The organism is Brevibacterium sp. ACRRH, assembly GCF_022346365.1.
GTDB lineage: Bacteria > Actinomycetota > Actinomycetes > Actinomycetales > Brevibacteriaceae > Brevibacterium > Brevibacterium paucivorans.
The window spans coordinates 1-57,671 of sequence record NZ_JAKRMN010000010.1 but is presented as its reverse complement, the minus strand read 5'-3'; the positions used below and the strand labels follow the sequence as shown (position 1 = coordinate 57,671).

Here is a 57,671-nt window from a genome sequence, read left to right as displayed (position 1 = left end):
CTCGGTTTCACTTTTGACCAGGACGTCGAAGCCTAAGTGAATATCGTTCTGGGAGTCGCCGGGGGCATCGCCGCGTACAAAGCGTGCCATGTCGTCCGGTTGCTCAAAGAACAAGGGCACAGCGTGCGTGTCGTGCCCACCGAGGCGGCCCTGAAGTTCGTGGGAGCCCCCACCTGGGAAGCGCTGTCAGGCCAACCCGTGGCCACCGACGTGTTTGACCGCGTCGAAGAAGTGCAACACGTCAACGTGGGACACAGCGCCGACCTCGTGATCGTTGCGCCCGCAACCGCCGATCTGCTTTCCCGTGCCCGATCAGGCATGGGCAACGACATGCTCTCGGCCACCCTGCTCGTGACCACCTGCCCGGTGGTGTACGTACCGGCGATGCACACCGAAATGTGGCTCAACCCAGCCACGCAAGACAACGTTGCGACCTTGCGCGACCGCGGTGCTCATGTCATGGAACCCGCATCGGGCCGTCTGACAGGAGCGGACTCCGGCCCCGGGCGTTTGCCCGAACCAGCAGAAATCGTTGAGTACGCGCTTTCGAAGGCGGGGGAGACACCTCCGGTTGGAAACCACGCTCTCGCTGGAACTCGCGTGTTGATTTCGGCCGGTGGAACCCGCGAACCCCTGGACCCCGTGCGCTACCTGGGCAACCGCTCTTCAGGAAAACAAGGCGTTGCCTTGGCACAGGTTGCCCTGGAGATGGGCGCTCACGTGACCGTATGTGCGGCAAACATCGCCAGCGATGTACTTGAGCCCATCCGTGGCCGTGCCACGATCGTGCCAGTCGAAACCACAGCGGAACTTCACGAGCAGTGTGTGGCGCACGGAGAAAAGTCCGACCTCATCATCATGGCAGCGGCCGTGGCCGACTACCGGCCGGCAGAGATCGCTGAACACAAGATGAAGAAGTCCGGCGATGACGGCATGACGCTGTCCCTGGTTCAGAATCCAGACATCCTCAAAGACCTTGTCGCACGGTTCGGTGACACAAAAAACATTGTGGGCTTCGCTGCCGAAACGGGTACTGCCGACGACACACCCGAAACCCTGGCTCAACAAAAACTCTTACGCAAGGGATGCCGTGCGCTTGTGTTTAACAGTGTGGCGCAGGGGGCAGTGTTTGGTGACGATGCCACCTCGGTCATTGTGTACGAGCGCGACGGAAGCCAGGTACGTGAGCTTGTACGCGCCTCAGGATCCAAGCAGGAAGTGTCACGCGTTGTCATGGAGTCGGTAGCTCAGTTGCTGCCCAGCTAGACTGTCTGTCGTGAAAAGCTTGCGTTACTTTACTTCCGAATCGGTTACCGAAGGGCACCCCGACAAAATCTGCGACCAGATTTCTGACGCAGTTCTGGACAATCTGCTGGCGCAAGACCAGCGGTCCCGTGTCGCGGTAGAAACCCTGGTCACCACCGGCCTCGTTCACGTAGCCGGTGAAGTTACTACCGATGGCTACGCCGATGTGGCCACGATTGCACGTGACGTCATCACCGGTATCGGATACACCAACTCAGACATGGGATTCGACGGGCACTCGTGCGGTGTCACCGTGTCGATCGGCTCGCAGTCCACTAACATCTCCGACGGTGTCACCACCTCGATCGAAGCCCGCGCCGGCGGAAACGACCCTCTGGAACGTCTGGGCGCTGGAGACCAAGGACTCATGTTCGGATACGCCGACAACGCGACTTCTGAACTCATGCCCATGCCCATCCACCTGGCCCACCGCATGTCCCAACGACTCTCCGAAGTGCGTAAAAACGGCACCGTGGACTATCTGCGACCCGACGGCAAAACTCAGGTGACGATCGGTTACGACGGCGACAAGGCCGTGAGCGTGGACTGCGTGGTGCTGTCCTCTCAGCACGCGGAAGGTACCGACCACCGCCAGCTGGAAAGCGACATCCGCGAACACGTCATCAACCCCATCTTGGCAGACTCCGGGCTGGACACCTCGGGCACGGAATTCTGGATCAACCCCGCAGGGCCCTTCACCGTGGGTGGCCCCATGGGCGACGCGGGGCTCACCGGCCGCAAGATCATCGTGGACACCTACGGCGGTTTCGCCCGTCACGGAGGTGGCGCGTTCTCGGGTAAGGACCCGTCCAAGGTGGACCGCTCGGGCGCCTACGCGATGCGGTGGGTCGCCAAGAACGTCGTGGCAGCCGGACTGGCCGACCGCGCTGAAGTTCAGGTGGCCTACGCGATCGGGAAGTCGCACCCCGTGGGCTTGTACGTAGAAACGTTCGGCACGGAAAAAGAAGACCCCGCGCGCATCGAAAAAGCGATCGATGAAGTGTTCGACCTGCGACCGGCAGCCATCATTCGCGAACTCGCGCTCAACCGCCCCATCTACAACCTGACCAGCACGTACGGTCACTTTGGGCGCGAACTTCCCGAATTCACATGGGAAAACACCGACCGCGCAGAAGCCCTCACACAAGCAATCTAAACCACGGTCCCTGCCCGCGGTGGCGTCGCCGGGATAACCACTAGACTCGAAGAATGGAACTACCCGGCTTCGACCACCAGTTGCGGATACGTGGGGGACTCACCCCGGCGCCGTCCCAACCCGTCGCGGCCGTCCTCCTGGAAACGCCCGTGCCCCACTTAGCGCGCACGTTCGACTACGCGGTCACAGATACTTTGCACGACGAAGCCCAACCGGGTGCGCGGGTGCGCGTGAAGTTTTCCGGCCGGCTCATGAGCGGGTTCATCGTGGCGCGCACGGACACCACCGACCACGACGGCGAACTCCACGCCTTGGAGCGCGTCACCTCACCCGTGCCGGTTCTCACGCCCGAACTTCTGGACCTGTGTACCTCGCTTGCGAACAAGTATGCGGGAACTGTCCCGGACGTAGTCCGGCTCGCCATCCCACCCCGCCACGCGGGCGGCGAGAAGACAGCGTTAGGGGCGGACACCTCGGCGACCCCCACCTTCACCGACCTCCCCGCGCCCATAGCCGACAGCGAAACGGACTTCCTCACCGCCTTGCGCACATGGGTGCAGACGGATGGGCAGGTGCCCGGACCTCGGGCGGCGTTCGCGGTGCCACCGGGGGAGCGGCCCGGGTTGGGGTGGGTGCATGCCGCCCTGCGGGCCACCGCCGAGGTCGTCGCGGCTGACCGCTCCGTGCTTATCGTGGTGCCTGACCAGTCCAGTGTCGAAGCCGTGACGTCGTTGCTGGGCCCGGCTGCCGTCACGCTTACGCACGAACAAGGCCCGCAAGCACGCTGGTCGGCCTGGGTGAAAGCCGCGACCGGGAAGGCGCGCGTGGTGGTGGGCACCCGTGCCAGCGCGTATGTTCCCATGCCGGATTTGGGTCTCATCGTCATGTGTTTTGACGATGAGGACGCGTTCATCGAACCCAGGGCGCCTTACTGCCATGCCAGAGCTGTTGTGTGTGAACGTGTCGCGCAGACGCAGGTAGCCACCCTGTTCGTTGATCACGCACGTAGCGTCGACGTGCAACGCCTGGTGGACGCGGGGTGGATGGGTGACGTGACGCTGTCTCGCCCACGGATGCGGGAACTCACCCCGGTTGTCCTGGACTCGGGGTTCACCCGGTCAATCGCCGATTTCTCTTCGCTACCCGAACGGGCCTTCGACCTCATGCGCCAAGCCCTGGGCCGTGCAAAAACCCAAGGGCTTGTGGGCCCGGTGCTTGTACAAGTTCCGCGCACCGGCTACATCACGCTTGTGGTGTGTGAGCGGTGCCGCGAAACCGTGCGCTGCTCATGTGGAGCACCCATCAAGGCGGCCAGTGTGACCGGCCCGTTTGCGTGTTCCGCGTGCGGGAACCGCATCGACCAGGTGACGTGCGAATGCGGGTCGACCCGATTCCGTTCGGCCGGCCAAGGCTTAGAAACCGTCCACTACGAGCTGGGGCGCGCATTCCCCGGCGTGCCTGTTGTGCGCAGTGGCGGTGACCGGATTATTTCGCGCGTGGACCCCGAACCACAGATCGTCGTGGCCACCACCGGCGCTGAGCCGTACACGGAAGGCGGGTACGCTCTGGCACTGCTCTTTGACACGCTGTGGCCCGGCCCCAGTTTGCGCTCCACCCAAACCGCAATCGCCCGTCGCATGCGAGCCGTCAACCTGGTGCGTCCCGCACCCGGGCGCGTCCTAGTGCTGGACGAAAACCCCGACATCATCCGCACACTTGTCCACTACGACCCCGTGGGATGGGCTCAGCACGAACTCGAGATCCGCGAGGAACTGGGCATGCCACCCGTGGTACGCACCGGTGAAGTGTCCGGGACGCGCGCCGTCGTTGACCAAACGCTGGCTCAACTGAAGGCCATCGACGGGGTGAAACTGTTCGAAGAACGCGAAAGACCACCCCGCTCCCACTACACACGCAACAGCACAGACGACGACGCAACTATCACCGCCGTCATCGGTATCGAACGACACGCGTCCGCCCAGGTGACGGAACTTCTCAAGCGGATTACCACCTCGGCGATCATGCACGGCAAACCCGCCCCCCGCATCCGGATAGACGACCCCGACGCCCTGTAGCATGGAGGGCGTGAGAATCGTCTTTGCTGGAACCCCATCCGTCGCAGTGCCCGCACTCCACGCCCTGCGTGAACACCACAACGTGGTCGCCGTGCTCACCCGGCCCGACGCGCCGGTGGGACGCAAACGCATCATGACCCCCAGCCCGGTCAAAACCGCGGCCCTCGATGCGGGAATCGACGTGATCGAAGCGTCACAGGTCAACGACGAGGTGTGTGAACGCATAGCCCAGTACCAGCCAGACGCCGGAGCCGTTGTGGCCTACGGGGCGCTTTTGAAAGACAACGCGCTTTCGCTGCCCACGCACGGCTGGTTCAACCTGCACTTCTCCGTGCTCCCGGCTTACCGCGGCGCCGCACCCGTGCAATGGGCGCTTATCAACGGCGACACCACAACCGGCCTCACCGTGTTCCAACTGGACCGGGGCATGGACACCGGGCCGGTGCTGGACCAACGCGAATACCCGCTACCCAGCAAGGACGCTGGCGACATGCTCGAAGAGTTCGCCCACGCCGGAGCGCAGCAACTGACAGAAGCGCTCACGCGACTCGAAAACGGTGACGCCACTCTGGAACCACAAACGGGCGAGGCGACGTACGCGCCCAAACTCAGCGCGCAAGATGCACACTTGAACTTCGCCCTGCCGGCCCGCGAACTCGTGGCCCGCAGCCACGGCGTCTCACCCATGCCCGGACCGTGGTCAACTATCGACGGCAAACGCACCAAACTCGCCGGGCTCAGCGAAACCCAGGTTCAGGTTCCCGCAGGGGAGATCCGCGAACTCGACGGCCAGATTCTCATCGGAACGGGAACCACCGCAGTCCAGGTAGAACGCATCCAGCCGTTTGGAAAACCCATGATGGACGCCCACGACTTTGTGCGCGGCAACGCCAACGCCGTGTTTGACGTAGAAGGACAGTAACGTGACAGACGCATCAGATCGCAAGAATAACTCGCGGGGCTCGCGCGGAGGTCGTGGTTCAGAGGGCCGTGGCCGAGGTGGTAAGGAGTTCGGTGGAAACCGAGGCCGAGGTGGTAAGAAGTTTCAGGGTCACCGGGAACGTCCCAAGGCGAACCCCCGGGTGATCGCGTGGGAAGTTCTGCGCGATGTGGACCTCAACGATGCGTACGCGAACTTGTTGTTGCCCGCCAAACTTGAACGCACGCGCATGAGTGGGCCGGACGCGGCCATGTGTACGGAAATGACGTACGGAACCCTGCGTGCCAGACGGTTCTACGACGCCATCATCGAAAAAGTGTCTGACCGTCCCGTTGACCAGATCGAAGCCGCCGTGCTCAACGCGATGCGTCTAGGTGCTCACCAGATTCTTGCCATGCGCGTGGCAGATCACGCTGCCGTCTCTGAAACCGTGGGCGTGATCAGCAAGAACGCTGACACAAAGATTGCGAACCGCGCCGCCGGGTTCGTCAACGCGATTCTGCGCCGGATCACGGAGAAGTCCCGCGAAGAATGGCTCGAGGTCGTGACTGAGGGGCTTAGCGACGACGAACGCCTGGAAATCTCCACCTCCCACCCGGCCTGGATCATTCGGTCACTTCGCCAAGCACTCGTTGCCAACGGGCGAAACGCCGAGGAACTCACACAACTACTCGAAGCCCACAACACCCCTGCCCGCGTGTGCCTATCCGTTCTGGACGGAACCCGCGACCAGGTAGCGCAGAAGCACGGCGAACCCACCGAACTCTCGCCCATCGGAGTGACCCTCACCCACGGCGACCCCGCGCACGTGGATGCCGTTGCCAGCGGGCACGCCCGGGTTCAGGACGAAGGGTCACAGCTCGTCGCCCTGGCGCTCGTGGAAGCGGAAGCCCACGAAGACCCTTCTGACCCATGGCTAGACCTGTGCGCAGGCCCAGGAGGAAAGACCTCGGTGCTGGCCGCGCACGCGGGCAACAAAAAGGTGGACGCGGTCGACGCCTCGGCACACCGTACGGAACTCGTGAAAGACTCCACCCGCGCGTTCGACAACGTGCAGGCAGTTAACGACGACGGTCGCGAATTCGCGGCGGCCCACCCCAACACGTACGCCAGGGTGCTGGTCGACGTGCCATGCTCCGGCCTCGGCGCACTTCGACGTCGCCCCGAAGCCCGCTGGCGTCGCAAACCCAGCGACATTGGCGCGCTTGGGGGAGTGCAACGCGATCTTCTGCGTACTGCGATCGAAGCCACTAAATCCGGCGGGGTCATTGCCTACACCACGTGCTCACCGCACGTGGCAGAAACTCTGATGGTGGTCGAAGACATCGCGAAGAAGCAGCCGGTGACGGTCATGGACGCCCCCGAGGTGGTTGCCCAGCTGTCTGGAAAGCCGGCCCAAACTTTTGAATCAGCAACCGTAGCTTCCGGACGTGTGGTGCAACTGTGGCCGCACATCCACTCGACCGACGGAATGTTCCTAGCCCTTCTGAAGAAAGACTGAGCCGTGAAGATTCACCCTTCTATTCTTTCTGCCGACTTTGCCAACCTCGAAGCCGAACTCAAGCGCATCAGCAATGCCGATATGGCCCACGTCGATGTCATGGACAACCACTTCGTGCCCAACCTGACGTTTGGTCCTCCTGTGGTTGAACGGATCAAAGCCGTGTCGCCGGTTCCCATCGATGCTCACCTCATGATCGCCGACGCCGACCGCAACGCACCCGTGTACGCAGAAATGGGGTGCGAATCCGTGACGTTCCACCTCGAAGCCGCTGCCGCTCCCGTGCGTTTAGCCCGGGAACTCCGCCGTCTGGGTGCGCAAGCCTCGGTGGCAATCAAGCCGGCCACCCCAGTCGAGCCGCTGTTCGACCTGTTAGGGGAGTTCGATCAAGTGCTCATCATGACGGTGGAGCCAGGCTTTGGCGGCCAGAAGTTCCTGGACGTGTGCCTGCCCAAGGTGAAGCGTCTGCGTGCAGCGATCTCCGAGCAGAACATGAAAGTCAACATCCAAGTTGATGGCGGAATCTCAGCTTCAACCTTGGACCAAGCAGTCGAAGCCGGGGCCAACGTTTTTGTCGCAGGTTCTGCCGTGTACGGAACCGAAAACCCCGCAGCCACGATCGACGAACTGCGCGACCAAGCACTGGCTCACCAATGATGGGACTTTTCACATGGCTCAACACGCCGGTTTTTGAACTGCTGGGCAAACCGGTCCCGTGGTCAGACTTCCTGGGCAACATCTTCGCCCTTTTGACCGTGTACCTGGCGCTTAAACGCAACATTTTGTCGTGGCCGGTGCAGATCCTAGGATCAGTGCTCCTGTTTTCTGCGTCGGTGTCCGCTCACTTGGGCGGTAATGCGAGTCGCCAAGTGGTCATCATCATCGCCGCGGTGTGGGGATGGATGACGTGGAAGAAGAGCCGCGAAGAATCCGGTGAAGTGCGCGTGCGCTGGGCAACCACCCGCGAACGCGTGGTGCTAGTGGCCGCCCTGCTCGTGGGCACCCTGGGCTTCGGATACATTTTGCACCTGGGCAACTGGTCGTGGAACCCGTTCCCCGACGCATACATCTTCGTGGGCTCACTGGTAGCCATGTACGCGCAAGGAAAAGCCGTCGTCGAATTCTGGTTCGTTTGGCTGGCAGTTGACCTGGTGGGAATTCCCCTGGCCATCATGGGCGGGCTGCTGTTTTCCGGGATTGTGTACTTCATCTTCCTCATTATGGTGATCGTGGGAATCGTGGACTGGGCAAAACGGAGCCGGCAGACCGTGACCCATCCCTCATCTCGGGCCACCACATTCACGTCAGATGACGTGTACTAGCATGAAGGCGTGAAGACTTTTGACGAGCTTTTTGCAGAACTTCAGCACAAAGTTGAAACAGGGGACCCGGACTCCTCAACCGTGAAAGAACACGCCGCTGGGGTCCATGCGATCGGGAAGAAGATCGTGGAAGAAGCCGCCGAGGTGTGGATGGCTGCCGAACACGAAACCGTCGAAGAATTCACCGCCGAAGCGGCCCAGCTCATTTACCACGTCCAGGTCATGATGCTCGCAAAAGGTGTCAACCCAGAAGACGTGTACAAACAGCTCTAGCAGGAGATCCCATGTTGCGAATTGCCGTACCCAATAAGGGTGCGTTGTCAGAAGCGTCCGCGCACATGCTGCGAGAAGCTGGTTACCATCTGCGATCCAACACCAAGACGCTAGTTCACCGCGACAGCGAAAACGACGTGGAATTCTTTTACCTGCGCCCGCGCGACATCGCGGTGTATGTAGGTTCGGGGATCCTGGACTTGGGCATCACAGGGCGTGACCTGTTGGCCGAATCGGCAGCGGACGCCCACCAGATCATGGAATTGGGTTTTGGTGCTTCCAGGTTCCACTACGCATCGCTCCCCGGGACCTTCAGCAGTGTGCACGACCTGGAAGGCAAACGCATCGCCACCAGTTTCCCCACGTTGGTGAAACGGCACCTGGACGAACACGGTGTCAACGCCCACACCGTCAAGCTCGACGGCGCCGTGGAAGTGTCGATTGAACTGGGTGTCGCCGACGCTATCGCCGATGTCGTCGAAACCGGTTCGACCCTGCGACAAGCCGGTTTAGAAACCTTTGGGGAACCCATCATGCATTCGCAAGGGGTTCTCATCGCGCGCGACGGAGTGGAAGACAAAGACCTTCCCGAACGCGCCCACGTGCTTCTGCGTCGCCTCAAATCCGTGAGCGTTGCACGCACCTACGTCATGATGGACTACGACATCCGGGTTAAAGACTTAGAACGCGCAACCGAGCTCACCCCGGGGCTGGAAAGCCCCACGGTCTCGACTCTGCAAGACCCCGAATGGTGCGCGGTGCGCTCCATGATTAAAACCAAGGACGTTCACGCAGTCATGGACAAGCTGTACGACGTTGGGGCTCGCGCGATTCTGGTGACCAACATTGGTGCCTGCAGAATTTAAACCCTTTAGAGCTCGCAAGGTGCGTGCGCTGTGTTTCACGCTCGCACCTATTGTGGTGCTGGCCTATCTGGCACTCTCGATTGCTTTAACGGTCATTGAATGGAAGTCTTGGCACGGCTACGACATCGTGTGGATGAACCTGCTTGGACTGCTCTTCGGGTTCGTTGTGTGGCGTGTGGGAGCAATTGAAGCGCGCCCCAGCCCCACAGGCCTCACCGTCCGCAACATCTTCTCCACTCACTTCTACGAGTGGAACCAAATCATCGACGCCCACCTGCCCTTAAGTTCCTCCTGGGCAGTCTTGGACCTCAATGACGGAACAACCACCTCGGTCATGGCCATCCAACACTCAGATGCTGGGCGGGCGCGGAGCGAGATCAACCGATTACGTACACTCATCGAAACCAACACGAAAGGCGAGCAATGACAGGACCACTGACCGGATACACCGTTGTAGACCTCTCACGCGCACTGGCTGGCCCGCACGCGGGACAATTGTTCGGCGACTTGGGAGCACGGGTCATCAAAGTCGAAAACCCGGCTGCCGGAGACGACACGCGCTCATGGGGCCCACCCTTTGTGGGACCGGAAGACAACCAGCAAGCCACGTATTTCTTGTCATGTAACCGCAACAAGGAATCCATTGCTCTGGACCTCAAGAGCGACGACGGAAAAGACGTCCTCACCAAGCTCATTCGCAAAGCCGATGTTCTCATTGAAAACTTCCGCGTAGGCGTTCTTGCGCGTCTGGGCTTTTCGACCGAACAGCTGCACGAAATCAACCCGCGCCTGGTGATTCTGCAGATCACCGGCTTTGGCCACGACGGCCCCGAAGCGATGCGTGCGGGCTACGACCAGATCGCGCAAGGTGAAGCCGGGCTCATGAGCCTGACCGGACCCGATAAGGACAACATGCAGCGCGTGGGTGTCCCCATTGCGGACCTTCTGGCAGGTATCCACGGAACCCTGGGTGTTTTGGCGGCCCTGCTGGAGCGCGAGCGCACGGGGCAGGGCAAGGTGGTGCGCACCTCGCTCATTTCTGGCATGGTGGGCGTTCACGCCTTCCAGGGAACCCGCGCAACCGTGGCACACGAGACCCCGCTGCCCGGTGGTAACCACCACCCGTCGATTTCGCCTTACGGCATGTTCAACTGCAAGGACGGTGCGGTGCAGATCTCGGTGGGCAATGAACGCCTGTGGCAGAAGTTCTGTGACGCTTTTGGCTTGGACGCGGGTGCCGAAGGGATGGCGACCAACACCGAACGTGTGACCAACCGTCCCGCTGTGACCGCGGCCGTGGAAGAGAAGTTTGGGCAGTACCCGGCTCAGGAGTTGCTTGAGAAGCTCTCCGAGGCCGGTATCCCTGCGGGGAAGGTACGCACCCTTCCCGAGGTGTATGAATGGGAGCAGGCTCTGTCCCAGCACCTCAAGATCTCCGTTGACCACCCAGTGCTGGGCGACATCGATCTGCCCGGTCCAGCCATCCGGTTCTTTGACGTGGACGGGGGAGCCGAAACCGAAACCACCCGCCTTGAGCACCAGGCTCCTCCTCTTCTCAACGCGGATGACGAGAAGATCCGCGCATGGATCGAGGAAGCATGAAACGCCTCTCAGTTTCCGAACTCCTCGACATCGTTGTAGACCCAGGCACGTTCCAAAGCTGGGACGAAGAACCAATAGTTCCCGCCGGAGGAATCTCCGAGGACTACGCAGCCGACCTCGAGGCGGCACGTGAGAAGTCCGGGGTCGACGAAGCCGTTGTCACCGGCGAAGGCCTGGTGAAAGGCCGGCGCGTGGCCCTGGTCGCGTGTGAATTCCGGTTCCTCGCCGGCTCGATCGGTGTGGCGGCAGCCGAACGTTTAGTGCAAGCGATTGAGCGCGCAACGGCCGAAGGGCTCCCGGTTCTGGCTGGGCCGGCATCGGGCGGGACGCGCATGCAAGAAGGAACAGTTGCGTTCCTCTCGATGGTCAAGATCACCGCGGCCGTCCACGCTCACCGCAAAGCAGGTCTGCCATTCCTGGTGTACCTGCGCCACCCCACAACCGGCGGTGTGTTCGCCTCCTGGGGATCGTTGGGACACTTCACCGTGGCCGAACCGGGAGCACTCGTGGGATTCCTGGGTCCGCGCGTGTACGAACAGATCTACAACCAGAAATTCCCGGAAGGCGTGCAGACCTCGGACAATCTGCACCGCCACGGAATTATCGACGGAATCATTGGGCCCGAACGGATTCCGGAGACCGTCTCCAAGGTTCTGGGAATCCTCATGGGTGCCCGCGAAGTCCCCAGCCCCGTAGCCGACCCACACACGGCCCCGGAAATTGAGCCCCAAGACACGCGCGCGTGGGACATCATCACCGCGTCGCGCAACCCAGACCGGCCCGGTGTGCGTGAACTCCTGCGGTGGGGTGCCAGCGATGTAGTGCCACTGTCTGGAACCGGCCAAGGTGAAAGTGACCGAGGTCTGCTCCTGGCTCTGGCTCGCTTTGGGTCTGCGCCCGCGATCGTGCTGGGACAAGACCGGCGACGTCAGCGCAGCCACGAACCCATGGGCCCGGCGGCACTTCGCCAGGCCCGCCGCGGAATGGCCCTGGCTGGTGAACTGCACATCCCTCTTGTCACCGTCATCGACACGCCCGGTGCGGCGCTGTCGAAGGCGGCCGAAGAAGGTGGACTCGCAGGTGAAATCGCGCGATCGCTATCGGACTTGGTGACACTCAAAGCGCCCACCGTGTCACTCATCATGGGTGAAGGATCCGGCGGCGGAGCACTCGCACTCATCCCAACCGACCGGGTTCTCACCGCGCAAAACGGATGGTTGTCGCCGCTTCCGCCGGAAGGGGCCTCGGCGATTGTGTACCGGGACACCGAACACGCTGCCGAGATGGCGCAGTACCAAAAGGTGCAGGCGGAACACTTGAAAGCCAACGGAATTGCCGACCGCATTATTGCGGAAAAGCCCGACGCAACCGATGAGCCGCAAGAGTTCGTCAAGCGGGTGGCATCAGCTCTCGAGTACGAAATCATCGACCTCATGCGCAAACCCATCCACCGACGCTACGGCCAGCGTCTGGACCGGTACCGGGCACTGGGGCTGTAATGTCGCTCGCAGCTCGTGTCATTCCGTGCCTCGACGTCAAAGACGGTCGAGTGGTCAAGGGCGTGAACTTCATGGACCTCCGCGACGCCGGAGACCCCATCGAATGTGCCCGCGCCTACGCGGCTGAAGGCGCCGACGAACTGGTGTTCCTCGACGTCACCGCGTCGAGTGCTGGGCGCGCACCCACATATGACATGGTCAACCAGGTGGCCCAAGAAATCTTCATCCCATTCGCCGTGGGCGGTGGCATCCGGTCGTGTGACGACGTCGACCGGATGTTGCGCGAAGGTGCTGACAAAGTGGGGGTGAACACGGCTGCTATCGCACGACCCGAACTCATCTCGGAGATCGCCAGGCGCTTTGGCAACCAAGTATTGGGGCTGTCAGCCGACGTTCGCAGATCACCCGCAACCACCTCGGGCATGGAAGTCACCACGCACGGCGGGCGCACGGGAACGGGGATCGACGCGCTGGAGTGGTTGGCGCGAGCCCAGGATCTGGGAGCCGGCGAAATCTTGCTCAACAGCATGGATGCAGACGGCACCAAAAAGGGATTCGACCTCGAGATGATCGAACAGGCACGCCAGGTCGTGGACCTGCCACTCATCGCCTCCGGTGGGGCCGGCGCGGTCGAACACTTTGCGCCGGCGATTCGCGCAGGAGCCGACGCCGTGCTCGCAGCGAGCGTGTTCCACTTTGGGGACTTCACGATTGGGGACGTGAAAGCGGAACTGAAACGCGAAGGAATCGACGTTCGATGAGTGAAATTTCAGTAGCGAACGTGTCCTACGGTCCTCAAGGGCTGGTGCCTGCAGTCGTGCAAGACACGCACACAAAGGACGTGCTCATGCTCGCCTGGATGAACGAAGAGGCCCTGCGGCTGACTCTGACAACGGGCAAGGCCACGTACTGGTCACGGTCACGACAACAGCTCTGGGTGAAAGGTGAAACCTCCGGGCACACGCAGAAGGTAGTGAGCGTGCACGTGGATTGTGACGCTGATACCGTTCTTCTCGAAGTTGAACAGACCGGGGCCGCATGCCACACGCTCACACCCACGTGCTTCACAGGAAGAAGGCTCAATGCAGATGACGTCACTGAGTGAGTTCACGCGCTTAGGCGATAAACACAGGATCGTCCCGGTGTACGCCACCGTGTTGGCTGACAACGAAACGCCACTGTCGGTGTACCGCAAGATCACACGAGGCAACCCCGGCGAGTTCCTGCTTGAGTCCGCTTCAAACGGGACGTGGTCGCGCTATTCCTTTGTGGGGCGTAACCCTCTGGCCACCATCACTGCTGACGCCAACGGTGAGGTCGTGTGGTTGGGCGAGGTTCCCGAAGGTGCGCCTACGCAGGGTGACCCGTTGTCAGTAGTGGAAGATGTGCTCGAGCTTCTGCAGGCGGCTGCGCACCCATCTTTGCCGCCCATGATTTCGTCCTTAGTGGGGTACTTGGGTTGGGACATTATCCGGCGCATTGAAAACCTGGGGCCCAGCCCATTGCGCGAGGACGCGCTTCCAGAACTGTCCATGTCGATTCCCGGCGACGTGGTGATCGTAGACCACTACACCAACGAGCTCACGTTGGTTGCCAACGTAGTCAACGTCAACGGTGAAGAGTCCGGTATCGAAGTGGCCTATCAACGTGGGGTTGAGCGGGTTGAACGTCTGCTGGCCGATATCAACACGCCCAGCGACCCGTCCTTGAGCGTCTACACGCGACCCACCCCAGAGGTCTCGTACAGGACGGAACCCGCGGATTACTTGGCAGCGATCGACGAAGCGAAGAAGCGGATTGTCGACGGCGATATTTTCCAAGTGGTGCTGGGGCAGCGATTCGACATGGACGTGGACGCCACACCACTTGACGTGTACCGCATGTTGCGCAACACCAACCCCAGCCAGTTCATGTACATCATGAACATGCCGGGAGTCGACGGCGACGACTTCACTGTCGTCGGCTCGTCCCCGGAAGCGTTGGTGACCGTGAAAGACTCTGAAGTTGTTACCCACCCCATTGCGGGGTCGCGCCCACGTGGCACTACGGATGCGCAGGACGCCGCGCTGGCTCGCGAGCTCTTGGCTGATGAGAAGGAACGCGCTGAACACCTCATGTTGGTGGATCTTGCGCGCAACGACCTGGCCAAAGTGTGTGTTCCCGGGACCGTTGACGTGGTCGAATACATGGAGATTGAACGGTACAGCACCATCATGCACATCGGATCCACGGTCACGGGTCAGTTGCGCGACGGTGTGACGGGCGTGGACGTCGTCAAGGCCACGTTTCCCGCCGGCACGCTGTCAGGGGCTCCCAAGCCGTCGGCCCTTCGGATCATTGACGAACTCGAAACCGTCTCCCGCAACGTGTATGGCGGGGTCGTGGGGTACATGAGTTTCGCGGGTGACCTGGACTTGGCGATCGCGATCCGCACCGGTGTCATGCGCGCAGGCACACTCACGGTGTACGCCGGCGCCGGAATCGTGGCCGACTCCGATCCAGAATCAGAACTCACGGAATCGAAAAACAAGGCCGCCTCCGTGCTCAACGCCGGCGCGGCCGCGAACACCCTCGGTTCTGTGGGGACACGCGGGGAGGACGAGTGAAACGCTCAACCGCCGTGGTGGCCCTGCTTGTGTGTGCCGGGGTGATGTGGGTGCTGGGTTCCCAGAATTGGGGCGCCGAGGTCGTGAATCAGACACCCGAGGGCGTCCAGGATGTGGGCAGTGAGGCGGTGACGAACCGTGTGGGCATTGCTTTGGCAGCGGTGGCTGCTGTTTTGGCTGTTCTACTTGCGATGGTGGGGCGGTTTGGCCGGTGGGTCGTCGCTGTGATGTACGCGTTGAGCTCCATGGTGTTTGCTGTTGTTGCGGTTGCTCAAACCGATGCAGGCATTCTGCGGTGGGCAGGCCTTGCCGTGGGTGTTCTGGGGGCTGGACTGAGTCTGTTCATTGCTCGCGGATCTGGTAACTGGACCACGCGCAACAAGTACGACCGTGACGCGCACACGTCTACCGACGAGCCCGACTCTGTTTCCGACTGGGACGCGCTCACCAGAGGAGAAGACCCCACATGATGCAGGCGGGTCGGTTTTCTAAACCTGAGAACTCCATGAGACAATGACCGCGAGACCAGCATAAGGAGAAGAATGAAATCTCAGTACCGCAACGGGGCCTTTGACCTCGACAAGTCAACAATTGACTACGAAGCGATTCAAGACCCCGGCCACGGACACTCGGTTGCAGGCTGGGTGCCAGCAGTCATGGTGATGCTTGCAGCGATTTCCGGAACCATTGGTTTCGTGTTTGGCCCCTTCATGCTGGTGTGGGTTGGCGTAGGTCTGGTTGTTTTGGCAATTCTTCTGGCCCCCATCCTCCACAAGGCAGGTTTGGGACCTAAGAAGCACCACAACACGCTAGCCAAGTGAGCGTACTTAACAGCATTATTGATGGAGTCCGAGCCGACCTTGCAGAACGTGAGGCTCGGATTTCTCTTTCGGAGTGCAAGAAGCGCGCAGAGGACGCAAGCCCGGCACTCCCTTTTCTCCCCGTTGAAGAATTCGGGTTGATCTGCGAAGTCAAACGCTCCTCACCCTCAAAAGGGCACTTGGCGGACATCAGCAACCCCGCTGAACTGGCCGCCCAGTACGCGGCCGGGGGAGCGCTAGCGATCAGCGTGCTCACCGAACAGCGACGCTTCAACGGAAGTCTGGACGACCTCGACGCCGTGCGCGCAGCCGTGAACATTCCCATCCTGCGCAAGGACTTCACCGTCACGGAATACCAGATCTATGAAGCGCGTGCTCACGGTGCTGACCTCGTCCTCCTCATGGCATCTGCCCTGGACGATACGCAACTGAAAGATTTCTACGCACTCAGCAACGACCTCGGGATGACAGCCCTGGTTGAAACCCACACGCCAGAAGAGATGGAGCGGGTGCGGGCGCTGGACGCGGGGCTCATTGGTGTCAACGCGCGCAACCTCAAGGACCTCAGCGTCGATACTGCGCGCGTGGCTCCTATCATGTCGGACGCACCGCAGGGAGCAACTCTGGTTGCGGAGTCCGGTGTGGAATCCGTCGAGGATATCCGCACATACGCAGCTGCCGGTGCTCATGTGGTGCTCTGTGGTGAAGCGCTCGTGAAAGCGGGCGACCCCAGGGCGTCGGTTGAAGAATTTACACGCGCTGGACGTCAGTAAGTCCGCGCCTGTCAGGAAGGTACATATGGGACCGTATTTTGGTGATTTCGGTGGGCGTTTTATTTCCGAAGCGCTCGTGCCTGCGTTGGACGAAATCGACGAAACCTGGCAAAAAGCGATGGTCGACCCCGAGTTTAAAGACGAACTGGCCCGCCTTCAGGCTGAGTACGTGGGTCGTCCCAGTTTGTTGACCGAAGCGACCCGGTTTAGCGCCCACTGCGGGGGAGCGCGCGTGTTCCTCAAGCGCGAGGACCTCAACCACACGGGAAGCCACAAGATCAACAACGTCATTGGTCAAGCCCTGCTCACCAAGCGCATGGGTAAAAAGCGTGTGATCGCTGAAACTGGGGCTGGTCAGCACGGTGTTGCGACGGCTACCGCGGCTGCGCTCTTTGGCCTGGAATGCACGGTGTACATGGGATATGAGGACACCCAGCGGCAGGCGTTGAACGTGGCGCGTATGCGGCTTTTGGGCGCCGAGGTCGTTGCCGTGAAGAACGGCACGGCCACTTTGAAGGACGCCATGAACGAGGCGTTGCGCGACTGGGTTGCCAACGTTGCGGATACGCATTATTTGATTGGGACCGTCGCTGGGCCACACCCGTTCCCGGCCATGGTGCGCAGTTTTCAGCGGATCATTGGTGATGAGGCCCGCGCGCAGATTCTGGAAGCGACGGGCCAGTTGCCGGATGCCGTGTGCGCGTGTGTGGGTGGCGGATCGAACGCGATGGGGATCTTCGCGGCGTTCTTAGATGACTCCGACGTTCAGCTGTACGGGTTCGAAGCTGGGGGAGACGGTATCGACACGGGTCGCCACGCTGCACGTTTCTCCGGTGGTAGGCCAGGTGTGCTCCACGGTTCAAAGACCTACATTTTGCAAGACGAGGACGGCCAGACGCTCCCGTCGCACTCCGTGTCAGCCGGTCTGGACTACCCGTCCGTGGGACCGGAACACGCGCACCTGTTCGACTCTGGTCGTGCGATTTACGAACCCGTTGTCGACGACGAAGCCATGGAAGCGTTTAAGCTTTTGTCGCGAACCGAAGGAATCATCCCAGCTATTGAGAGCTCACATGGGCTTGCAGGCGCCATGCGTGTGGGGAAGCGACTGGGTCCAGATGCCACGATTCTGGTGAATCTGTCTGGCCGTGGCGATAAAGACATGACCACTGCAGCAAAGTGGTTCAACTACATTGACGAAGGGGCGACGCAAGCATGACCGCCGTGAGTGAACTACTGGGCACAGTTGCCAACCAGGGTCGTAGTGCCGCTCTGATCGGTTACTTGCCCGTGGGCTACCCAACGGTCGATGAGTCGATTGAGGCGATGGTGGCACTGGCCAAGAATGGGTGCGACATCGTTGAGGTGGGCATGCCGTACTCTGATCCCGGCATGGATGGTCCGGTGATCCAGCATGCGGCTGAAACCGCGCTCGAAAATGGGGTCCGCACAGATGACTTGTTCCGCGCGGTTTCAGCAGTTGCTGAAGCTGGGGCCCTGCCCGTGGTCATGACGTACTGGAACATCGTCTATCAGTACGGCGTCGAAGCATTCGCCAAACGCCTGCACGAGTCCGGAGGTGCGGGAATCATCACCCCGGACTTGATTCCGGACGAAGCACACGACTGGATCGACGCGGCTAGCCGCTACGACCTCGGCCGGATCTTCTTAGCTGCGCCGTCGTCCACGCCTGAACGCATTGCCACGATTGTGAATAGTTCAAGCGGGTTCGTGTACGCGGCGTCGACGATGGGTGTCACTGGTACGCGTGACTCGGTTGACTCGCACGCCCGTGACCTGGTTGAACGACTCAAGTCAGCCGGTGCCCAGCACGTGTGCGTGGGCCTGGGCGTGAACAACGCCCAACAGGTCGCCGAACTTGCCGAATACGCTGATGGCGTTATTGTGGGCTCGGCGCTGGTTAAAGCACTCACCTCCGGAGGGCCGGAGGCCGTGGGTGAACTCGCCACGTCACTGCATACCGGAACACTGAAGGAACCTACCGCATGAACGGAATCCCGTCACCCACATGGAGTGGGTTTTCGCTTGGACCTCTGACGATCCACGCGTACGCGCTGTGTATTCTGACGGGAATTGCGGTTGCTCTGTGGCTCACCAACAAGCGGTGGATCGCCCGTGGCGGAACGTCCGACGACCTGTGGAACATAGCCGTGTGGACGGTGCCAGCGGGAATCATCGGTGGGCGCTTGTACCACATCTTTTCTACCCCGGCGCCGTATTTTGGCCCCGGTGGCGACCCTATAGCGGCGCTCTACATTTGGAACGGTGGCTTAGGCATCTGGGGTGCTGTTGCGCTGGGTGTCTTGGTCGCGTTTCTGGTGGCCCGGCACTATGGGATTCGGTTTCTGTCGTTCATTGACGCGGCCGCCCCGGGGCTGATTCTCGCCCAGGCGATTGGTCGCTGGGGAAACTGGTTCAACCAAGAGCTGTTCGGAGCGCCCACCACGTTGCCGTGGGGACTGCAGATCGACCCGGCCAGCCCCAACTGGCCCGACCCCTCACTCCCTGCAGACACGCTGTTCCACCCCACGTTCCTGTACGAAAGCGTGTGGAACGTTATAGGCGCGGTGCTCCTCATCTGGGCAGGCACAAAGTTCCAGCTCAAGCACGGGCAAGTGTTCTACGCCTACATCTGCTACTACACGCTGGGTCGCGTGTGGATCGAAGCACTGCGCATCGACACGGCAGAACACATCCTGGGCTTGCGACTCAACGTGTGGACATCCATCCTGGTGTTCGCGCTTGGCGCGGTGCTGTTCATCGTGTCCCGGAGCCGCTACGGTGCCGGCACAGACGTCGCCCACACACGTGAGCGCGTCGCGTACGACGTCGCCGTGAAATCGCACGACAACCCGGACGACTTCCCGCCCTACACACGCGGAGCCACAGCTCCCGGGGTACGAGAAGTGGGCTTTGGCCCACAGACCATGTCGCTACCAATCGTCGAAGAAGCGGAGCCTGTAAGCGATAAATCATTCGGCTTTTACGGGGCTGTCACGTCCACGATTTCGATCGTTCCGCAGGTTCCAGATAAACGGGGAGACCAGACGCGCTGAGTTCGGGTTATTCGGGTTAGAGTGGCAGTATGAGGCACGCGAAAATTGTCGCAACACTAGGTCCCAAGCAAGATTCATACGAAGCAATCCGTACACTCATCGACGAAGGCACCGATGTCCTTCGTTTCAACTTCAGTCACGGCACCCACGAAGACCACCAGCGTCGCTATGAGTGGGCCCGTCGGGCGGCACAAGAAACTGGGCGCGCAATTGCAATTCTGATCGACTTGCAAGGCCCTAAGATCCGCCTCGGTGAGTTTGAGACACCTGAGCCCATTGCACTGGAACGTGGCGACCGGTTCACCATCACAACACGCGATGTCGTTGGCACCCGCGAACTCTCCGGCACCACGTACAAGAAGCTCCCCACGGATGTCGAGGTGGGGGACCCGTTGCTCATTGACGACGGTCGCGTGCGGTTGCGCGCCGTCGAGGTGACAGATACCGAGGTCGTCACCGAAGTTGAGGTTCCCGGCAACGTGTCGAACCACAAGGGGATCAACCTTCCGGGCGTTCCTGTGTCCGTGCCCGCCCTGTCGGAAAAAGACGTTGAGGATTTGCGGTTCGGTTTGCACATGGGTGCGGACTGGGTGGCTTTGTCGTTCGTGCGCGACGCACAAGACGCGGCCCACGTTCGCCAGATCATGGCGGAAGAAGAAATCTGGATCCCGGTGATCGCAAAACTGGAAAAGCCACAGGCCGTGGAAAGTTTGCGGGATGTCGTGGGTGCCTTTGACGGCATTATGGTCGCCCGAGGTGACCTGGGAGTCGAACTGCCCCTCGAGCAGGTGCCCATTGTGCAGAAGCGGGCCATCGAGTTGTGCCGTCGTCAAGCTAAGCCGGTCATTGTTGCCACGCAGATGCTGGAGTCGATGATCGATGAGTCGCGTCCGACGCGCGCCGAGGTGTCCGACTGCGCGAACGCCGTTCTGGACGGGGCCGATGCCCTCATGCTCAGTGGTGAAACCGCAGTGGGAACGTATTGGAAAGAAGCCGTGCGCACTATGGCTGCGATCATCGAGTCGACTGAAGCGCATGGCCTGGAACGCGTTCCGCCTCTGGGAACCGAACCGCACACGCGCGGTGGTGCAATTACGGCAGCAGCTGTTCAGATTGCACGTCAGCTCAAGATTGACCTGCTGTGTACGTTCACGCAGTCGGGTGACTCGGTGCGTCGCATGTCGCGTATTCGCGCAGACAAGCCCATCCTGGCTTTTACCCCCGATGTTCGCGTCCGCCACCAGCTGGCTCTGTCATGGGGTGTGCGCACGTTCTTGGTCAACCCCATGCGCCACACGGATGAAATGGCGCGTCAGGTCGATGAGATCTTGTTGAGTTCTGGTCTGGCTGAGGACGGCCAGCTGTGTGTCATCGTTGCGGGTTCGCCTCCAGGAATTGCTGGATCTACGAACGCTCTGCGCGTTCACGCGGTTGGGGACACCATTAAAGGTGTGGCTCCGGTGTATCGCGAAGATCAGGATCGTAACCAATCCGGTGGTTACGGGGAGATTCCAGAACCGCCCACGGGTTCGCAACACGTGATCCGTGAGGACTGATGAAGGGAAAGCCTGGGCATTAGCCCAGGCGAGTACCGGATGTGGGACTCGAACCCACACGTCTTTCGACAACGCATTTTGAGTGCGTCGCGTCTACCAATTCCGCCAATCCGGCATGGCTCTCGCGATGAGAACCTAAGTAACAGTACCAGATGTTTTACGGTCCTTACCAATGTGAACTAGGATGAGTAGCGTGTCTAACTCAGAAAACGCGTCAGCAGAATCGCATCCAGTCCGACGAGTAGTCGTAGCAGAAGACGAATCGGTCATTCGTCTCGACATTGTGGAGATGCTCCGTGAGGTTGGTTATGACGTCGTCGGCGAGGCTGCCGACGGCGAATCCGCAATCCACCTCGCCGATGAACTGCGCCCAGACCTCGTGGTCATGGACATCAAAATGCCCAAGATGGACGGCATCACGGCTGCAGAACACATCGCAAAGGCCCGGATCGCTCCCGTTGTCCTGCTCACTGCTTTTTCACAGAAGGAACTCGTGGACCGGGCGCGCGACGCCGGCGCAATGGCATACGTTGTCAAACCGTTCACCTCGGCAGACCTGGTTCCAGCCCTGGAAATCGCCCTGTCACGTCACGCAGAAATCACGGCTCTCGAAGCCGAAATTTCCGACCTCACCGACCGTTTTGAAACCCGCAAACTGGTGGAACGCGCCAAGAGCCTGCTGATTTCAAACATGGGGCTGACGGAACCCGAAGCCTTCCGGTGGATCCAGAAGACCTCGATGGACCGTCGCCTCACCATGCGTGAAGTTGCCGAAACGGTTCTCAACCAGATCGAAAAAAACTAATTCGAAAAGAACTAGTTCCACAAGAACTATTTGGACTCACGCCGCAGGAAGTTCGTGATCCGCACGATCGACAAGAGATTCCCGTCGTCGTCGGTCATGCGCACTTCGTGGTTGATGATCGTGCGCCCCGCGTGAATAGTCTCGGCGCGCCCATGCACTGTTCCTTCTCGCGCGGCACGCACGTGTGTCGCGTTGAGGTCCACACCCACTACTGGCTGCCCGTCGTTGCGGGCAAACGCGTGCATTGAGGCCAGCGACTCCGCCAACACCACGTGTCCACCCCCGTGGAACAGACCCATGGGCTGTAAGTTTCCGGCAACGGGCATGGTTCCTTCGGCAAAGTCGAACCCAATGCGCGTCAATGACATGCCTGTGCGCTTCATGATCGTGTCGTCGCCAATGTGGCCGACCTTCTGTAACACGGCGTCGAACTCTTCGGGGGTCATGTCTGGTGTGAGCATTGGCATGGCTACTCCTTTGGGCCTGTGAGCTATCGTGTGAGTGTGAGCTCTCTACTTCTGATTGACGGACATTCTTTCGCTTACCGTGCTTATTTTGCGTTGCCTCCCGAGAACTTTTCCACCTCGACCGGGCAAACCACAAACGCAGTGTACGGCTTCCTGTCTATGTTGCTCACCGTGCTCGAAAATGAAAGACCTGACCACGTAGCGGTCGCTTTCGACCTCGGGCGGCAAACCTTCCGGCTCGACGAATACCCCGAATATAAGGCCGGGCGTGCCCGCACACCGGAAGACTTCCCGGGTCAGGTGGACCTCATTCAGGACATGCTGCGCGCGCTCAACATCCCAGTCCTCACCTTGGAGGGCTACGAGGCTGACGACATTCTGGCAACGCTTGCCCGGCAGGCAACAGACCGAGGTGTCACCACCAAAATCGCGTCCGGCGACAAGGACTCGTTCCAGTTGGCATCGGACACCGTGACGATTCTGTACCCCAAGCGTGGCGTGTCGGAGCTCAACCGGTTCACACCTCAGGCAGTTGAAGACAAATACGGTGTCACACCTGCGAACTACCGTGGCTTGGCGGCCCTGGTGGGAGAAAAAGCCGACAACCTTCCCGGCGTTCCCGGGGTAGGTGAAAAGACGGCAGCCAAGTGGCTAGCAAAGTACGGTGACCTCAACGCGATCATCGACAACGCTGAGGACATTGGCGGGAAAGTGGGCCAAAGCCTGCGCGACCACCTCGATGACGTCAAACGAAACTACCGTCTCAACAAGCTCGTCGAAGACCTCGACCTCGACATCGACCCACTGGACACCCAGGTGGGGGAGGGCGCGCACCACGACCAGGTCACCGCGCTGTTCGACCAGTTGGAGTTCCGCCAGCTGGCTGAGCGGGTGAACGCCCTGTTTTTCGCTGACGTTGAGCAGGTCCCGCAGGTTGAACTGCCCGAGGTCGTCGCCACCTCGGGCGTGGACCTTCCGGCGTGGTTGGACGCGGCGGAAGAGCCCGTGGGCTTCGCACTCGAAGATGACACGCTGGGACTTGCCAGCAACGACTTCGCAATCTGGGTCGACCTCACCGACCTCGACGAGAACGCTTTCAACGCGCTTGACACGTTCCTGTCCACAAAGCAGGTAGTCGCACACGACGTCAAGCCGCTGTTACACGCGTGGGTCGAGCGGGGCTTTACACAACCTCGGCCCATCATGGACACCGAACTTGCCGCCTACCTACTCGCACCCGACGCACGCGGTTACAGTCTCGCGGACATGGCCAGCGACCTCGGCGTGGTTTTGGACGAAGACCGCGACCTGCTCACCGATGTGGGAGAACAGCTTGGACACCGCGCGTGGGTCACAGTGGCGCTGTACCCACGTCTGCGTCAAGACCTGGAACGTAACCATGTGCAGGGCGTTCTCCATGACATCGAGATGCCCACACAGGAAATCCTGGCGCGCATGGAGATTGCGGGCATCGGCATTGACCAGCCGGTGTTAAACGAGCTCATCACAGAGTTTGAGGCAGCGGCTCAGCAGAGTGCGTCGGAGGCGTATGCGTCGATTGGGCACGAAGTGAACCTAAATTCGCCCAAGCAATTGCAGACCGTGCTGTTCGACGAACTCAATATGCCCAAGACCAAACGCACCAAGACCGGTTACACCACGGATGCCGACTCGCTTGCGGACTTGCTCGTCAAAACGCAGCACCCGTTCCTCGAACACCTTTTGGCCCACCGCGACCGCACCAAGCTCAAACAAACCGTGGTGGGTCTGCAAAAGGTTGTTGCCGACGACGGGCGTATCCACACTACGTATCTGCAGACCGTCGCAGCGACCGGGCGCTTGAGCTCAAAGGACCCCAACCTGCAGAACATTCCGGTCCGCACCGAGGCCGGCCGACGTATCCGTTCCGTGTTCCAAGCAGCCCAGGACGACGGCTACGAAAGCCTCATGAGCGTGGACTATTCGCAGATCGAAATGCGGATCATGGCCCACTTGTCAGGCGACGAAGCTCTCATTCAAGCGTTTGAGGACGGCGAGGACCTTCACCGCTACGTGGCTGGGCAGGTGTACGAGGTTGCGATCGACGACGTCACTGACCAGCAGCGCTCCAAGGTCAAGGCCATGTCCTACGGACTCGTCTACGGTTTGAGCGCGTACGGGCTGTCGCGCCAGCTAGGCATTCCAACGGGTGAAGCCAGCGCCCTCATGGATGACTACTTCGCGCGCTTTGGGGCCGTGAAGGAATATCTGGACCAGGTGGTCGAAGAAGCACGCGGACGTGGGTACACCGAAACCATGTACGGTCGTCGCAGGTACCTGCCACAGTTGCGATCAGACCGTCGCCAGCTTAGGGAAATGGCGGAACGCGCAGCACTCAACGCGCCCATCCAGGGCAGTGCCGCCGACATCATGAAGATCGCCATGAAGCGGGTCGACGACGCTTTGCAGGAGGCCGGACTGAAGTCCCGCATGCTCTTGCAGGTCCACGACGAAATCATCCTGGAGATCTGGGCTGGTGAAGCGACCCAGGTTGAGAAGCTCGTACGCGAGAACATGAGCCAGGCGGCTCAGCTCAGCGTGCCACTGGATGTGAATGTGGGCGTTGGGCCCAACTGGCAGGACGCTGCGCACTAAGGCAACACAGTCGAGAAGATCGCGGTTCCGGGCATGAGCTCACCGCGCAGTGGCGACCAGCCACCCCACGCGGTGTGGTTGTCCTTGGGCCATTCGGGTTCGGTGATGCCGCGCAGTGCAAAACCTGCATCCACAATGAGGTTCACCCAGTCGCCAATCGTGCGGTGGTGTTCCGCGTAGATGGGGTTGCCTGAACTGTCGAGCTCCACATACGGGGTTCGATCGAAGTACGAGTACTCCACGGTGAGCCCGGCCTCCGACGGTACGTCAGGGAACATCCAACGCAGAGGATGAGTGACCGAAAACACCCAAGCTCCACCCGGACGCAAGACACGCGCAACCTCACTGAGAACGACCTCGGCGTCCTTCACAAAAGGCAACGCCCCATAGGACGAAAACGCCACATCAAACGAGCCGGACGGGAACGGAAGCTTACGCGCGTCAGCCTGCAAGAACGTGGGCTCAACGGCGCCGCCGGTGAGAGGTTGCTCACGGCTGAGACGCGACGCCTGCTCAAGCATGCCGGACGACAAGTCCACGCCGGTCGCAAAACCGCCCTGCTTAGCAATCCACCGCGAACACTGGCCGGCGCCACACCCGACCTCCAGCACGTACTTGCCGGACACGTCGCCCAAAAGCCCTGCGTCGGACTCGTGAACGCCCTCAGGGCACCAGATGAAGTCGGACGCGCCCAGGAAACTGCCGTGTTCAGCGAGGTACTCCGAAGCCGAGCCATCCCAGTACGTGCGGTTTGCGCGCACTGAGGTTTCTTCGTCAATGGGGATGTAGCCCCCGGAAATGATCTCTGCTGTGCTTTCGGTCTCGTCCACGCTTCACCTTTCATGGGCGTCTGACTACTGCCGAGGTGGTAGGCAGTGTCGCTGTCAAGAACTGCAAGATAGTGTTACACTTTCTTAGCGTATGCGCGAACTGTGCAATGTGCGCTGTTTACGTCATACATTGTCCATGTTGTCAACCACATTCCTGGTGACTCACGACAGCCCATGAAAGCGCATATTCGATCCAGTCGAATCTGTCTTTCGTGACCGTGAATTACCGGGTGTAAGTCCATTTACGGAGTCCCTACCTTTATGACCACCACCACGCCGGAAACGGCGAAGAACTCGCAGGTTGCCGTTAACGACATCGGCTCTGCTGACGAATTCCTCGCGGCCGTAGACGAAACCATCAAGTACTTCAACGACGGAGATATCGTTGAAGGAACCATCGTCAAAGTAGATCGCGACGAAGTTCTGGTCGACATTGGCTACAAGACGGAAGGTGTCATCCTTTCGCGTGAACTGTCGATCAAGCACGACGTAGATCCAGCAGAGGTCGTCGAGGTGGGAGACCCCATCGAGGCTTTGGTTCTGACCAAGGAAGACAAAGACGGTCGCCTCATGCTGTCCAAGAAGCGCGCACAGTACGAGCGTGCTTGGGGAGACATTGAGAAGGTCAAGGAAGACGAAGGTGTCGTCACCGGTACCGTCATCGAAGTTGTCAAGGGTGGACTCATCGTTGACATCGGGCTTCGCGGATTCCTTCCTGCATCCCTCGTTGAGATGCGTCGCGTCCGTGACCTCGCTCCTTACATCGGCCAGAAGGTCGACGCTAAGATCATCGAACTCGACAAGAACCGCAACAACGTTGTTCTGTCGCGTCGCGCATGGCTGGAAGAAACCCAGTCCACCGTTCGCCACGACTTCCTGCAGACCCTCCAGAAGGGCCAGGTTCGTCCGGGTGTTGTTTCCTCGATCGTCAACTTCGGTGCGTTTGTGGACCTGGGTGGCGTAGACGGTCTGGTTCACGTTTCCGAACTGTCCTGGAAGCACATCGACCACCCCAACGAAGTTGTTACCGTTGGCGACGAAGTCACCGTCGAGGTTCTCGACGTGGACATGGATCGCGAACGCGTCTCCCTGTCGCTCAAGGCAACTCAGGAAGACCCATGGCAGCACTTCGCTCGCACGCACGTTATCGGACAGATCGTTCCTGGTAAGGTCACCAAGCTCGTTCCATTCGGTGCGTTCGTTCGCGTTGAAGACGGAATCGAAGGTCTGGTTCACATCTCTGAACTTGCCGTTCGCCACGTTGACCTGCCTGAACAGGTTGTTTCGGTTGACGAAACCGTCTACGTCAAGGTTATTGACATCGACCTTGAGCGTCGTCGCATCTCGCTGTCGCTCAAGCAGGCTAACGAAGGTGTCGACCCTGACGCTGAAGAGTTCCTCGACCCAGCCCTGTACGGCATGGTTCAGGAATACGACGAAGACGGTAACTACAAGTACCCAGAGGGCTTCGACCCAGAAACCCAGGAATGGATGGAAGGGTACGACGAACAGCGCGAAGCTTGGGAACAGCAGTACGCTGCCGCTCAGGCCCGTTGGGAAGAGCACAAGAAGCAGGTTGCACGCGCAATCGCCGCCGACGCCGAAGCCGTTGCTGAAGCTCCAGCCGAGCCTGCAGCTAACTACAGCACGGAAGAAGCTGCTGACGAAGGCACACTGGCTTCTGACGAAGCTCTTGCAGCTCTGCGCGAAAAGCTCGCTGGTAACTAATAGCTCTGTGTAGAAGGCTCCCGCACCGCGGTGCGGGAGCCTTTTGCATGCCACGAATTCCCGTGTTCACCTCCGACCCCTTGGACTGCCCATGACTTTCACCCGCTGGATCCCGTCACGCACACAGTTGCGTTCCTGGATCACTGATTCACGCCGGGAATGGTTTGTGTTCTTTGCCGTGTGCGTTCTGCTGTCCGTTCTGACATACGGGCGCTTGGTGGGTGACATGGGGCATCGTGTGTTCGCCAGCAACGACGACTCGTCCCTGTTCATCTTCTGGTTCGCCCATGCAGCTGACGTGGTGCTGTCCTGGATTGGTTTAGGCTCCGGGGAACAGAACCTGCTTTACACCAGTTCCATGAACCACCCGACAGGGGTCAATGGCGGATGGAACACCTCGGTCATGGGCTTGGCCGTGCCACTGGTTCCCGTGACGCTGGTGTGGGGGCCGGTTGTTGCGTACAACGTGGCGATCATGTGCGCCCCGGTCGCGTGCGCGCTGGCGGCCGCGTGGGCAGCCGCGCAGTTCGTGTCGCGCCGGCCAGCCTTTGTTGCAGGAATCGCATACGGCTTTTCCACGTACGTGATCGCGCAGTCTGCCGGCCACTTGAACCTGGCTTTTGCGGTGTTGCCGCCGCTGGTGGTTGGGTTCGTGGAAAGGTTAGTGACCGGCCGAGGTCGTACCTGGGTGAATGCGGTTCTGTTGGGCTGTGCGGTGGGCTGGCAGTTCTATCTGTCGAACGAACTCTTGGCGCACACGTTCCTCATGGCAGTGGTGCTTTTTGTTGCCACAGTCGCCCTGCGGTGGACTGAGTTTCGTGAAGGATTTCGTCGAATCGCCGTAGGTGGTGCTGGTGCGGTTGGCGTCGCTGTTGTGTGCGGCCTGCCGCTGTTGATTACCATGTTCGCGCTTCCTGGCAAGCCTGAAGGTCCCATTCGTCCCCATGGAATTTGGAATAACGACCTTTTGGACCCCGTGACACCGGGAAAGTTCACCCTTATATCTGCCGGTCGAGAGATCCAACGTGTGATTGGTATCGATGACGCCGAGATCGGGGGATACCTCGGGTGGCCGTGGCTATTGACGGTCGCCGTGATCGTAGCGGTCCTGAGTATCAAACACGTAATGTCTGCCCGAGTTCGTACGTTCGCGGTTGTTGCCGTCGTGATGTTTATTCTGTCCATGGGCTCACCCATGTTTGTCAACGGAACTGCCACCGTGAACATCGGTCCGTTCCGTTTGGTTGAAAGCACACCGGTTCTGGAAAACGTGCTCCCCATGCGCATGAGCGTTCACGTAGCGCTCATGCTCGCACTGCTGTTGGCGATCGCATGGCACACGGTCCGCCCGCGTTTCACCCCGCTCCTGGCGGTGGCGACGGTCCTGATCGCGCTGACAACCACCTCGGGAACGGTAGAAGTACGCAACATTGCCTACCCCAGCTTCTACGACGACGCCGTCCGCGAACACATTCCGCGGGGTTCGACTGTGAAAATGATGCCCCGGCCGGTGGCATCCGCGAGCCCGCACAGCAACGAATCGCTCGTGGGGCAGGCAGTGTCGGGCATGTGGTTCAAACAGGTGGATGGGTATTTCATTGGGTCCCGCGAAAACGTGCCGGTGGCGTACCAGTCGGAAACGACTCAGCTGGACGAGATCATGAAGGATGACGCGATGCCGGAACCACACCAGGTACGCGAAGCTGTGGAGGAGCTTCGCGTCAAAGGCGTGGAGTACGTCGCGGTGACGGACTCGGGTGCTGGGCTCAAACACCCAGCGAACGATATCGCCCGGGCAGTGTCGGAGGTCTCCAATGCGCACGTCCAGTTCGTGGGTGGTGTGTACGTGATCCGGTTGTAGGCGGGTGAAGCGTTTAGCATGGTGTGCATGGTGATGCTCATTGGTCTGACAGGCGGAATCGGCGCAGGAAAATCCACGGTGGCCAAGCTATTTGAAGAGCGGGGCGTGCCCATTGTCGATGCGGATGCGATTGCCCGCGACGTGGTGAAGCCGGGGCAACCCGCACTGGTGGAACTCGTGGAGTACTTTGGTGACGGTATTGTGGGCGCCGGCGGGGAACTCAACCGTGGGAAGCTCGCAGAAGTCGCGTTTGCGGACGCAGAGTCGCACGAAGCCCTGAATGCCATCATGCACCCGGCAATCAGCGCGGAAACGGCAAAGCGAATCGACGCGCTGCGGGGTGATCACTCGGTAATCGTTCACGACGTTCCACTGCTGGTAGAAGCCGGTTTGGCAGGGAACTACGACCTGACTGTCCTCGTTGATACCCCGGCTGAAGTTCGCTTGCAGCGGCTCACGGAGCTCCGTGGCATGGATTCAGAGGACGCGAAGAAACGCATCGCCGCTCAGGCCACGGATGAACAAAGGCGCGCGGTGTGCGATGTTGCTCTCGACAATTCGGGAGACATCGAACACCTGCGCGCCCAGTTCGAACAGATGTGGGAGCGGTTTATCTCACGCGAGTGACGCAGTCACGTCAATATCGACACCCTTGAGGGCGCGTGAGACCGGGCAGTCCTTTTTAGCGCGCTGCGCGATCGTTTCGAAGTTAGCTGTTGCAAGTCCTTCAACGCGACCCACGGTGTACAGATGAATATTGGTGATGCCCTTCTCCTGATCAAAGGTGACATCTGCACCGGTGGAAATCGATTCGACTGCGACACCTTCTTGAGCCAGCAGGTTTGCCAGAGCCATGCTGTAGCAGCTGGCGTGAGCCGCACCCAGCAGTTCTTCTGGAGTCGTTGCGTCGGCAGACGGCGCGTTTTCTGAACGGGCCTTCCACGTGAGAGGGAAGTTGCCTAGCTGTGACGAGTTCAGCGACACGGTTCCGTTGCCGGACGCAAGTGAACCCGTCCATGTTGCCTGAGCTTTGGAAATAACGGACATATGAAACCTTTCTGTTAGAGAGCTATTTTCATGCTAACGCGACCGGGCGCTAAGCAAGCTTCAGTCGCTAGACTTGAAGAATGAGCACTGAGCCGAGCACTCCTGCCAACATTCCCGTTCCGGCGATCGGGCACCGCCCTGACGTGCAGCGGCGCGTCGCCCCGTTCGAGGTGGTCAGCGAGTACAGCCCGTCGGGTGACCAGCCCACTGCGATTGCGGAGATCGCGCGCAGGCTTGACGACGGTGAAAAGGACGTCGTGCTCCTGGGTGCCACGGGTACGGGTAAATCGGCGACGACCGCGTGGCTGATCGAAAAAGTCCAACGACCTACGCTCATCATGGCGCCCAACAAAACCTTGGCCGCGCAGCTGGCCAACGAGTTCCGCCAGCTTCTGCCACACAACGCGGTCGAGTACTTCGTGTCGTACTACGACTACTACCAGCCAGAAGCGTACGTTCCACAAACCGACACGTTCATCGAAAAAGACTCGTCCATCAATGACGAAGTCGAACGCCTGCGCCACTCAGCAACCAACTCACTGCTTACCCGCCGCGACGTCGTGGTCGTCTCCACTGTGTCATGTATTTACGGTCTGGGAACCCCGGAAGAGTACGTAGACCGGATGGTGTCGCTCGAAATCGGAGACGAAGTCGACCGTGATCAGTTGCTTAAACGTTTCGTCGAAATGCAGTACACCCGCAACGACATGGCGTTTACCCGCGGAACCTTCCGGGTACGCGGGGACACGGTCGAAATCATCCCGCAGTACGAAGAACTCGCCATCCGCATCGAATTCTTCGGCGATGAAATCGAAGCACTCCACACCCTGCACCCACTCACGGGTGAAGTGATTCGAGACGAAGACATCGTGCACATTTTCCCCGCTTCACACTATGTGGCCGGGGAAAACCGGATGGGTAAGGCGATCGCAGCGATCGAAGACGAACTGCAAGTGCGCCTGGCGGAACTTGAGAAACAAAACAAATTTCTCGAAGCGCAACGCTTGAAAATGCGCACCACATACGACCTCGAGATGATGCAGTCGATGGGTTTCACCTCGGGTATTGAAAACTATTCCCGCCACATCGACGGGCGTGCGGCAGGCACCGCTCCCAACTGCCTGCTGGACTACTTTCCGGAAGACTTTCTTCTGGTCATCGACGAATCCCACGTCACCGTGCCGCAGATCGGTGGCATGTACGAAGGTGACATGTCCCGCAAACGCACGCTGGTAGAGCACGGCTTCCGACTGCCCAGCGCCTTGGATAACCGCCCGTTGAAGTTCGACGAGTTCCTCCAAAGGATCGGCCAGACCGTCTATCTGTCGGCGACCCCGGGTGACTTTGAACTCGAACGGTCCCGAGGTGTCGTCGAGCAGATCATTCGTCCCACGGGCCTGGTGGACCCCAAGGTCACCGTCAAACCCACGCGCGGGCAGATCGACGACCTTCTGGGGGAGATCCGCGACCGTATCGAGAAAAACGAGCGTGTTCTGGTCACCACGCTCACCAAGAAAATGGCTGAAGACCTCACTGACTATCTGCTTGAACACGACATCAAAGTCCAGTATTTGCACTCGGACGTGGACACGCTCAAACGCGTTGAACTTTTAAGTGAACTGCGTGCCGGCGTGTTTGACGTGCTCGTCGGTATCAACCTTCTGCGCGAGGGTCTGGACCTTCCCGAAGTGAGCCTCGTAGCGATCTTGGACGCCGACAAAGAAGGGTTCTTGCGGTCGTCCAAGTCACTCATCCAGACGATTGGACGTGCGGCCCGTAACGTCAACGGTGAAGTACACATGTACGGAGACACCATCACCCCAAGTATGCGTGAGGCGATCGACGAAACGAACCGCCGTCGCGAAATTCAACTGGCATACAACAAAGAGCACGGTATTGACCCGAAACCTCTGGTCAAGAAGATTGCAGATATTACGGAACGTCTGCAACGCGAAGACGAAGACACACGCGAACTGCTCACTGAATTTGATTACGGCAAGGGTAAACGTGGCTTTAGCTCCGTGAAATCTGACACGCTCAAACCCGATGTCACGACTGCGCCCAGTGAAAACCTCGCAGAACTGGCTGCCCAACTCACTGAACAAATGCACGAAGCCGCCGAACAACTTCAGTTCGAGCTGGCTGCCCGTCTGCGCGACGAACTTCAAGACATCAAGAAGGAACTGCGAACAATGCAACGCGAATCATAAGAGGATCAGCTAAACTGAAGAAGTTTGCGAAGGGGAGTATCCCATAACGAGACTTCGTCATCACGGTGTACAGGCACCCGGAGTCTAGGCGTCACACACGCGGGAGAGACTTTCGAGTAATCGACGAAAGGCTCGCATGTCACCTGCTCTACCTCTATGGTTTGAAATCGGATCACTGACCGTTCTGGTTGCTCTGCTGATCTTTGACTTACTTCTTATTCTCAAACGACCACACATCCCTTCGATGAAAGAAGCCACCGGGTGGGTGGTGTTCTACGTGGTCTTGGCACTCATCTTCGCGGGACTGATGTTCGCGATTGGCGACACGGACCACGGCGTTGAGTTCCTAGCCGGTTGGCTCACCGAATACTCGTTGTCAATCGACAACCTGTTCGTCTTCGTGATCATCTTGAGCAGGTTCTCGGTCCCCAAGAAATATCAACAAGAAGTGCTCATGGTGGGCATCATTGTTGCTTTGATCTTCCGCGGCGCCTTCATCCTTGCCGGGGCATGGATCATCGAATTGTTCGTGGGCGTATTCTACATCTTCGGTATCTTCCTGCTCTACACCGCCTTCAAGCAGGCATTTGGCGACGAAGAAGAGAGCGACGAAGACACCGGTTTCGTGAAGTTCCTCAAGAAGCGGATCAACTACACCGACGACTACGACGGCAACAAACTCCGCACCACAGTCGACGGTGTAAAGCACTGGACACCCATGTTGCTAGTGTTCCTCGCGGTTGGAACCACCGATATTATGTTCGCGCTGGACTCAATTCCCGCGATCTTCGGTATCACCAAGAGCCCGTTCATCGTGTTTACCGCGAACTTGTTCGCTCTCATGGGTCTGCGTCAGCTGTACTTCCTGCTGGGTGGTCTCTTGGACAGGCTCGAATACCTCAAGTACGGAATCGCGGCGATCTTGGCGTTCATTGGTGTCAAGCTCATCCTGCACGCCATGCACGAAACCTGGTTCCCGGGTGTTCCCGAAATCAACACGTGGGTATCACTGGGCTTCATCGTCTCCGCGATGCTCATCGCAACGATCGCAAGTCTGATCAAGGCGCGTCGCACGCCAGACCGCATTACGTTCGGTTCGATGACGCACCACGAAAAAGACGACAGCTAAGTGGCCGGACGCGAGGTGGGTTGAAGTTACGCTTCCGCAAAGGGCCCGAACACTGGGGTCCAGGGGCGAACCTGGGTAGAAGCGATAACGCCCCCCTCAGCGTAGGGGTCCTGCACTAACAGATCCTCCACGTTAGCCTGGCTGTCCGCACGGAAGATCAAGAGCCCGCCAGGCTGGTCCTCTGATTCCAGCGGGCCAGATGCGAGCAGAACGCCCGCTTCGTTCAACCGCTTCTGCCACGCGCGGTGCTCAGGACGCGCGTTCATCCGGGTCTCGGTGTCGGGTCCGTATTCGTAAACAACGGCAAAAGTCGCCATGTGTGCCTCCCTGTTAGGGTCGATGTGTAGACGAAATTGATGGAAAGTTGTTCGCCTTGCCACATCTTTATCGTGTCCCGGAAGAGTTCGCAGATTCCGACACGCTTTTTGAGACATTTGTCGAGTACACAAAAGACACAGGCATAACGCTGTACCCGGCGCAAGAAGAAGCAATTCTGGCGATCCTCACCGGCGACAACACAATCATGGCAACGCCCACAGGCTCAGGGAAATCGATGGTTGCGTTAGCCTCCGCGTTCTTTGCGCTGTGTCGCGGACAACGCACGTACTACACTGCGCCCATCAAAGCGCTTGTGAGTGAAAAATTCTTTGACCTCACCCATATTTTTGGCGCTGAGAACGTGGGAATGGTGACAGGCGACTCCACCGTCAACGCAGATGCTCCCATCATCTGTGCGACAGCCGAGATCCTCGCCAACCAGGCCCTGCGTGAAGGCGCCACCTTAGACGTGGGCATGGTCGTCATGGACGAGTTCCACTACTTCGCCGACCCTCAACGCGGATGGGCGTGGCAGACCCCCCTTCTCACCCTCCCTGCCGCACAGTTCGTCCTAATGTCGGCGACACTGGGGGACACCTCGGCGATTCAAAAGTCACTCACCGAACTCACCGGACGCGACTGCTCCCTCATCACGTCCGCCCACCGGCCGGTTCCACTCAGCTACGCCTACTCAGAAGAACCGCTCCACGAAACCCTGAGCAAATTGGTGCGCGACAACAAAGCCCCCATCTATGTGGTGTCCTTTGCTCAAGCCGCCGCGGTGGAACTGGCCAGCAGCGTAGTCAACGCCAACCTCGCAACACGTGAACAACGCGAAGAAATCGCAGAAGAAATCCGAGGTTTTGGGTTCTCTAAAGGATTCGGAGTCACACTCAAGCGGATGCTCTTGGCGGGAGTGGGAGTCCACCACGCCGGCATGCTCCCCAAATACAGGCGACTGGTTGAACACTTGGCGTCGAACGGAAAGCTGTCCGTAATCTCGGGTACGGACACTTTGGGAGTGGGAATCAACGTGCCCATCCGCACCGTGGTGCTCACCGGCCTCACCAAATTCGACGGGTTCCGCCAACGTCGCTTGCGGGTCCGCGAATTTCAACAGATCGTCGGGCGAGCCGGGCGCGCTGGATTCGATACGGAAGGTTTTGTGGTCGCCCAAGCGCCCGAACACGTCATTGAGAACAAGAAGGCGCTACTCAAGGCCGGAGACGACCCTAAGAAACGCCGAAAAGTGGTCAAGAAGCAAGCTCCGGAAGGGTTCGTGAACTGGTCTGAAACCACGTTTAACCACCTGGTCGAAGGCAAGCCCGAAGAACTCAAGAGCCGCATGCGCATTACACACTCAACGGTGATCAACCTGCTCAGCCGCCCGCACGCCAGCGTGGACACCGTCAAGGACTTCATCGATTCCAGCCACGACGACAACACCCTCGATATGTACCTGCGTGCCCTGCGCATTGGACGCAACCTGCTCGACGCAGGCGTGATCGAGCGTCGCGTGGTGGGGGACCGGGTCGAATATGAGCCCGTGAAAGATTTGGGACCACAGTTTGCGCTCAACCAGCCACTGTCGCCGTTCGCGCTTGCCGCGCTGGAACTGTTCGACCCCGAATCCGACACGTACGCCATGGACGTCCTCTCAGTGATCGAAGCGACCACCGACGTGTCTCACGCCGTGCTCAAAGGCCAGCTCAACCGGATCAAACGCGAAGAGTTGGCGGCGCTCAAAGCTGACGGCGTCGACTACGCCGAACGCATGGAAATTCTGGACGAAATCACCTACCCGCAACCCAACGGAGAGGTTCTTGAAGAAGCCTTTGACGCGTTTACCCACAACGCGCCGTGGCTGCGCGAAATCGGCATCACCCCCAAGGCCGTGGTTGCCGACATGGTGGAACACTCGATGAACTTCTCCCAGTTCGTCAACTACTACGGGCTAGCGCGCGTTGAAGGTGGGCTCCTGCGGTACCTCACGGACGTGTATCGCTCGCTCGTGCAGAACGTGCCCCACGACCTGCGCAATGAAGAACTCACGTCCATCATTGAGTGGTTGGGCGCCACCGTGATGCGGGTGGATTCCTCGCTGGTGGAAGAGTGGGAAGCGCTCAAGAATGCCGGGGATGAGGCCGAGGTGTTACCCGCCTTGGATATGTCCCGCACGTTCTCATCTGACACCCAGGCGTTCACGCGCGCGGTGCGGAATGCCATGTTCCACCGGGTCATTCTGGCTGAGCGGGCGGCATACGATGCGCTGGGAGACCTCGACGGAGAATCCGGATGGACACAGAAGAAGTGGGAAGACGCAATCGAAGACTTCTACGACGAATACGGCGACCTGGGCGTGAGCAACTACTCGCGCGGACCCAAGTTCTTCACGCTCCTCGACACAAACGATGAAGAATGGACGGTTCGTCAGATCCTTGACGACCCGGAAGGGGACATGGACTGGGCGATCACTGCGCGCGTGGATCTGCCCGCGAGTGACGAAGCCGGCGAGGTCGTTGTTGAGATCCTTGACGTAGGGCCGCTGACTGGGAACTGAGGTGTTCTGCCTTGCAATTGAGGACTGAGGTTCGCACAGGTCAGGCATCTCACATCGAATATATATTCGAAAGCGCATACACTAATGAGCGTGAGTAAAGGCATTTCGCATCTGGATACATTGCTCGTCAAAGGCGCACGCGCGCACAATCTCAAGAACGTCGACGTTTCGATTCCGCGTGATTCACTTGTCGTGTTCACGGGGCTTTCCGGCTCTGGAAAATCCTCGCTGGCGTTTGACACAATTTTCGCTGAAGGGCAGCGACGCTACGTCGAATCTCTGTCTTCGTATGCCCGCATGTTCTTGGGGCAGATGGACAAACCAGACGTCGATCTCATCGAAGGGCTGTCGCCAGCTGTTTCGATCGACCAGAAATCCACCTCACGCAACCCCCGGTCAACCGTGGGAACCATTACCGAGGTCTACGACTTCATGCGTCTGCTGTGGGCGCGTATCGGTAAGCCGCATTGCCCCACGTGTGGGGAAGCGATTACGCGACAGACCCCACAACAGATCGTTGACCAGCTCAGCGCCCTGCCGGAACGCACCAAGTTCATCGTGATGGCCCCCGTTGTGCGTCAGCGTAAAGGCGAGTTCACCGACCTGTTTCAACAGTTCCAACAAGCAGGGTTCTCACGTGCAGTTGTCGACGGTGAAACGGTCAGCCTGACCGAACCACCCACGCTCAAAAAGCAGTACAAACACGACATTTCCGTGGTTGTCGACCGCCTGATTGCCAAGGACGGCATTCACCAGCGGCTCACCGACTCCGTGGAAACCGCCCTTTCCACAGCAAACGGCCGCGTTGACGTGGAACTGGTTGAAACAGGGGAGAAGCGCACGTATTCGGAGCACCTCTCGTGCCCCAATGAACACCCGTTGACCACCGACGAAATTGAGCCACGCACGTTCTCGTTCAACTCGCCTTTCGGAGCATGCCCCGTGTGCGACGGAATCGGAACGCGGCTCCACGTCGATCAGCAGCTTGTCGTCCCCAACGAAGACCTGAGCCTGGCACAAGGTGCGATCGCACCCTGGAGCATGGGGAAGACGACAGCCAAGTACTTCACTCGACTCTTGCAGGGACTTGCGGACGACCTCGGCTTTTCCATGGACACCCCGTGGAAGGACCTGAGTAAGAAACACCGCACAGCGATTCTGGAAGGCAAGGACTACCAAGTCCACGTCAAGTACCGCAACCGGTTTGGGCGCGAACGCACGTACTCCACCGGTTTCGAAGGCGTTTTCGCCTACATTCTGCGCAAGCACCAAGAGACTGAGTCGGAGCACTCGCGTGCCCGCTATGAGTCGTATATGCGCGAAGTGCCGTGTGCCGAATGCGACGGTACGCGACTCAAGCCGGAAGCGCTTCACGTGTTGGTGGGCGGAAAGTCGATTGCCGATGTCAGCGACATGCCACTGGACGAAGCTGCCCACTTCCTTACCAATCTGGAGCTCGACGGACGCGACGCTCAGATCGCAGCGCAAGTGCTCAAGGAAATTGGCGCGCGTATGCGCTTCTTGCTCGACGTGGGGCTCGAATATCTGACCCTGCACCGCACCGCGGGCACCTTGTCCGGTGGTGAAGCGCAGCGTATTCGCTTGGCTACCCAGATCGGTTCCGGGTTGGTGGGCGTCCTGTACGTGCTGGACGAACCGTCGATCGGACTTCACCAGCGCGACAACCGTCGCCTCATCGAAACCCTCCAGCGCTTGCGCGACCTGGGCAACACGCTCATCGTGGTCGAACACGACGAAGAAACGATCGAGACCGCTGACTGGATCGTGGACATTGGTCCCGGTGCTGGGGAACACGGTGGTGAAGTCATTTACTCCGGTGACTACAAAGGACTTCTCAAAGAAAAGAAGTCCATCACCGGTGCGTACATGTCGGGAGCTAAGGCCATTGAGATCCCCCAGGATCGACGCCCGCGCGATCCCAAACGGACCGTCACCGTGGAAGGCGCACGTGCCAACAACCTGAAGAACGTCAAGGTCGACTTCCCACTGGGCGTTTTCACCGCTGTGACCGGTGTATCCGGTTCCGGTAAATCAACGCTGGTGAACGACATTCTGTACACCGTGATGGCCAACGAGCTCAACAACTCCAAACAGGTGCCCGGCCTGCACAAGCGAGTGACCGGGCTGGACAATCTGGACAAAGTCATTCACGTGGACCAGTCACCCATTGGGCGCACACCCAGGTCCAACCCAGCCACCTACACCGGCGTATTCGACCACGTGCGTAAGCTTTTTGCAGAAACCGAAACCGCGCGCATCCGCGGATACCAACCAGGGCGCTTTTCGTTCAACGTCAAGGGTGGGCGTTGCGAAAACTGTAGCGGTGACGGAACCATCAAGATCGAAATGAACTTCCTCCCCGATGTCTACGTCCCGTGCGAAGTGTGTAAGGGTCAGCGCTACAACCGCGAAACCTTGGACGTGAAGTTCAAAGGCAAGTCAATCGCTGACGTTCTGGACATGCCCATCGAAGAAGCCACCGAGTTCTTCTCCGCTGTCCCTGCCATTCACCGCCACCTGTCGACCTTGGTCGAAGTGGGGCTGGGGTACGTCCGTTTGGGGCAGCCGGCCACTACGCTGTCTGGGGGAGAGGCGCAGCGCGTCAAGTTGGCGGCTGAGCTGCAAAAACGCTCCCGAGGTCGCACTGTGTACGTCCTCGACGAACCCACCACGGGTCTGCACTTCGAAGACATTCGCAAACTCTTGGGCGTTCTGCAGGGGCTGGTGAACAAGGGCAACACGGTCATTGTCATCGAACACAACCTGGATGTGATCGCATCTGCGGACTACATCATCGACATGGGTCCGGAAGGCGGCCGAGGTGGTGGCACCGTGGTTGCCACAGGTACCCCCGAAGAAGTTGCCGGGGTAGAAGCCAGCCACACTGGACGGTTCCTTGCAAACATGCCGGCGATACGGGAACGCTTGTAGTGGATCCACAGCTCTACCGGCCTAAAACCGGGGAGATCCCCACCGACCCCGGTGTTTACACGTTTCGCGATGCCGACGGGCGCGTGATCTACGTTGGCAAAGCGAAGAACCTGCGCAACAGGTTGAATTCGTACTTTGCCGACCCCGCCGGTTTGCACCCCCGCACGTTCACCATGGTTCACACGGCTGCCAGTGTGAACTGGACCGTGGTGAAAACTGAAGTCGAGGCCCTGCAACTCGAGTGGACGTGGATCAACGAATTCAATCCACGGTTCAACGTGATGTTCCGGGACGACAAGTCCTACCCGTACTTGGCGATCACGGTGCGCGACGATTTCCCGCGCGTATTTGTTACGCGAGGCAAACGCAAGAAGGGCGTGAAGTACTTTGGCCCCTTTACCGCTGTGTGGGCCATCCGGGAGTCCCTAGATTTACTGCTGAAAGCATTCCCCGTGCGTACCTGCGCCAAAACGGTGTTCGACCGGGCCCAGCGTCAAGGACGGCCATGCCTGTTGGGGTACATCGACAAGTGTTCCGCACCGTGCGTGGAAAAGATCGACAAAGACGAATATGCAGAACTGGTCAAAAGCGTCATCGAGTTCATGTCGGGTAACTCCGGGAAGTTCATCTCGGTTCGCAAGCAGGCCATGAAGGAAGCGTCCGCGAACCTCGATTTTGAAACCGCTGCACGTTTGCGCGATGAAATCGCAGCCTTAGAAACCGTGCTGAATAAGAACGCCGTGGTGCTCTCGCTGAACGCGGACGCCGACGTCTTTGGTCTCTACGCAGAAGAGCTGGAAGCCTCGGTGCAGGTGTTCCACATTCGTGGGGGACGCATCCGGGGCCAGCGTGGCTGGATCATTGAGCGCATGGAGGACAAGGCACCCGGTGAGCTGATCGAAGACGCGATCCGACAGGCATACACCGATGTGGACACTCACGCGATCCCCACCGAGATTTTAACGAGCCACGAACCCGCAGATAGCGAACTGTTAGGGGAATGGCTCAGGTCAGTCCGAGGAGCCAAGATCGACATGCGCGTCCCTCAGCGCGGAGAAAAGAAAGCGGTCCTTGAGACCGCCGAACTCAACGCGCACAAGGCGCTAGCTCTCCACAAGACCAGGCGCGCATCCGATCTCACTACCCGTTCACAATCACTCAATGAAATTCACGAAGCACTCGACCTCACAGAACCACCCCTACGCATCGAATGCATCGACAACTCCCACACGGCAGGCCAAAACGTGGTGGGCTCGCTGGTGGTATTCGAAGACGGCCTGCCCAAAAAGAAGGACTACAAACGGTTTTCGGTGACCGGGGACGCCGCCCGGGATGACACCTCGGCGATGTACAACGTGGTCAGCCGGCGCTTCGAACGCTATCTGGAGAACATGGGCAAGGATGACTCCGGATTCGGATACCGCCCGTCCCTTCTCGTCGTCGACGGGGCACTTCCGCAGGTCCACGCGGCCACGCAAGCCCTTCACGACCTCGGCATTCCCGACATCACAGTGGTGGGACTTGCGAAACGCTTAGAAGAAGTCTGGGTTCCCTGGGACGAATTCCCCGTCATTCTTCCGCGTAATTCGGAGGGCCTATTCATGCTTCAGCGCATTCGCGACGAAGCCCACCGATTTGCAATCACGTACCACCGGCAAAAGCGTTCGGCATCCATGACGCGATCGGAACTCGACGCGATCGAGGGGCTCGGGGCTGCCAAACAAAAAGCCCTGCTCAAGCATTTTGGGTCACTCAAGAAGATCAAAGCCGCGTCCGTTGAAGAGCTGACGCAGGCACGCGGGATCGGCCCCCAGTTAGCTGACAAGATCCATGGTCACTTCACTCCAGCTCAACCAGATGAGCAAAATGCGGGTAGATGAGCAAAATACCGGTACGGTAGAAGAACCGACAGAAGGGCGTGCGCATGACTGAACAGACCGGGCCGATCCTGGGTGGCGACTTCGAAGTTCTTGTTCTCACGGGAATGTCCGGGGCCGGGAGGTCCACGGCTGCCAACACGCTCGAAGACCTGGGGTGGTACGTCGTTGACAACCTGCCACCGCAGATGATCATTCCGCTGGTGGAACTGGTCGCCAGGGCCGACGGCAAACTCCCCAAGGTCGCGGTCGTCGCCGATGTGCGAAGCCGGTACACGTTTAGCGAGCTAGAAAACTCCTTGGCCGACTACCAGGACCAAGGTGTACGCATCAAAATCCTGTTCCTCGACGCCTCCGATGAAGTGCTCGTGAGGCGGTTCGAATCGGTGCGACGTCCCCACCCGTTGCAGGAAGACGGAACCCTCATCGACGGAATCGACGCGGAACGCGCGATGCTTTCAGAGATTCGTAACAAAGCCGACTACCGGGTCGACACCTCGGACCTCAACGTCCACCAGCTGGGTGCCGAGATCAAGCGAATTTTCGACACCGAGAACGTGTCTGCTTTGCGCATCACAGTCATGAGCTTCGGATTCAAATACGGGCTTCCAAAGGACGCAGACCACGTTGTTGACGTGCGTTTCTTGCCCAACCCGTACTGGATTCCTCACCTGCGTTCCATGACCGGAGAAGACGAAGCCGTGTCCAGCTATGTGCTGTCACAGCCGGGGGCGCTTTCCTTTGTCGACAGGTACTTGAGTACGCTTGACGTAATTATTCACGGCTATCTGCGGGAACACCGTTCGTACGCAACCGTCGCTATCGGTTGTACGGGAGGGAAGCACCGCTCAGTAGCCATCACTGAACAACTCGCACGACGCTTAGCCGACCGCACCCAGGCACGCGTAACCGTGCGCCACCGAGACTTGGGGCGGGAATAAATGGAAATACCCACAACCGAACTACCTGTGTTTTTCTCCCGGTCAAAAATGGCTGGGCCTCGAGTGGTCGCATTTGGCGGTGGCCACGGACTCTACTCCGCGCTTCGAGCGTTCAGGTTACTGACTAAGAACCTCACCGCCGTTGTCACGGTTGCCGACGACGGCGGATCCTCCGGTCGTTTGCGCGAAGAGTTCGACGTGTTGCCACCCGGGGACCTGCGCATGGCACTTGCCGCGCTGTGTGGCGACAGCGAATGGGGCCAAACTTGGCGCGACGTCATTCAGCACCGGTTCGTTTCCGACGGACCGCTCAATGACCACTCGGCAGGTAACCTGCTCATCACTGCACTGTGGCAACACTTGGGCGACCCGGTTGACGGTCTGGATTGGATGGCCCAGTTGGTGCGCGCTCAAGGGCGCGTCCTGCCCATGTCGAGTATCCCGCTCACCATTACCGCCGATGTCGACGACGGTACTGGCAACCTCGAAAAGATATCCGGGCAGTGCAACGTGGCAACTACCTCGGGAACGGTGAAACAGGTTCACCTGGAACCCGACTCACCGCCCGCCCGCCGGGAAACCCTAGAATCCGTCACCAACGCCGACGTGCTCAACCTAGGGCCGGGGTCCTGGTACACCTCGGTCATGCCTCACATGCTGGTGCCCCAGCTACAGAAGGCGATCCGAGAGAGCGACGCGGTGCGAATCCTCACACTCAACCTGCCTGGAGATATGGACGAGGGGCGCGGAATGCACATGCGTGACTTCGTGCGAGTGCTCCACGAACACGCTCCTGATCTGCGCATTGACTACGTCCTCGTGGATGAAGAAGCAGGTAGCGGGCAAACCGGACTTGCGACCACCGCGTCGAACCTGTTTGGGGCTCGCACGTGGTTCGCGTCCGTGGAATCCAGCACCCCCGGCGTTCACGACAGCCTCAAACTCGCCGCGTGCTACCGTGACATTTTGTCCGACGCGGGGATTCCAACGAACGAGCAGTGGTAGAAGGGAATGGCATGGCTCTGACAGCACAAGTAAAGGATGAACTTGCGCGTTTCGTCGAACCGCGGACCGCTGCACGTAAAGCGGAAGTGTCCTCGCTTCTGCGTTTTTCCTCTGCGCTGCACATCGTTGCGGGCTCCATCGTCGTCGAGGTTGAACTGGACACGGGTGCGGCTGCCCGGAAACTGCGCGCTGAAATTAAGGACCTGTACGGTCACGTTGCCGAAATCGTCGTGGTGAACGGTTCAGGGCTGAAAAAGGGTTCGCGCTTTATGGTGCGGGTTGCCACCGACGGCGTTGCGCTTGCTCGCCAGACCGGTCTCATCGACGGTCAGGGGCGCCCAGTGCGTGGCCTTCCAGCCGCTGTTGTCAACGGTTCCCTCACCGATGCGAAGGCTGCGTGGCGGGGAGCGTTCTTGGCGCACGGTTCCTTGACCGAACCGGGTCGGTCATCTGCCCTTGAAGTGACCAGTCCGGGACCCGAGGCGGCACTTGCGCTCGTGGGGGCGGCGCGCCGTTTGGGGATTTCTGCGAAAGCCCGCGAAGTACGCGGAGTGGACCGCGTGGTGATCCGCGACGGCGAAGCGATCGGAGCTCTCTTGACCTCGATGGGTGCCGAACAGACTCGCCTGGTGTGGGAGGAACGTCGCTTGCGACGGGAAGTCCGCGCGACGGCCAACCGCCTGGCAAACTTCGACGACGCCAACCTGCGTAGGTCCGCGCGTGCTGCAGTGGCTGCCGGTGCCAGGGTGGAACGCGCTCTTGAGATCTTGGGGGACGAAGTGCCCGAACACCTCAAGTACGCGGGCAAACTCCGTTTGGAGCACAAGCAGGCATCGCTGGAGGAACTGGGCCAGCTCGCTGAACCGCCCATGACCAAGGACGCGATCGCTGGGCGCATCCGCAGGCTCCTGGCAACGGCCGACAAAAAGGCTGCCGAACTCGGAATCCCCGACACCGAAGCTAATCTGACACCCGAAATGTTAGAAGACGTTTAACCTTTCACACATGTGCCACACACGTGTGGCGTACTACGATGGAGATGCACGACAATCTCTCTCATCAGGAGTGACATGACTCGCGTTGGCATCAATGGTTTTGGTCGTATTGGACGTTCATTTCTCCGTATCGTTTTGGAGAATGACCTGGATTTAGAGGTCGTGGCAATCAACGACCTGACAGACAACGGACAGCTCGCACACTTGCTCAAGTACGACAGCGTGTGGGGTCGTTTTGACGGTGAAGTGACATATGACGACGAGTCGCTGACCGTCAACGGTAAGCGCATCGCCGCATCGGCTCACAAGGACCCGGCTGACATCGATTGGGCAGGCGCCGGCGCCGAGGTGGTTGTCGAGTGTACGGGTAAGTTCAAGAAGCGCGACCAGGCGGCCCTGCACCTGGGCGAAACGGTCAAGAAAGTCGTACTTTCCGCTCCCGGAAAAGACGTTGACGGCATGTTTGTCATGGGTGTCAACGACAACGAGTACGACCCCGCTAACCAGCACATCGTGTCCAACGCCAGCTGCACTACCAACTGCCTGGCTCCTGTGGCAAAGGTTCTGGACGAATTCTGCGGTATCGAATCGGGAATCATGACTACGGTTCACGCATACACCGGTGGACAGAACCTGGTGGACGGTCCTCACAAGGACCTGCGCCGTGGACGCGCGGCAGCCGTGAACCTCGTGCCCACCACTACGGGTGCGGCTAAGGCTGTGGGCAAGGTTTTGCCTCAGCTGGACGGTAAGCTCGACGGTTTCGCCGTTCGTGTACCGGTTCCTACCGGTTCGCTCGTCGACCTGACATTCATTCCTTCCCGCGACGTATCGGTTGAAGAGATCAACGCGGCGGTCAAGGAAGCAACCAGTGGCGACTTGGGACACATCCTGGAATACACGGAAGACCCCATCGTGTCTTCGGACATCGTGATGGCCAGCCACTCGTCGATCTTCGACGCTGAACTCACCCGCAAGGTTGGCAACCAGATCAAAGTTATTGCATGGTACGACAACGAATGGGGCTACTCGGAACGACTCGTTGAAATGGTCGAACTGGTAGCAGCGAAACTGGAGAAGTAAATGAAAACTCTTGACAACCTCGGCGAATTTGCCGGCAAGCGCGTCTTGGTGCGCAGTGACCTGAACGTGCCTATGGACGGCGACACGATTACGGATGCGGGCCGCATCAAGGCGTCGGCTCCTACCATCCGTGATCTCGCCGAGGCGGGCGCCCGGGTGATCGTGATGGCTCACCTGGGGCGCCCCAAGGGTGAAGTGAAGCCAGAGTTTTCGCTGGCTCCTGTTGTTGAAGAGCTCGCGAAGGAAGTTGGGCGTGAGGTGAAGTTTGCATCTGACACCGTTGGTGAGGATGCGCGCGCGAAGGCAGAACAGCTTGCCGACGGCGAGGTTTTGCTTCTCGAGAACCTGCGTTTCAACCCTGGTGAAACCTCCAAGGACGACGCTGAGCGCGATGAGTTCGCACAACAGCTCGCAAGCCTGGCAGACGTATATGTGTCTGACGGCTTTGGTGTTGTTCACCGTAAGCAGGCCAGTGTGTACGACATTGCGCAGAAGCTCCCACACTACGCCGGTGGTCTCGTTGAGGCCGAGGTGCGTGTGAGTCGCCAGCTTTTGGAAGACCCCCAGCGTCCGTACACGGTTGTTTTGGGCGGTTCGAAAGTGTCGGACAAGCTGGGCGTTATCGAATCCCTGCTTGAACGTGCGGACACCCTCATTATCGGTGGTGGCATGGTGTACACCTTCCTGAAGGCTCAGGGTAAGGGCGTTGGAGCGTCGTTGCTGGAAGAAGACCAGATCGATACGGTCAAGGGTTACCTCGAGACCGCGCAAAACAAGGGCGTCACCATCATGTTGCCTACCGACATTGTGATGGCCGAAAAGTTCGCTGCTGATGCAGAGCACTGGACCGTGGGCGTCGACGAACTGGAAAACACTCCGGCTGGTGAGTCTGCACTTGGTTTGGACATTGGTCCCGAGAGCGCCAAGGCGTACGCGAATACCATTGCCGAATCGAAGACCGTGTTCTGGAACGGCCCCATGGGTGTTTTCGAGTTCGAAGCGTTCGCAACAGGAACCAAAGCTGTTGCCGAAGCCCTGTCCACCGCACACGGAGGAGTCGAGCAGGGTCGTCTCACCGTGGTTGGGGGAGGCGACTCCGCGGCCGCTGTTCGAGCACTTGGATTTAGCGACGACGACTTCGGTCACATTTCGACCGGCGGAGGCGCTAGTCTAGAATTCCTCGAAGGCAAAGAGCTTCCCGGACTGACCGTTCTGGACTAGAACAGAACTCACACAGAGGAGACACCGTGACGAACCGCCTTCCGCTTTTGGCTGGAAACTGGAAGATGCACCACGACCACTTGGAAGCGATTTCCGTTGTCCAAAAATTGGCGTGGGCACTGCGCGACGCGAAGATCAGTGAAGACACAGCACAGGTAGCTGTTCTAGTGCCCTTCACCGATATCCGCTCCGTGCAGACCCTCATTCAAGGCGACAAGCTACCGCTGTCGTATGGGGCCCAGGATCTGTCCGAACATGCGGAAGGCGCTCACACGGGTGACATCAGTGGTCGCTTCCTGCAACAGCTCGGCTGCGACTTCGTCGTTGTGGGACACAGCGAACGACGCAGCGACCACCACGAAGACAACGCGTTGGTAGGACGCAAAGTGCGTGCAGCACTTGACCACGAACTCACTCCGATTTTGTGCGTGGGCGAATCCCTGACTGAGCGTGAAAACGGGGACCACGTGTCGTTCACTCTTGAGCAGTGTGAGGAAGCCCTTGCCCAGATCGATGCTCCTGAAGAACTCGTGATTGCGTATGAACCGGTGTGGGCTATTGGCACCGGCAAGACTGCCACGGCAAACGACGCGCGTGAGATGGCGCAAGAAATCCGTGGCTGGTTGGCCCAGCGCTACGACGCGTCCGTTGCCGAATCGACCCGGATTCTCTACGGCGGATCCGTGAAACCTGAAAACGTGGCTGAAATTATGCAGTCCGAACACGTCGACGGGGCCCTTGTGGGTGGCGCGAGCCTCGACCCCGACACTTTCGCGCGACTCATCGCAGCGTCGGTTCGCTTGTGAACCGAACAGTGCTAAGGTAGGCGACGTGGAAATTTTGACGTGGATTCTGACTGGCGTACTCATCCTTACCAGCTTCATCCTCATTGCCTTTGTCCTCTTGCACAAAGGTAAGGGTGGCGGAATGTCCGACATGTTCGGTGGAGGAATGAGCGCTAACCTGGGTTCGTCCGGGGTTGCCGAAAAGAACCTCAACATGTACACCACACTGATCGCAATCGTGTGGGCAGCCTCAATCGTACTGCTGGGCCTGATCGCCAGCTTCCAAGCCTAAGCAGGCTCGAAGCTGGCTAGACCGCTAGTTAGCTTATAGATCAAACAACTGCGCGTAACCGTCCTCACCACTCAAGTGGAAACGGAGGACCGGTCGCCCAGCATCGTTAAGCACGTTCGCATCTCCGCGTGACTGCGCAGCAATCAACTGGCCGAAAGTAAATCCAGTTTCCGGCACATCGAAGTCTGTGGAAGCTTCGTCAGTGATCTGCACAAACACACCGTTGGCGTGACCACCCTTGTGGTACTGACCCGTTGAGTGCAAGTAGCGGGGTCCAAAACCAAACGTGGTCGCAACACCCAAACGCTGAGCAAACTGAGGCCGCAACCGTACAAGATCCGACCGGCCGATCCGGTCTACAAACGCCTGCAGACCCACATACCCGCCCTGCGGAATGACAGCACGCAAACGGTCAACGACCTCGGCGGCGGACTGCGCACCTTTCACCAGATCAGCAGGACCCGACACGGTCAGCGCGCCATCCGTAAGCGACACCGGCAACGCAGAGCCCGTCTGTTCACCACCGGCCAGAAGTTCACGCATAGCAGCCTTGGCAGACTCGACATTGGGCTGGTCAAACGGGTTGACGCCAATGACGTACGACGCGATTGCCGTCACATACTCCCACAGAAGGAACTGGGCACCCAACGGCAGGTCGACGACAACATCGGCGTGACGGCCATCGGACGCGCCCAACGCCACAGTGGTAGCGCTTTCGCAGTCCTGCGGTGCGATCGGAAGAATGCCCTTGCCGTCCTTACCTGTGGATTCGGCAATCAACTGCTCGATCCACACGCCCAGTCCCTGGAATTGTTCAGTGTGCGGGTCCAACGCGAGCTTCTCGTAGCCGTTTTCGTGAGCGGCACCCAAGAGCGCGCCCAAATACACGGCGAGGTTGTCCTCTGAGTCCTGTTCGAGTTGAGGTGCAATCGACGCGGCGTCAGCAACCACCTGAGCAATGTCGACGCCCACCAGGCCAGCGGGGACCAGACCAAACGGAGTGAGCGCAGAGTAGCGCCCTCCCACCGACGGATCGGCGTGAAACACCGCTAGCCAGCCCTCTTCCGCAGCGCGCTGATCGAGAGGTGAGCCGGGGTCGGTAATGGCGATGAGACGCGAACTGGGGTCGATGCCCGCGTCACGGAACTTCTGGGTGAAGAACCGGCGGGCCGAGTCCGTTTCGACGGTGGAGCCGGACTTCGACGCGATAATTACCAGCGTGCGGTCGAGATCCTGGGCCGTGTACGAGACCTGGTCCGGGTGGGTGGAGTCGCACACGATGAGGTCTTTTCCGTACGCGTTGCTCATGACCTCAGGGGCCAGCGAGGATCCGCCCATTCCGGCCAGAACTACGCGGTCGTGCTCACACGTCTGAGCGAGCCCAGTGACCTTCTCAATGATGTCGTTAGCGCGAGTGTGCAGGTCGACCCACCCCAGGCGCTTGCTCGCTTCGTCCTGTGCTTCGGGTCCCCACACGGTAGCGTCTTGGGCCGTGATGCGGGAAGCAATGCGGTTTTCGAGAATATCGTTGATGACAGAAGATGTAGTTGTCACTGTGCCTTCTCCAGTGCAGTAGTCACGGTTTCAACGAGCTCATTCCAGCTGGCGTCGAACTTTTCCAAGCCTTCGCGTTCAAGTTTGTCCATGACATCGCCGTAGTGGATGCCTGCAACGGACAGCGCGTCGAGAATCCGGTCGGCTTCTTCGTAGCGACCAAACACCGTGTCGCCGGAAACCTGTCCGTGGTCGGCAAACGCCAGCAGCGTCTTTTCGGGCATGGTGTTTACTGTGTCGGCGGCGATCAGGCCATCGACGTACATGGTGTCGGAGTACGCCGGGTTTTTAGTTCCGGTCGATGCCCACAGCGGGCGCTGCTTGTGGGCGCCAGCGGCAGCGAGCACGGTGAAGCGTTCCGACTCGAAGATCTCCGACGCAATACGGTGAGCCAAGTGGCAGTTCGCGAGACCGGCCTTGCCCTTGAGCTCCAGGAGTTCCTTGTCAGCGCCGTTGTTTACCAGTTCGTCGATCCGGTTATCGATTTCGGTGTCGACGCGCGACACGAAGATCGAGGCCACCGAACGGATGTTGCTGATGTCGTGGCCTTCTTCCCGCGCCCGTTCCAGCCCGTTGACATAGGCTTCGACCACCTTGCGGTACCGATCCAGCGAAAAGATCAGCGTGACGTTGACGCTAATCCCTTCTGCAATCACGCGGGTGATTGCCAAGAGACCCTCTTCGGTCGCAGGGATCTTAATCATGACGCCGTCTCGGTTCACCATCTGGTGAAGCTTCTTGGCGTATTCGACGGTCCCTTCCGTGTCGTGAGCCAGGTGCGGTGGCACCTCGATGGACACGCGTCCGTCTTCGCCGCCAGTTGCCTGGTACACAGGCAACAAAATGTCACACGCTTCCGCAACGTCTTGCGTGGTTAGTACGTCAATCGCTTCGTCGACGCTCACGCCTTTCGCCGCGAGCTGGGCGACGGCCTCTTCGTAGCCGTCACCGGCAAGCGCGGCCGCGAAGATGGTGGGGTTAGTGGTCACACCCACCACGGACAGCGTTTCGATTGCGTCATTCAGACTTCCGGATGTAATCCGGGTGCGGGACAGGTCGTCGAGCCAGACCGAAACTCCGGCGTGGCTGAGTGCTTGAAGAGAAGGAACTGGAGTTGCCATGGCCTACCTCTGTCTGGTGGTGGGGGACTGGTGTTAAAGAGCTTGAACAGCGGCGATGGATTCGTGAGCTGCCTGCACAACAGCTCCCGGGGTGATTCCAAACTCACGGTAGAGCGTCTGGTAATCGGCAGATGCCCCAAAGTGGTCGAGTGCGATGCAGCGTCCTTCCGTGCCCACGTATCGATGCCAGCTCATTGCGGACCCCGCCTCGATGCTCACTCGTGCGCGAGCGGTGACCGGAAGAACGGATTCCTTGTACTGGTCGTCCTGCTTTTCGAACCATTCGTGGCTAGGCATGGACACAACGCGGACGCGCGTGCCTTCCGCACGCAATTGGTGGGCTGCGTCCAAGGCGATTGCCACCTCGGACCCGGAAGCCATGAGGATGACCTCAAAGTCATCCTCATCAGAAAGGACGTAGGCGCCTTTTGCCGCGCCCGAGGCGGCCGCCAGTTCCGTACGGTCCAGCACGGGGACTGCCTGGCGGGTGAGCGCCATTCCGGTTGGGCCGTCGGTGCGACGGAGCATTTCCAGCCAGCACACAGCGGTTTCGTTCGCATCAGCGGGACGCACAACGTCCAGGCCAGGGATTGCGCGCAGTGAGCTCAAATGCTCAACCGGTTGGTGGGTTGGACCGTCTTCGCCCAGGCCGATCGAGTCGTGCGTCCACACGAAGATGACGGGCAGTTCCTGCAGGGCAGCCAAGCGAACGGCAGGGCGCATGTAGTCCGAGAACACAAGGAACGTGCCATTGTATGGACGGGTGAGTCCGTGCAGAGCCATTCCGTTGCACGCAAGACCGGCCGCGAATTCGCGGATACCAAAGTGGAGGTTGCGACCGTACTCGTTGCCGTCAAATGCGGAGGAACTGCGGTCCTTGGGGAAGAATGAAGGTTCTCCCTTAATGAGTGTGTTGTTGGATCCGGCGAGGTCTGCTGAACCGCCCCACAGTTCTGGCATAAGTGGGGCGATTGAGTTGAGGACTTGACCAGAAGCCGCGCGCGTTGCGACCCCCTTGTCTGACGGTTCAAACGTTGGGAGGGCGTCTTCGAGTCCCGCCGGAAGCTCACGTGCGGTGAGTCGATCCAGCAGTTCAGCGCGTTCAGGGTTTTGGGTGCGCCACGTTTCGAAGCGGGTGTTCCATTCTTCGTGCGCTGTGCGTCCACGTTCTGCGACGGCGCGCGTGTGGTCCAGAACCTCGGGAGCAACGACGAAGGTTTCGTCGACAGGGAAGTTCAGGAGTTCTTTAGTGGCACGGATTTCGTCGTCGCCCAGAGCTGATCCGTGCGAAGCGCCCGTGTTCTGCTTGTTAGGTGCAGGCCACGCGATGATGGTGGACAGGCGAATGAAGGACGGACGTGGGTCCTTCTTCGCAGCCTCAATAGCCGAGTGGAGCGCGTCGACGTCTTCCGTGTAGTCGCCGTTTTCGTCGAGGAAGCTCACGTGCTGGGTGTGCCATCCGTAGGCGTCATAACGGGCAGTTACGTCTTCGGTAAATGCGATAGACGTGTTGTCCTCAATGGAGATGCGGTTGTCATCCCAAATGACGATGAGGTTGTTCAAGCGCTGGGTACCCGCAAGTGAGGACGCTTCACCGGAGACACCTTCTTGGATGTCGCCGTCACCGGCGATCACGTAGATGAAGTGGTCAAAAACGGATTTTCCGGCAGGTGCTTCAGGGTCCAAGAGCCCGCGTTCACGACGTGAGGCCATGGCCATACCTACAGCGGAAGCGAGGCCTGAGCCAAGCGGACCTGTGGTGATTTCAACACCGTCAGTGTGCCCGACTTCCGGGTGACCTGGCGTGAGCGAGCCCCATGTGCGGAGGGCCTTCAGGTCGTCGAGCTCGAGGCCGTAGCCAGAGAGGAACAACTGGATGTACTGGGTCAGGCTCGAGTGGCCCGCCGACAAAACAAAACGGTCCCTGCCGAGCCAGTGAGGATCGTTGGGGTCGTGGGTGAGAGCGTTCTGGTACAGGTAGTAGGCGACTGGCGCCAAGCTCATAGCGGTACCCGGGTGGCCGTGACCCGCGTTCTGCACAGCGTCTGCGGCCAAAAGACGGGCGGTGTCGACCGCCATTCGATCAGTGTCGGACCAGTTGAGCGAGCTCATGAAAGGGCGTTCCTCCTGTAGGCGGTATTCATTTCAAACTGTACAAGGTTTGAGTCACGAGTGGAGAGGTTCTACGACATGTAGCGCTATGACTGGCAATATGCTGGGAAGCGAGTAGAATTGTTCTGTCCGTGCGCGCTGTTGATGCCCGCACGCACCGAACACATCTTGTGGAGGGAGTCAGTAGGTGAGTTCACGTCACCGTGACGTAGTCAGCACCACCGGAAGCGAAGCAACTGAAGAGGCTCCGCTCCAGCGTGTGATCGACGAACGTCGACGAGGCAGTAAGCCACGTAGCAAATTCAGGGCATACATTGCGCTGACCAAGCCGCGCGTGATCGAACTGCTCCTGGTCACAACTGCTCCCGTGATGTTCCTCGCTCAGCGCGGGCTCCCAGACTGGTGGCTCATCCTGGCTACCCTCATCGGTGGTTCTGCTGCTGCGGCATCTGCGTCCGTGTTCAACTGCTACTTGGACCGCGACATCGACGCCAAGATGCACCGTACGGAGAACCGGCCACTTGTCACAGGCGAAGTGAACCCACGGGAAGCGCTTATCTTCGCTTTCGCATTGGGCATCGGATCAATTTTCTGGATGGGCGGATTCACCAACTGGGTCGCTGCCGGTCTGACCGCTATCGCCATCCTCCTGTACGTGGTGTTCTACACCATCATGCTCAAGCGCCACACCACACAGAACATCGTATGGGGTGGGGCCGCCGGATGTATGCCAGTGCTCATCGGTTGGTCGGCCGTCACCGGCTCACTGGCCCTTGAACCGTTCATTTTGTTCCTGGTCGTTTTCTTCTGGACGCCACCGCACTATTGGCCACTAGCGATTAAGTACAAGCGCGACTACGACGCCGCCGGCGTCCCCATGTTGCCATCCAAGGTGCCTCCCACCTCGGTGGGTAAGCAGATTATTCTGTACGCATGGGCCATGGTGCTTTCAAGCCTGGTGCTTATTCCTCTTGCGCCTATGGGGCCGCTCTACATCAGCGTTGCGGTTCTGGCCGGTGCGTGGTTCCTCTACGAGTGCTACACGTTTGTGCGTCGCGCCAAGCAGGGTCTATCTGGAACGCGTCTGCGCGCTATGAAGGTCTTCCACGGATCGATCACATACCTTTCGGTACTGTTCCTCGCCGTTGCGATCGACCCGTTCCTCAACCCCTTCGTTTAAGCCTCACCTACGGAAGCTGCGTGTAGGTCAGCGTACTTACCACCTCGGGAAAGGAGCTCTTTATGAGTTCCCGACTCCACAATGCGTCCCGCTTCCATAACAACGATCAGATCAGCGTTGCGGATCGTTGAAAGCCGGTGAGCGATCACGAAGCTAGTGCGGCCGGAACGCAGACGGTTCATAGCTTCTTGAACCAACACCTCGGTGCGGGTATCCACCGATGACGTTGCCTCGTCGAGAACAAGAATGTCAGGGTTGGACACGAATGCGCGCGCGATCGTGATGAGTTGGCGTTCACCAGCCGAAACATTGCCGCCGGTTTCGTCGATCACCGTGTCATACCCGTCAGGCAAGTGGGCTACGAACCTGTCCACGTATGCGGCCTCAGCGGCCGCCATGACGTCGTCACGGGTGGCGTCCGCGCGACCGTACGCGATGTTGTCATAGATGGTTCCACTAAACAGCCACGTGTCCTGCAGAACCATGCCAATAGGGGAGCGAAGCTGGTGGCGGTCGATGTCGCGAATATCCACGCCGTCAAGGTAAATAGCGCCACCCGTGACGTCATAGAAGCGCAAGAGCAAGTTGACCAGAGTGGTCTTACCTGAACCGGTATGTCCCACGATCGCAACCGTCTGACCACCCTCAACAGTGAGGTTGAGGTCGCTGATGAAGGATTGATCTGGATCATAGGAGAAGTCCACCGAACGGAATTCCACCTTTCCGTGGGTGAGAGCGAACTCAGGATGGCGACCAGAGTCAGCGACCTCTTCTAGCTGATTGAGGAGCTCGTAGACACGTTCCGCGCTGGCGGCTGCTGACTGTAGCTGCGAAGCAATCCCGCCCAACTGGGCCAATGGCTGCGAAAACTGACGTGAGTACTGGATAAAGGCCTGTACGGAACCCAAAGTCATCGCACCAGAAGCAACCCGGACCGCACCTACGACGGCGATTCCCACAAACACCAGGTTCGAAACAAACATCATCGCCGGCATCATTGACCCGGACAAGAGCTGTGCTTTGCGCGACGCGTGAAAGACATCTGTGTTACCGCGGGCAAACGTTTCCGTGGTCTGGGGCGTAGCGTTGTAGATGGTCAAAAGTTCGTGACCCGAGATCGACTCCTCAATGTGGGCATTGAGTTTGCCTGTTTGCGACCACTGGATGCGGAACTGGGCTTGCGACCTGACGCCCAGAATGCCGATGACAACAGCAGTGAGAGGAATCGTGGTCAACGCTACCAACGTGAGCTCCCACGAACTCCAGAACATGACGGCAAGGACACCCAACACTGTGATAAGAGACGTCACAATCGTTTCCATGTTTTGGTTGAGAGCCGTGTTGAGATTGTCCAGGTCGTTGTTGAGCTTCGATAGAAGGTCTCCGCGTTTTTGGGAATCCAAGAACTTCAGTGGCAGGCGGTGGACCTTGTTTTCAACACGTTCACGGAGACCGTAGAGCACCCTCTGAATGGCTTCGTTGAAAAGCCACCCGCCTGCAAAGGTGAACGACTCGGCGACCAGGTGTAACACCACTACGATGAGCAACAGTCTGGCGAGCACACCAAAGTCAATTCCGTTGCCGCTGGTGAACCCGTCGAACACGGTATCTGTTGCGAGCCCCAGAACATAGGGGCCGGCAATCGTCAGGCAGGTTCCAGCCAGGAGGCCAACGAAACCCAGAATCATGGGCCCGCGTTCATACCGAAATTCGCGGGTGAGCGTGGCAACGGTTTTCCAGAAATTCTGGGCCTTTTCGTGTGGTTCTTGTTCTTCGCTCACAGTGCCTCCTGGGTTGCCTGCGATTCTGCGATCTCGCGATACACCGGTGAGGTTGTCATGAGATCGTCGTGGGTTCCTTGCGCAACGACACGGCCATGGTCGAGCACCACGATGATGTCGGCGGTTCGGGCCGAGGATATACGCTGCGTAATGATGAGGCTGGTTGCAGACACGTTGCTCAAAGCTTGACGTAGTCGTAAGTCGGTTGCCGTGTCGAGGGCAGAAAACGAGTCATCGAACACCAAAATAGGTGCGCTCCTGGCTAACGCCATAGCGATTGCGATGCGCTGACGTTGACCACCTGAGAGGTTCTTTCCGCCTTGGTTGATTTCAAAGTCCAACTGGCCGTCGAGTTCGCGCACAAAGTCCTCTGCTTGCGCGGTGCGCAAAGCTTCCCACAGTTCCTCATCGCTGGCCGTAGGGTTTCCCAAGCGAAGGTTCTGTGCAACCGTTGCCCCAAACACGTATGGAGTTTGTGCCACATAGCCAAATTGCGTGCCCAGGGTATCGCGTGAAATGTCCCGGACGGGAACCCCACCCAGGAGTACCGTGCCCGAGGTGGGTTCCAAGAGCCGTACGAGAAGTTTGGCAAGGGTGGTCTTTCCGGAGCCGGTAGCACCGATAACAGCGACCGTGGATCCCACCTCGGCGGAAAAACTCACATCCCGCACAATCGGTTCTTCCGCGCCCGGGTACGTAAAGGTCACGTCCCGGAACTCGAACGTTCCAGGACGGGGGAGCTCATCAACGAGCCCACTGTCCCGATCAAGGTGAACCCGCGTATCCATGACGTCGACAAGCCGGCCGGCAGCCACCTCGGCGCGGGGGACCATCATGGACATAAACGCGAACATAAGAACGCCCATCATGATGAGCATGAGGTACTGGATAAACGCAACGACAGTACCTACCTGCGACGTTCCCGCTTCCACCCCGCGCGCACCGAACCACACGACCGCAACGGTCCCCACATTAATGAGAGCGAAAACAATGGGGTACAGCGCAACAAAGTAACGACCAACCATGAGGCTTGCGCGAGTCATGTCGCGATTAGCCTGGGCGAAGCGTTTCTTCTCAAGATCCTCTTTGCCAAACGCGCGAATAACGCGGGTTCCAGCGAGTTGTTGGGAGAGAACCGACCCCATTGCATCGATGCGCTGCTGCATGACTTGAAAACTTGGCACCATGCCGCGGACAGCCAACGCCATGACAATGGCAAGAATGACCACAGTCACCACAATCACCCACGACAGAGTTAGGTCCTGTGCGAAGGCCATGATGAGTCCACCAAACGCCATGACTGGGGCCATCACCATCATTGTCATAGCCATGGTGAGGAACTGTTGCACTTGGCGCACGTCGTTGGTGGAACGCGTGATGAGGCTGGAGATCCCAAAGGTCTGTGCTTCTTGGTGGCCAAAAGTCATGACTTTCGCGAAGAAGTCACGGCGAATATCGCGGGCAACTGCCATCGATACGTAGGAGCCGGCTGCCACCTCGATAATGGCTGTAGCAAGCTGCGCAACTGCAACTATGAGCATGACCCCGCCAAGTTGCCACACCAGAGTCAAATTGCCTTGGGCGATTCCGTCGTCGATGACGCGCGCGTTAAGAGCAGGGAGTAGCAGTGAACCCATCACTTGGATGAGCGTAAAAACCAGAACGAGTATGAGGCCTACTGGATAAGCACTGACATAGCGTTTAAAGATCGCAAAAAGCACAGAGCAAGTCTAAGCCTTGCCGGTGGTGGTTGCTGGGCTCTTTGCGACCGAGGTGGGAAGCGGGTCCCGTGTGTAGACGCTGTCGACGAC

At 59.3% G+C, this 57,671-nt stretch carries 50 protein-coding genes and 1 tRNA gene (1 of these 51 running past the window's edge); 41 read left to right on the top strand and 10 right to left on the bottom strand.

Annotated elements, in window-relative coordinates; translation table 11 throughout:
* From rpoZ to pyk, 23 genes are all read left to right on the top strand, one after another.
* Nucleotides 1-36, top strand: partial view of a DNA-directed RNA polymerase subunit omega gene (gene rpoZ / locus MHX53_RS10015; protein ID WP_239272609.1) — the 3' portion only. The gene continues 297 nt to the left of window position 1, outside the view; the window shows 36 of its 333 coding nt (coding positions 298-333); its start codon lies beyond the left edge, outside the window; it ends in the stop codon at nt 34-36.
* The gene (coaBC, locus tag MHX53_RS10010) at nt 37-1,266 is read left to right on the top strand and encodes a bifunctional phosphopantothenoylcysteine decarboxylase/phosphopantothenate--cysteine ligase CoaBC (RefSeq protein WP_239272607.1); all 1,230 of its coding nucleotides are present in this window, start codon (nt 37-39) and stop codon (nt 1,264-1,266) included.
* A 10-nt stretch (nt 1,267-1,276) separates the two neighbouring features.
* Nucleotides 1,277-2,461 carry a methionine adenosyltransferase gene (metK, locus tag MHX53_RS10005; protein WP_204515948.1) on the top strand — a complete coding sequence of 395 codons (1,185 nt, stop codon included), beginning with the start codon at nt 1,277-1,279 and terminating at the stop codon, nt 2,459-2,461.
* A 53-nt stretch (nt 2,462-2,514) separates the two neighbouring features.
* The gene (locus MHX53_RS10000) at nt 2,515-4,536 is read left to right on the top strand and encodes a primosomal protein N' (RefSeq protein ID WP_239272605.1); all 2,022 of its coding nucleotides are present in this window, start codon (nt 2,515-2,517) and stop codon (nt 4,534-4,536) included.
* Between the two features lie 10 nt (nt 4,537-4,546).
* Nucleotides 4,547-5,458, top strand: a complete 912-nt coding sequence (gene fmt, locus MHX53_RS09995; RefSeq protein WP_239272603.1) for a methionyl-tRNA formyltransferase — start codon at nt 4,547-4,549, stop codon at nt 5,456-5,458.
* Nucleotide 5,459: 1 nt separating this feature from the next.
* Entirely contained in the window at nt 5,460-6,977 is a 1,518-nt protein-coding gene (locus tag MHX53_RS09990) for a transcription antitermination factor NusB (protein WP_239272601.1), read from the top strand.
* 3 nt (nt 6,978-6,980) lie between these two features.
* Nucleotides 6,981-7,634, top strand: a complete 654-nt coding sequence (gene rpe / locus MHX53_RS09985; protein ID WP_239272599.1) for a ribulose-phosphate 3-epimerase — start codon at nt 6,981-6,983, stop codon at nt 7,632-7,634.
* Nucleotides 7,631-8,299, top strand: coding sequence for a nicotinamide riboside transporter PnuC (pnuC, locus tag MHX53_RS09980; RefSeq protein WP_239272597.1), 669 nt, complete (start codon nt 7,631-7,633; stop codon nt 8,297-8,299). Before rpe ends, pnuC begins: the two co-directional genes overlap by 4 nt.
* A gap of 9 nt (nt 8,300-8,308) precedes the next feature.
* Entirely contained in the window at nt 8,309-8,572 is a 264-nt protein-coding gene (locus tag MHX53_RS09975) for a phosphoribosyl-ATP diphosphatase (RefSeq protein WP_239272595.1), read from the top strand.
* An 11-nt stretch (nt 8,573-8,583) separates the two neighbouring features.
* Nucleotides 8,584-9,438: an ATP phosphoribosyltransferase gene (hisG, locus tag MHX53_RS09970; RefSeq protein WP_239272593.1), complete on the top strand. Its 855-nt coding sequence runs from the start codon at nt 8,584-8,586 to the stop codon at nt 9,436-9,438.
* 19 nt (nt 9,439-9,457) lie between these two features.
* The gene (locus MHX53_RS09965) at nt 9,458-9,865 is read left to right on the top strand and encodes a PH domain-containing protein (RefSeq protein WP_204515951.1); all 408 of its coding nucleotides are present in this window, start codon (nt 9,458-9,460) and stop codon (nt 9,863-9,865) included.
* Nucleotides 9,862-11,040: a CaiB/BaiF CoA-transferase family protein gene (locus MHX53_RS09960; RefSeq protein ID WP_204515952.1), complete on the top strand. Its 1,179-nt coding sequence runs from the start codon at nt 9,862-9,864 to the stop codon at nt 11,038-11,040. The genes MHX53_RS09965 and MHX53_RS09960 overlap by 4 nt, the downstream gene beginning before the upstream one ends.
* Nucleotides 11,037-12,539 carry an acetyl-CoA carboxylase carboxyltransferase subunit alpha/beta gene (locus tag MHX53_RS09955; protein WP_239272591.1) on the top strand — a complete coding sequence of 501 codons (1,503 nt, stop codon included), beginning with the start codon at nt 11,037-11,039 and terminating at the stop codon, nt 12,537-12,539. The genes MHX53_RS09960 and MHX53_RS09955 overlap by 4 nt, the downstream gene beginning before the upstream one ends.
* The gene (hisF, locus tag MHX53_RS09950) at nt 12,539-13,300 is read left to right on the top strand and encodes an imidazole glycerol phosphate synthase subunit HisF (RefSeq protein WP_239272590.1); all 762 of its coding nucleotides are present in this window, start codon (nt 12,539-12,541) and stop codon (nt 13,298-13,300) included. Before MHX53_RS09955 ends, hisF begins: the two co-directional genes overlap by 1 nt.
* The gene (gene hisI / locus MHX53_RS09945) at nt 13,297-13,644 is read left to right on the top strand and encodes a phosphoribosyl-AMP cyclohydrolase (protein ID WP_239272588.1); all 348 of its coding nucleotides are present in this window, start codon (nt 13,297-13,299) and stop codon (nt 13,642-13,644) included. Before hisF ends, hisI begins: the two co-directional genes overlap by 4 nt.
* The gene (gene trpE, locus MHX53_RS09940; RefSeq protein WP_343212369.1) at nt 13,628-15,145 is read left to right on the top strand and encodes an anthranilate synthase component I; all 1,518 of its coding nucleotides are present in this window, start codon (nt 13,628-13,630) and stop codon (nt 15,143-15,145) included. The genes hisI and trpE overlap by 17 nt, the downstream gene beginning before the upstream one ends.
* Nucleotides 15,142-15,615: a Trp biosynthesis-associated membrane protein gene (locus tag MHX53_RS11845; protein WP_239272585.1), complete on the top strand. Its 474-nt coding sequence runs from the start codon at nt 15,142-15,144 to the stop codon at nt 15,613-15,615. Before trpE ends, MHX53_RS11845 begins: the two co-directional genes overlap by 4 nt.
* A gap of 72 nt (nt 15,616-15,687) precedes the next feature.
* Nucleotides 15,688-15,966 carry an HGxxPAAW family protein gene (locus tag MHX53_RS09930; protein WP_204515958.1) on the top strand — a complete coding sequence of 93 codons (279 nt, stop codon included), beginning with the start codon at nt 15,688-15,690 and terminating at the stop codon, nt 15,964-15,966.
* On the top strand, nt 15,963-16,739 hold the full coding sequence (gene trpC / locus MHX53_RS09925) for an indole-3-glycerol phosphate synthase TrpC (protein WP_239272583.1): 777 nt from the start codon (nt 15,963-15,965) through the stop codon (nt 16,737-16,739). Before MHX53_RS09930 ends, trpC begins: the two co-directional genes overlap by 4 nt.
* A 25-nt stretch (nt 16,740-16,764) precedes the next feature.
* The gene (trpB, locus tag MHX53_RS09920) at nt 16,765-17,958 is read left to right on the top strand and encodes a tryptophan synthase subunit beta (protein ID WP_204515960.1); all 1,194 of its coding nucleotides are present in this window, start codon (nt 16,765-16,767) and stop codon (nt 17,956-17,958) included.
* Entirely contained in the window at nt 17,955-18,749 is a 795-nt protein-coding gene (gene trpA / locus MHX53_RS09915; RefSeq protein ID WP_239272581.1) for a tryptophan synthase subunit alpha, read from the top strand. Before trpB ends, trpA begins: the two co-directional genes overlap by 4 nt.
* The gene (gene lgt / locus MHX53_RS09910) at nt 18,746-19,816 is read left to right on the top strand and encodes a prolipoprotein diacylglyceryl transferase (RefSeq protein WP_239272579.1); all 1,071 of its coding nucleotides are present in this window, start codon (nt 18,746-18,748) and stop codon (nt 19,814-19,816) included. Before trpA ends, lgt begins: the two co-directional genes overlap by 4 nt.
* 29 nt (nt 19,817-19,845) lie before the next feature.
* Nucleotides 19,846-21,372: a pyruvate kinase gene (pyk, locus tag MHX53_RS09905; RefSeq protein ID WP_239272577.1), complete on the top strand. Its 1,527-nt coding sequence runs from the start codon at nt 19,846-19,848 to the stop codon at nt 21,370-21,372.
* Nucleotides 21,373-21,405: 33 nt separating this feature from the next.
* On the opposite strand, the gene MHX53_RS09900 is transcribed toward pyk, so the two are convergent.
* Nucleotides 21,406-21,487 (bottom strand) — tRNA-Leu (locus tag MHX53_RS09900).
* 69 nt (nt 21,488-21,556) lie between these two features.
* On the opposite strand from MHX53_RS09900, the gene MHX53_RS09895 reads away from it, so the two are divergent.
* On the top strand, nt 21,557-22,177 hold the full coding sequence (locus MHX53_RS09895) for a response regulator (RefSeq protein ID WP_102238053.1): 621 nt from the start codon (nt 21,557-21,559) through the stop codon (nt 22,175-22,177).
* Between the two features lie 26 nt (nt 22,178-22,203).
* Here the strand turns inward: MHX53_RS09895 and MHX53_RS09890 are convergent, their stop codons facing one another.
* Nucleotides 22,204-22,644 (bottom strand): hotdog fold thioesterase, encoded by a 441-nt coding sequence (locus MHX53_RS09890; protein ID WP_239272575.1) that lies wholly within the window; start codon nt 22,642-22,644, stop codon nt 22,204-22,206.
* Nucleotides 22,645-22,674: 30 nt separating this feature from the next.
* Here MHX53_RS09890 and polA point away from each other — a divergent pair, with 30 nt between their 5' ends.
* Complete coding sequence (gene polA / locus MHX53_RS09885; protein ID WP_239272573.1) at nt 22,675-25,278, top strand: DNA polymerase I; 2,604 nt, start codon at nt 22,675-22,677, stop codon at nt 25,276-25,278.
* On the opposite strand, the gene MHX53_RS09880 is transcribed toward polA, so the two are convergent.
* Entirely contained in the window at nt 25,275-26,108 is an 834-nt protein-coding gene (locus tag MHX53_RS09880; protein ID WP_239272571.1) for a class I SAM-dependent methyltransferase, read from the bottom strand. The genes polA and MHX53_RS09880 overlap by 4 nt on opposite strands.
* A gap of 261 nt (nt 26,109-26,369) precedes the next feature.
* Here MHX53_RS09880 and rpsA point away from each other — a divergent pair, with 261 nt between their 5' ends.
* The 3 genes from rpsA to coaE all read left to right on the top strand — a co-directional run bounded on the left by rpsA (nt 26,370) and on the right by coaE (nt 30,324).
* Complete coding sequence (gene rpsA, locus MHX53_RS09875) at nt 26,370-27,836, top strand: 30S ribosomal protein S1 (RefSeq protein ID WP_239272570.1); 1,467 nt, start codon at nt 26,370-26,372, stop codon at nt 27,834-27,836.
* Nucleotides 27,837-27,927: 91 nt separating this feature from the next.
* Nucleotides 27,928-29,697 (top strand): YfhO family protein, encoded by a 1,770-nt coding sequence (locus tag MHX53_RS09870; RefSeq protein WP_239272568.1) that lies wholly within the window; start codon nt 27,928-27,930, stop codon nt 29,695-29,697.
* 27 nt (nt 29,698-29,724) lie between these two features.
* Nucleotides 29,725-30,324 carry a dephospho-CoA kinase gene (gene coaE, locus MHX53_RS09865; RefSeq protein ID WP_239272566.1) on the top strand — a complete coding sequence of 200 codons (600 nt, stop codon included), beginning with the start codon at nt 29,725-29,727 and terminating at the stop codon, nt 30,322-30,324.
* Here the strand turns inward: coaE and MHX53_RS09860 are convergent.
* Nucleotides 30,313-30,744 (bottom strand): OsmC family peroxiredoxin, encoded by a 432-nt coding sequence (locus MHX53_RS09860; RefSeq protein WP_239272565.1) that lies wholly within the window; start codon nt 30,742-30,744, stop codon nt 30,313-30,315. The genes coaE and MHX53_RS09860 overlap by 12 nt on opposite strands.
* Nucleotides 30,745-30,824: 80 nt before the next feature.
* On the opposite strand from MHX53_RS09860, the gene uvrB reads away from it, so the two are divergent.
* Nucleotides 30,825-32,954, top strand: a complete 2,130-nt coding sequence (gene uvrB / locus MHX53_RS09855; RefSeq protein ID WP_275433742.1) for an excinuclease ABC subunit UvrB — start codon at nt 30,825-30,827, stop codon at nt 32,952-32,954.
* A gap of 136 nt (nt 32,955-33,090) precedes the next feature.
* Complete coding sequence (locus MHX53_RS09850; protein WP_239272563.1) at nt 33,091-34,083, top strand: TerC family protein; 993 nt, start codon at nt 33,091-33,093, stop codon at nt 34,081-34,083.
* 26 nt (nt 34,084-34,109) lie between these two features.
* Here MHX53_RS09850 and MHX53_RS09845 read toward each other — a convergent pair whose 3' ends face one another.
* On the bottom strand, nt 34,110-34,400 hold the full coding sequence (locus MHX53_RS09845; RefSeq protein WP_239272561.1) for a YciI family protein: 291 nt from the start codon (nt 34,398-34,400) through the stop codon (nt 34,110-34,112).
* Nucleotides 34,401-34,447: 47 nt separating this feature from the next.
* Here MHX53_RS09845 and MHX53_RS09840 point away from each other — a divergent pair, with 47 nt between their 5' ends.
* From MHX53_RS09840 to secG, 10 genes are all read left to right on the top strand, one after another.
* Nucleotides 34,448-36,961: a DEAD/DEAH box helicase gene (locus tag MHX53_RS09840; RefSeq protein ID WP_239272559.1), complete on the top strand. Its 2,514-nt coding sequence runs from the start codon at nt 34,448-34,450 to the stop codon at nt 36,959-36,961.
* Between the two features lie 84 nt (nt 36,962-37,045).
* Nucleotides 37,046-39,913, top strand: a complete 2,868-nt coding sequence (uvrA, locus tag MHX53_RS09835) for an excinuclease ABC subunit UvrA (RefSeq protein WP_239272557.1) — start codon at nt 37,046-37,048, stop codon at nt 39,911-39,913.
* Nucleotides 39,913-41,793 carry an excinuclease ABC subunit UvrC gene (gene uvrC, locus MHX53_RS09830; RefSeq protein WP_102238041.1) on the top strand — a complete coding sequence of 627 codons (1,881 nt, stop codon included), beginning with the start codon at nt 39,913-39,915 and terminating at the stop codon, nt 41,791-41,793. Before uvrA ends, uvrC begins: the two co-directional genes overlap by 1 nt.
* A gap of 44 nt (nt 41,794-41,837) precedes the next feature.
* Nucleotides 41,838-42,731, top strand: coding sequence for an RNase adapter RapZ (gene rapZ, locus MHX53_RS09825; RefSeq protein ID WP_102238358.1), 894 nt, complete (start codon nt 41,838-41,840; stop codon nt 42,729-42,731).
* A complete protein-coding gene (yvcK, locus tag MHX53_RS09820; RefSeq protein ID WP_102238040.1) occupies nt 42,732-43,736 on the top strand; it encodes a uridine diphosphate-N-acetylglucosamine-binding protein YvcK in 1,005 nt (334 codons plus the stop codon).
* An 11-nt stretch (nt 43,737-43,747) separates the two neighbouring features.
* Complete coding sequence (gene whiA / locus MHX53_RS09815; RefSeq protein ID WP_102238039.1) at nt 43,748-44,731, top strand: DNA-binding protein WhiA; 984 nt, start codon at nt 43,748-43,750, stop codon at nt 44,729-44,731.
* A gap of 75 nt (nt 44,732-44,806) precedes the next feature.
* Entirely contained in the window at nt 44,807-45,814 is a 1,008-nt protein-coding gene (gap, locus tag MHX53_RS09810) for a type I glyceraldehyde-3-phosphate dehydrogenase (RefSeq protein WP_102238038.1), read from the top strand.
* The gene (locus MHX53_RS09805) at nt 45,815-47,035 is read left to right on the top strand and encodes a phosphoglycerate kinase (RefSeq protein ID WP_102238037.1); all 1,221 of its coding nucleotides are present in this window, start codon (nt 45,815-45,817) and stop codon (nt 47,033-47,035) included. It abuts the gene before it with no gap.
* Between the two features lie 26 nt (nt 47,036-47,061).
* The gene (gene tpiA, locus MHX53_RS09800; protein ID WP_239272555.1) at nt 47,062-47,841 is read left to right on the top strand and encodes a triose-phosphate isomerase; all 780 of its coding nucleotides are present in this window, start codon (nt 47,062-47,064) and stop codon (nt 47,839-47,841) included.
* 25 nt (nt 47,842-47,866) lie between these two features.
* Nucleotides 47,867-48,112: a preprotein translocase subunit SecG gene (gene secG / locus MHX53_RS09795; RefSeq protein ID WP_005883401.1), complete on the top strand. Its 246-nt coding sequence runs from the start codon at nt 47,867-47,869 to the stop codon at nt 48,110-48,112.
* A gap of 33 nt (nt 48,113-48,145) precedes the next feature.
* On the opposite strand, the gene MHX53_RS09790 is transcribed toward secG, so the two are convergent.
* Genes MHX53_RS09790 through tkt form a run of 3 tightly spaced genes read right to left on the bottom strand, consistent with a single transcriptional unit; the run spans nt 48,146 to nt 52,899 of the window.
* Entirely contained in the window at nt 48,146-49,666 is a 1,521-nt protein-coding gene (locus MHX53_RS09790; RefSeq protein WP_102238035.1) for a glucose-6-phosphate isomerase, read from the bottom strand.
* Complete coding sequence (gene tal, locus MHX53_RS09785) at nt 49,663-50,787, bottom strand: transaldolase (protein ID WP_102238034.1); 1,125 nt, start codon at nt 50,785-50,787, stop codon at nt 49,663-49,665. The genes MHX53_RS09790 and tal overlap by 4 nt, the downstream gene beginning before the upstream one ends.
* 33 nt (nt 50,788-50,820) lie before the next feature.
* Nucleotides 50,821-52,899: a transketolase gene (gene tkt, locus MHX53_RS09780; protein ID WP_239272553.1), complete on the bottom strand. Its 2,079-nt coding sequence runs from the start codon at nt 52,897-52,899 to the stop codon at nt 50,821-50,823.
* A 259-nt stretch (nt 52,900-53,158) separates the two neighbouring features.
* On the opposite strand from tkt, the gene MHX53_RS09775 reads away from it, so the two are divergent.
* A complete protein-coding gene (locus tag MHX53_RS09775; protein ID WP_239272639.1) occupies nt 53,159-54,079 on the top strand; it encodes a heme o synthase in 921 nt (306 codons plus the stop codon).
* Here MHX53_RS09775 and MHX53_RS09770 read toward each other — a convergent pair.
* Together MHX53_RS09770 and MHX53_RS09765 are read right to left on the bottom strand one after the other, a co-directional pair.
* Nucleotides 54,076-55,860 carry an ABC transporter ATP-binding protein gene (locus tag MHX53_RS09770; protein WP_102238032.1) on the bottom strand — a complete coding sequence of 595 codons (1,785 nt, stop codon included), beginning with the start codon at nt 55,858-55,860 and terminating at the stop codon, nt 54,076-54,078. The two genes, MHX53_RS09775 and MHX53_RS09770, sit on opposite strands and share 4 nt — an antisense overlap.
* The gene (locus MHX53_RS09765) at nt 55,857-57,581 is read right to left on the bottom strand and encodes an ABC transporter ATP-binding protein (protein ID WP_102238031.1); all 1,725 of its coding nucleotides are present in this window, start codon (nt 57,579-57,581) and stop codon (nt 55,857-55,859) included. The genes MHX53_RS09770 and MHX53_RS09765 overlap by 4 nt, the downstream gene beginning before the upstream one ends.
* Nucleotides 57,582-57,671: the final 90 nt, after the last annotated feature.

Bases quoted from the DNA above. Each gene is read 5' to 3' on its own strand.
- MHX53_RS10000 (WP_239272605.1), top strand. From the start codon at position 2,515: ATGGAACTACCCGGCTTCGACCACCAGTTGCGGATACGTGGGGGACTC.
- pnuC (WP_239272597.1), top strand. From the start codon at position 7,631: ATGATGGGACTTTTCACATGGCTCAACACGCCGGTTTTTGAACTGCTG.
- hisG (WP_239272593.1), top strand. From the start codon at position 8,584: ATGTTGCGAATTGCCGTACCCAATAAGGGTGCGTTGTCAGAAGCGTCC.
- MHX53_RS09960 (WP_204515952.1), top strand. From the start codon at position 9,862: ATGACAGGACCACTGACCGGATACACCGTTGTAGACCTCTCACGCGCA.
- MHX53_RS09955 (WP_239272591.1), top strand. From the start codon at position 11,037: ATGAAACGCCTCTCAGTTTCCGAACTCCTCGACATCGTTGTAGACCCA.
- hisF (WP_239272590.1), top strand. From the start codon at position 12,539: ATGTCGCTCGCAGCTCGTGTCATTCCGTGCCTCGACGTCAAAGACGGT.
- hisI (WP_239272588.1), top strand. From the start codon at position 13,297: ATGAGTGAAATTTCAGTAGCGAACGTGTCCTACGGTCCTCAAGGGCTG.
- trpE (WP_343212369.1), top strand. From the start codon at position 13,628: ATGACGTCACTGAGTGAGTTCACGCGCTTAGGCGATAAACACAGGATC.
- MHX53_RS09930 (WP_204515958.1), top strand. From the start codon at position 15,688: ATGAAATCTCAGTACCGCAACGGGGCCTTTGACCTCGACAAGTCAACA.
- trpB (WP_204515960.1), top strand. From the start codon at position 16,765: ATGGGACCGTATTTTGGTGATTTCGGTGGGCGTTTTATTTCCGAAGCG.
- trpA (WP_239272581.1), top strand. From the start codon at position 17,955: ATGACCGCCGTGAGTGAACTACTGGGCACAGTTGCCAACCAGGGTCGT.
- lgt (WP_239272579.1), top strand. From the start codon at position 18,746: ATGAACGGAATCCCGTCACCCACATGGAGTGGGTTTTCGCTTGGACCT.
- pyk (WP_239272577.1), top strand. From the start codon at position 19,846: ATGAGGCACGCGAAAATTGTCGCAACACTAGGTCCCAAGCAAGATTCA.
- MHX53_RS09895 (WP_102238053.1), top strand. From the start codon at position 21,557: ATGAGTAGCGTGTCTAACTCAGAAAACGCGTCAGCAGAATCGCATCCA.
- MHX53_RS09890 (WP_239272575.1), bottom strand. From the start codon at position 22,644: ATGCCAATGCTCACACCAGACATGACCCCCGAAGAGTTCGACGCCGTG.
- rpsA (WP_239272570.1), top strand. From the start codon at position 26,370: ATGACCACCACCACGCCGGAAACGGCGAAGAACTCGCAGGTTGCCGTT.
- MHX53_RS09870 (WP_239272568.1), top strand. From the start codon at position 27,928: ATGACTTTCACCCGCTGGATCCCGTCACGCACACAGTTGCGTTCCTGG.
- coaE (WP_239272566.1), top strand. From the start codon at position 29,725: ATGGTGATGCTCATTGGTCTGACAGGCGGAATCGGCGCAGGAAAATCC.
- MHX53_RS09860 (WP_239272565.1), bottom strand. From the start codon at position 30,744: ATGTCCGTTATTTCCAAAGCTCAGGCAACATGGACGGGTTCACTTGCG.
- uvrB (WP_275433742.1), top strand. From the start codon at position 30,825: ATGAGCACTGAGCCGAGCACTCCTGCCAACATTCCCGTTCCGGCGATC.
- MHX53_RS09850 (WP_239272563.1), top strand. From the start codon at position 33,091: ATGTCACCTGCTCTACCTCTATGGTTTGAAATCGGATCACTGACCGTT.
- MHX53_RS09845 (WP_239272561.1), bottom strand. From the start codon at position 34,400: ATGGCGACTTTTGCCGTTGTTTACGAATACGGACCCGACACCGAGACC.
- uvrA (WP_239272557.1), top strand. From the start codon at position 37,046: ATGAGCGTGAGTAAAGGCATTTCGCATCTGGATACATTGCTCGTCAAA.
- rapZ (WP_102238358.1), top strand. From the start codon at position 41,838: ATGACTGAACAGACCGGGCCGATCCTGGGTGGCGACTTCGAAGTTCTT.
- yvcK (WP_102238040.1), top strand. From the start codon at position 42,732: ATGGAAATACCCACAACCGAACTACCTGTGTTTTTCTCCCGGTCAAAA.
- whiA (WP_102238039.1), top strand. From the start codon at position 43,748: ATGGCTCTGACAGCACAAGTAAAGGATGAACTTGCGCGTTTCGTCGAA.
- gap (WP_102238038.1), top strand. From the start codon at position 44,807: ATGACTCGCGTTGGCATCAATGGTTTTGGTCGTATTGGACGTTCATTT.
- MHX53_RS09805 (WP_102238037.1), top strand. From the start codon at position 45,815: ATGAAAACTCTTGACAACCTCGGCGAATTTGCCGGCAAGCGCGTCTTG.
- tal (WP_102238034.1), bottom strand. From the start codon at position 50,787: ATGGCAACTCCAGTTCCTTCTCTTCAAGCACTCAGCCACGCCGGAGTT.
- tkt (WP_239272553.1), bottom strand. From the start codon at position 52,899: ATGAGCTCGCTCAACTGGTCCGACACTGATCGAATGGCGGTCGACACC.